Annotated in this window: 46 protein-coding genes and 2 pseudogenes (1 of these 48 only partly in view); 23 read left to right on the top strand and 25 right to left on the bottom strand. The window is 71.7% G+C overall.

The window, feature by feature from the left end; genetic code table 11:
- Positions 1-1239 carry the 3' end of an AAA family ATPase gene (locus tag ACFWPS_RS28615; protein ID WP_383709623.1) on the top strand. 1647 nt of this gene lie to the left of the window's left edge, so the window shows 1239 of its 2886 coding nt (coding positions 1648-2886); the start codon falls outside the window, past its left edge; it ends in the stop codon at positions 1237-1239.
- Between the two features lie 16 nt (positions 1240-1255).
- Here ACFWPS_RS28615 and ACFWPS_RS28610 read toward each other — a convergent pair whose 3' ends face one another.
- The 5 genes from ACFWPS_RS28610 to ACFWPS_RS28590 all read right to left on the bottom strand — a co-directional run bounded on the left by ACFWPS_RS28610 (position 1256) and on the right by ACFWPS_RS28590 (position 10555).
- Positions 1256-2392, bottom strand: a complete 1137-nt coding sequence (locus tag ACFWPS_RS28610) for an SGNH/GDSL hydrolase family protein (RefSeq protein WP_383709708.1) — start codon at positions 2390-2392, stop codon at positions 1256-1258.
- 164 nt (positions 2393-2556) lie between these two features.
- The gene (locus ACFWPS_RS28605) at positions 2557-4902 is read right to left on the bottom strand and encodes a glycoside hydrolase N-terminal domain-containing protein (RefSeq protein WP_383709621.1); all 2346 of its coding nucleotides are present in this window, start codon (positions 4900-4902) and stop codon (positions 2557-2559) included.
- Positions 4903-5017: 115 nt separating this feature from the next.
- The gene (locus tag ACFWPS_RS28600) at positions 5018-6838 is read right to left on the bottom strand and encodes an alpha-galactosidase D (RefSeq protein ID WP_383709618.1); all 1821 of its coding nucleotides are present in this window, start codon (positions 6836-6838) and stop codon (positions 5018-5020) included.
- Positions 6839-7043: 205 nt separating this feature from the next.
- A complete protein-coding gene (locus tag ACFWPS_RS28595; protein ID WP_383709615.1) occupies positions 7044-8249 on the bottom strand; it encodes an ROK family protein in 1206 nt (401 codons plus the stop codon).
- A 119-nt stretch (positions 8250-8368) separates the two neighbouring features.
- Positions 8369-10555, bottom strand: a complete 2187-nt coding sequence (locus tag ACFWPS_RS28590) for an alpha-galactosidase (protein WP_383709612.1) — start codon at positions 10553-10555, stop codon at positions 8369-8371.
- A 326-nt stretch (positions 10556-10881) separates the two neighbouring features.
- Here ACFWPS_RS28590 and ACFWPS_RS28585 point away from each other — a divergent pair, with 326 nt between their 5' ends.
- Positions 10882-12036, top strand: a complete 1155-nt coding sequence (locus ACFWPS_RS28585; RefSeq protein ID WP_383709609.1) for an ROK family protein — start codon at positions 10882-10884, stop codon at positions 12034-12036.
- A 61-nt stretch (positions 12037-12097) separates the two neighbouring features.
- On the opposite strand, the gene ACFWPS_RS28580 is transcribed toward ACFWPS_RS28585, so the two are convergent.
- Positions 12098-13879, bottom strand: a complete 1782-nt coding sequence (locus ACFWPS_RS28580; RefSeq protein ID WP_383709607.1) for a M4 family metallopeptidase — start codon at positions 13877-13879, stop codon at positions 12098-12100.
- A gap of 308 nt (positions 13880-14187) precedes the next feature.
- On the opposite strand from ACFWPS_RS28580, the gene ACFWPS_RS28575 reads away from it, so the two are divergent.
- The 8 genes and pseudogenes from ACFWPS_RS28575 to ACFWPS_RS28540 all read left to right on the top strand — a co-directional run.
- Complete coding sequence (locus ACFWPS_RS28575; RefSeq protein WP_383709604.1) at positions 14188-15414, top strand: serine hydrolase domain-containing protein; 1227 nt, start codon at positions 14188-14190, stop codon at positions 15412-15414.
- A gap of 102 nt (positions 15415-15516) precedes the next feature.
- Entirely contained in the window at positions 15517-16860 is a 1344-nt protein-coding gene (locus ACFWPS_RS28570; protein ID WP_383709602.1) for a CAP domain-containing protein, read from the top strand.
- A 56-nt stretch (positions 16861-16916) separates the two neighbouring features.
- Entirely contained in the window at positions 16917-17594 is a 678-nt protein-coding gene (locus ACFWPS_RS28565; RefSeq protein ID WP_383709599.1) for an AIM24 family protein, read from the top strand.
- A 134-nt stretch (positions 17595-17728) separates the two neighbouring features.
- The gene (locus ACFWPS_RS28560) at positions 17729-18688 is read left to right on the top strand and encodes a threonine/serine dehydratase (protein WP_383709705.1); all 960 of its coding nucleotides are present in this window, start codon (positions 17729-17731) and stop codon (positions 18686-18688) included.
- 200 nt (positions 18689-18888) lie between these two features.
- Positions 18889-20517, top strand: coding sequence for a serine/threonine protein kinase (locus tag ACFWPS_RS28555; protein WP_383709597.1), 1629 nt, complete (start codon positions 18889-18891; stop codon positions 20515-20517).
- A 123-nt stretch (positions 20518-20640) separates the two neighbouring features.
- Positions 20641-21678, top strand: a complete 1038-nt coding sequence (locus ACFWPS_RS28550; protein WP_383709595.1) for a hypothetical protein — start codon at positions 20641-20643, stop codon at positions 21676-21678.
- A 102-nt stretch (positions 21679-21780) separates the two neighbouring features.
- Positions 21781-22206 (top strand): SsgA family sporulation/cell division regulator, encoded by a 426-nt coding sequence (locus ACFWPS_RS28545; protein WP_383709592.1) that lies wholly within the window; start codon positions 21781-21783, stop codon positions 22204-22206.
- A 68-nt stretch (positions 22207-22274) separates the two neighbouring features.
- Positions 22275-22925: pseudogene (locus ACFWPS_RS28540) on the top strand (DUF2238 domain-containing protein); the annotation flags it as partial.
- A gap of 24 nt (positions 22926-22949) precedes the next feature.
- Here ACFWPS_RS28540 and ACFWPS_RS28535 read toward each other — a convergent pair.
- On the bottom strand, positions 22950-23435 hold the full coding sequence (locus ACFWPS_RS28535; RefSeq protein ID WP_383709591.1) for a DUF6328 family protein: 486 nt from the start codon (positions 23433-23435) through the stop codon (positions 22950-22952).
- An 82-nt stretch (positions 23436-23517) separates the two neighbouring features.
- The gene (locus tag ACFWPS_RS28530) at positions 23518-24501 is read right to left on the bottom strand and encodes an aldo/keto reductase (protein ID WP_383709588.1); all 984 of its coding nucleotides are present in this window, start codon (positions 24499-24501) and stop codon (positions 23518-23520) included.
- Positions 24502-24640: 139 nt separating this feature from the next.
- Between ACFWPS_RS28530 and ACFWPS_RS28525 the strand changes: the two genes are divergently transcribed.
- Positions 24641-26347, top strand: a complete 1707-nt coding sequence (locus tag ACFWPS_RS28525; protein WP_383709586.1) for a cholesterol oxidase substrate-binding domain-containing protein — start codon at positions 24641-24643, stop codon at positions 26345-26347.
- Positions 26348-26425: 78 nt separating this feature from the next.
- On the opposite strand, the gene ACFWPS_RS28520 is transcribed toward ACFWPS_RS28525, so the two are convergent.
- Entirely contained in the window at positions 26426-27322 is an 897-nt protein-coding gene (locus ACFWPS_RS28520; RefSeq protein ID WP_383709584.1) for an SDR family oxidoreductase, read from the bottom strand.
- A 145-nt stretch (positions 27323-27467) separates the two neighbouring features.
- Between ACFWPS_RS28520 and ACFWPS_RS28515 the strand changes: the two genes are divergently transcribed.
- Positions 27468-28370 carry a LysR family transcriptional regulator gene (locus tag ACFWPS_RS28515; protein ID WP_383709581.1) on the top strand — a complete coding sequence of 301 codons (903 nt, stop codon included), beginning with the start codon at positions 27468-27470 and terminating at the stop codon, positions 28368-28370.
- Positions 28371-28579: 209 nt separating this feature from the next.
- Here the strand turns inward: ACFWPS_RS28515 and ACFWPS_RS28510 are convergent, their stop codons facing one another.
- The 7 genes from ACFWPS_RS28510 to ACFWPS_RS28480 all read right to left on the bottom strand — a co-directional run bounded on the left by ACFWPS_RS28510 (position 28580) and on the right by ACFWPS_RS28480 (position 37490).
- Positions 28580-28765 carry a hypothetical protein gene (locus ACFWPS_RS28510; protein WP_383709578.1) on the bottom strand — a complete coding sequence of 62 codons (186 nt, stop codon included), beginning with the start codon at positions 28763-28765 and terminating at the stop codon, positions 28580-28582.
- A complete protein-coding gene (locus ACFWPS_RS28505; protein ID WP_383709575.1) occupies positions 28752-29405 on the bottom strand; it encodes a DUF6338 family protein in 654 nt (217 codons plus the stop codon). The genes ACFWPS_RS28510 and ACFWPS_RS28505 overlap by 14 nt, the downstream gene beginning before the upstream one ends.
- Positions 29402-30457 carry a hypothetical protein gene (locus ACFWPS_RS28500; RefSeq protein ID WP_383709573.1) on the bottom strand — a complete coding sequence of 352 codons (1056 nt, stop codon included), beginning with the start codon at positions 30455-30457 and terminating at the stop codon, positions 29402-29404. Before ACFWPS_RS28500 ends, ACFWPS_RS28505 begins: the two co-directional genes overlap by 4 nt.
- A complete protein-coding gene (locus ACFWPS_RS28495; RefSeq protein ID WP_383709570.1) occupies positions 30454-33861 on the bottom strand; it encodes a CHAT domain-containing protein in 3408 nt (1135 codons plus the stop codon). Before ACFWPS_RS28495 ends, ACFWPS_RS28500 begins: the two co-directional genes overlap by 4 nt.
- A gap of 212 nt (positions 33862-34073) precedes the next feature.
- Entirely contained in the window at positions 34074-34709 is a 636-nt protein-coding gene (locus ACFWPS_RS28490) for a TetR family transcriptional regulator (protein WP_383709567.1), read from the bottom strand.
- Positions 34706-36199: an MFS transporter gene (locus tag ACFWPS_RS28485; protein ID WP_383709565.1), complete on the bottom strand. Its 1494-nt coding sequence runs from the start codon at positions 36197-36199 to the stop codon at positions 34706-34708. Before ACFWPS_RS28485 ends, ACFWPS_RS28490 begins: the two co-directional genes overlap by 4 nt.
- Before the next feature lie 97 nt (positions 36200-36296).
- On the bottom strand, positions 36297-37490 hold the full coding sequence (locus ACFWPS_RS28480; protein WP_383709563.1) for an FAD-dependent monooxygenase: 1194 nt from the start codon (positions 37488-37490) through the stop codon (positions 36297-36299).
- Between the two features lie 343 nt (positions 37491-37833).
- On the opposite strand from ACFWPS_RS28480, the gene ACFWPS_RS28475 reads away from it, so the two are divergent.
- Together ACFWPS_RS28475 and ACFWPS_RS28470 are read left to right on the top strand one after the other, a co-directional pair.
- The gene (locus ACFWPS_RS28475; protein ID WP_383709561.1) at positions 37834-38229 is read left to right on the top strand and encodes a tyrosinase cofactor; all 396 of its coding nucleotides are present in this window, start codon (positions 37834-37836) and stop codon (positions 38227-38229) included.
- A 35-nt stretch (positions 38230-38264) separates the two neighbouring features.
- The gene (locus tag ACFWPS_RS28470; RefSeq protein ID WP_383709559.1) at positions 38265-39095 is read left to right on the top strand and encodes a tyrosinase family protein; all 831 of its coding nucleotides are present in this window, start codon (positions 38265-38267) and stop codon (positions 39093-39095) included.
- 52 nt (positions 39096-39147) lie between these two features.
- Here ACFWPS_RS28470 and ACFWPS_RS28465 read toward each other — a convergent pair whose 3' ends face one another.
- Both ACFWPS_RS28465 and ACFWPS_RS28460 read right to left on the bottom strand, forming a co-directional pair.
- Complete coding sequence (locus ACFWPS_RS28465) at positions 39148-39849, bottom strand: ribonuclease H (protein WP_383709556.1); 702 nt, start codon at positions 39847-39849, stop codon at positions 39148-39150.
- Positions 39850-39896: 47 nt separating this feature from the next.
- Positions 39897-40691 (bottom strand): VOC family protein, encoded by a 795-nt coding sequence (locus tag ACFWPS_RS28460; RefSeq protein WP_383709553.1) that lies wholly within the window; start codon positions 40689-40691, stop codon positions 39897-39899.
- 149 nt (positions 40692-40840) lie between these two features.
- Here ACFWPS_RS28460 and ACFWPS_RS28455 point away from each other — a divergent pair, with 149 nt between their 5' ends.
- From ACFWPS_RS28455 to ACFWPS_RS28440, 4 genes are all read left to right on the top strand, one after another.
- Complete coding sequence (locus ACFWPS_RS28455) at positions 40841-41848, top strand: zinc-binding alcohol dehydrogenase family protein (protein WP_383709702.1); 1008 nt, start codon at positions 40841-40843, stop codon at positions 41846-41848.
- A gap of 229 nt (positions 41849-42077) precedes the next feature.
- Positions 42078-43520, top strand: coding sequence for a family 2B encapsulin nanocompartment shell protein (locus ACFWPS_RS28450; RefSeq protein WP_383709551.1), 1443 nt, complete (start codon positions 42078-42080; stop codon positions 43518-43520).
- A gap of 17 nt (positions 43521-43537) precedes the next feature.
- On the top strand, positions 43538-44590 hold the full coding sequence (locus tag ACFWPS_RS28445; protein WP_383709548.1) for a family 2 encapsulin nanocompartment cargo protein terpene cyclase: 1053 nt from the start codon (positions 43538-43540) through the stop codon (positions 44588-44590).
- A gap of 48 nt (positions 44591-44638) precedes the next feature.
- Positions 44639-45523, top strand: coding sequence for a geranyl diphosphate 2-C-methyltransferase (locus ACFWPS_RS28440; protein ID WP_217551998.1), 885 nt, complete (start codon positions 44639-44641; stop codon positions 45521-45523).
- Between the two features lie 60 nt (positions 45524-45583).
- On the opposite strand, the gene ACFWPS_RS28435 is transcribed toward ACFWPS_RS28440, so the two are convergent.
- Positions 45584-46066, bottom strand: a complete 483-nt coding sequence (locus tag ACFWPS_RS28435; RefSeq protein ID WP_383709546.1) for a VOC family protein — start codon at positions 46064-46066, stop codon at positions 45584-45586.
- Positions 46067-46160: 94 nt separating this feature from the next.
- Here ACFWPS_RS28435 and ACFWPS_RS28430 point away from each other — a divergent pair, with 94 nt between their 5' ends.
- Positions 46161-46982, top strand: a complete 822-nt coding sequence (locus ACFWPS_RS28430; RefSeq protein ID WP_383709700.1) for a class I SAM-dependent methyltransferase — start codon at positions 46161-46163, stop codon at positions 46980-46982.
- A 206-nt stretch (positions 46983-47188) separates the two neighbouring features.
- Positions 47189-48076 carry an RNA polymerase sigma factor SigF gene (locus ACFWPS_RS28425; protein WP_383709544.1) on the top strand — a complete coding sequence of 296 codons (888 nt, stop codon included), beginning with the start codon at positions 47189-47191 and terminating at the stop codon, positions 48074-48076.
- 82 nt (positions 48077-48158) lie between these two features.
- Here the strand turns inward: ACFWPS_RS28425 and ACFWPS_RS28420 are convergent, their stop codons facing one another.
- Both ACFWPS_RS28420 and ACFWPS_RS28415 read right to left on the bottom strand, forming a co-directional pair.
- Entirely contained in the window at positions 48159-48611 is a 453-nt protein-coding gene (locus ACFWPS_RS28420) for an ATP-binding protein (protein WP_383709541.1), read from the bottom strand.
- Between the two features lie 391 nt (positions 48612-49002).
- A pseudogene (locus ACFWPS_RS28415) lies at positions 49003-50268 on the bottom strand (DUF6777 domain-containing protein); the annotation flags it as partial.
- 155 nt (positions 50269-50423) lie between these two features.
- On the opposite strand from ACFWPS_RS28415, the gene ACFWPS_RS28410 reads away from it, so the two are divergent.
- Positions 50424-51713 carry a streptophobe family protein gene (locus tag ACFWPS_RS28410; protein WP_383709538.1) on the top strand — a complete coding sequence of 430 codons (1290 nt, stop codon included), beginning with the start codon at positions 50424-50426 and terminating at the stop codon, positions 51711-51713.
- 25 nt (positions 51714-51738) lie between these two features.
- On the opposite strand, the gene ACFWPS_RS28405 is transcribed toward ACFWPS_RS28410, so the two are convergent.
- The 4 genes from ACFWPS_RS28405 to ACFWPS_RS28390 all read right to left on the bottom strand — a co-directional run bounded on the left by ACFWPS_RS28405 (position 51739) and on the right by ACFWPS_RS28390 (position 56055).
- Positions 51739-52680, bottom strand: coding sequence for a serine/threonine-protein kinase (locus ACFWPS_RS28405; protein WP_383709536.1), 942 nt, complete (start codon positions 52678-52680; stop codon positions 51739-51741).
- Positions 52680-53228: a hypothetical protein gene (locus tag ACFWPS_RS28400; RefSeq protein WP_383709533.1), complete on the bottom strand. Its 549-nt coding sequence runs from the start codon at positions 53226-53228 to the stop codon at positions 52680-52682. Before ACFWPS_RS28400 ends, ACFWPS_RS28405 begins: the two co-directional genes overlap by 1 nt.
- 7 nt (positions 53229-53235) lie before the next feature.
- Positions 53236-55575: an FHA domain-containing protein gene (locus ACFWPS_RS28395; RefSeq protein WP_383709530.1), complete on the bottom strand. Its 2340-nt coding sequence runs from the start codon at positions 55573-55575 to the stop codon at positions 53236-53238.
- Between the two features lie 69 nt (positions 55576-55644).
- Positions 55645-56055 (bottom strand): hypothetical protein, encoded by a 411-nt coding sequence (locus tag ACFWPS_RS28390; protein WP_383709527.1) that lies wholly within the window; start codon positions 56053-56055, stop codon positions 55645-55647.
- Positions 56056-56365: 310 nt separating this feature from the next.
- Here ACFWPS_RS28390 and ACFWPS_RS28385 point away from each other — a divergent pair, with 310 nt between their 5' ends.
- Together ACFWPS_RS28385 and ACFWPS_RS28380 are read left to right on the top strand one after the other, a co-directional pair.
- Positions 56366-56749, top strand: a complete 384-nt coding sequence (locus tag ACFWPS_RS28385; RefSeq protein WP_383709524.1) for a nuclear transport factor 2 family protein — start codon at positions 56366-56368, stop codon at positions 56747-56749.
- A gap of 74 nt (positions 56750-56823) precedes the next feature.
- Positions 56824-57030, top strand: a 207-nt coding sequence (locus tag ACFWPS_RS28380) for a DUF1905 domain-containing protein (RefSeq protein ID WP_383709521.1), incomplete at its 3' end; no start/stop codon positions are given.

The following is a 57030-nucleotide window of genomic DNA, read 5'->3' as shown; positions in this document are numbered from 1 at the left end:
GCCGCCCGGGCCGACCTGCTGATCTCCCTGGCCCGGCTGGAGGGCGGCGGGCGCCGCACCCTGGAGGGGCGGGAGCGGCTGCGGGAGGCGCGGGAGCTGGCCCGGTCGGCCGGGGACACGCCGGTGGAGATGCGGGCGCTGTTCAGCCTGGCCATCGGCTGCTTCGAGTCGGGCGAGCTGCGGGAGTGCCTGCCGTGGATCACCGAAGGGCTCGACCGGGCCCGGCGTTCGGGGCTGCTGTCCTCGCCGTACGCGCTGGAGATGCGGTATCTGCGGCTGCTGGTGCTCTTCACGCTGGGGCAGTGGGACGAGTGCGTGCGGGTGGCCCGCGCGGATCCGGCGCCGGGTTTCGCCGAGGGGCCCGTTCTGTACATCGCGCTGGCCCGGGGCGAACCGGATGTCGTGGAGCGCGCGAGGGCGCTGCTCGGGGAGCCGTTCGACTGGATGGGCACGTTCGTCGGGGGAATCGTGCTGACCGACGCGGCCGCGCTGCGCGGTGATCCGCAGGAGGCCGTGGCACGGGCGCGGGACGCGATCGCGGTGCTCTCCGACGAGTTGGGGCGGGCGCCGCACGTGACGGTCCGGCTCGCCACGCTCGCGCTGGCGGCGGTCGCGGACCGGGCGGCGGCCGAACGGCGCGGCGGCGGGAGCACGGACCGCTGGAGCGGTGTCGCCGGTGAACTGGTGGAACTGGCACGGGCGACGGCCGCGGGGCAGGGGCCGGAGGGGCAGGCCTGGCTGGCGCGTGCCGAGGCCGAGTGGACCCGGACCGTGTCCGGGCCGGACATCGCGGCCTGGGAGAAGGCGGCGGCCGCCTTCGCCGACGGCGACGTGTACGAGGCGGCCCGGGTGCGGCTGCGGTACGCCGAGGCCCTGGCGGCCGACGGCCGGCGTGCGGAGGCCGGGGAGCAGGCGCGGGCGGTCCGGGAGACGGCGGCGGCCCTGGGGGCAGCGCCGTTGCTGGAGCGTGCGGAGACGCTGCTGCGCCGGTCGGCGTCGGCGGCGTCGGCGGAGAACCCGGTCTCGCCGCTGACCGCACGCGAGCAGGACGTGCTGCGGCTGCTGGCGCTGGGCCGCAGCAACCGGCAGATCGGCGAGGAACTGTTCATCACCGGCAAGACGGCGAGCGTCCATGTCTCCAACATCCTCGCCAAGCTGGGTGCGGCGAGCCGTACGGAGGCGGTGGCGATCGCCTACCGGGAACGTCTGATCACCCCCGAGCCGACGGCGCAGGGGTGATCAGACGGGGGGTGGTTCAGTGGTCGCAGTCGAGGCTCGCCAGGTCGACGGAGTCGGCCATGGCCTGCATTCCCTTGTCGTTGGGGTGGATGTGGTCGCCGCCGTCCAGGAACGGCAGCATCCGTGCCTGGTCGTAGGGGCTGCGCAGGATCCGGTCGAAGTCGGCGATCCCGTCGAACGCCCCGCTGGTGCGGATGTACTGGTTGACCTGCTGGCGTACGGCCTCGCCCGCCGGGTCCCACTCCGACCAGCCCTCGAACGGCCCGACGGTCGAGGCGACCACGCACTTCCCGGCCGCGTGCGCCCGCCGGACGACCTCCTGGTAGCCGGCGATCAGGTCGGCCGCGGTGACCCCGGTGTGGGCCTTGATGTCGTTGACCCCCTCGAAGAGGAAGACGGTACGGACGCCCGGCTGGCTGAGGACGTCGCGGTCCAGCCGGTTGAGGGCGGCCTGACCGGCGCCGTCCGCGAGGACCTTGTTGCCGGAGATCCCCTCGTCGGCCACGCCCTTGACCGCGGTGTCCGCCTTCTGGAGACGGCGGGCGAGGTAGTCGGGCCAGCGGCGGTTCTGGTCGCTGGTGGACGCCCAGCCGTCGGTGATGGAGTCGCCGAGCGCCACCACCGCCCCGGTGTCCGGGTTCTTCGGCCGTACGGAGACCGAGTCCAGGTACCACCAGGAGCCGGTGGTCTCGGTCCAGTTGGCGGCGCTCTCCTCGGCGGTGTGGTCGCCCTGGGTGGCGTAGGAGGTCTGCATGGCCATCCAGTGGCCGGTGGCGGGGCCGGCCGCGTCCGGGCTGTGCAGGCTGACGACCAGGTTGCTGCCGGCGGGCAGGCTGCCGGGCAGCGGGTCGCTCCACGCGGTGGCGCCGGCCGGCACGGTGACCGTGCGGGCGCCGTCGAAGGTCAGCCGCTTGTTGCTGCCCGGTTCGAGGGCGGCGCCCTGGCTCTGCAGACCGGCGTAGACGCTGTCCAGGGTCAGGGGCCGGTCGCCGAACGCGTTGGACAGGCGCACCCGCAGACCACTGCCGGCGGCGCTGGTGTGCACGACCAGCCGGTAGCCGCGGTCGGCGGTGCCCTGTCCCATCTGGTCGGCGCTGGCCCCCCAGGTGACCACGTCGTGCCGGGCCGAGGCGCCGGCCTGGGACGACGGCAGGGAGGACGGCTGGGAGGACGGCTGGGAGGACGGCTGGGAGGACGGCTGGGAGGACGTTTGGGAGGACGGCTCCCACACGGGTGCCGCCTGGGCGGGCCCGGTCTGGCAGGCGACCGTGGCCAGTAAGACGGCGGCGAGGCCGAGGAGCCGCGCGAACCGGCCGGTCACCGCGCGAGGTCCTTCAGCGTGACGGACGCGCCGGGCTTCAGCGTGACCGTCCGGGTCCTGCCGCCGTAGACGACCGTGGTGGTACGTCCGCCGACGCTGCGGATCCGGGCCTCGGTGGGCTTGCCGTCGCGCCAGCTCAGGTCGACGACGAAGCCGCCGCGTGCGCCCGCCCCGGTGACCTTGCCGGAGGCTGCCCAGGCGTCGGGGAGGGCCGGCAGGAGCTCCAGGTGGCCCGGGCGGGAGTACAGCAGCATCTCCAGGATCGCGGTCGGGGTGCCGAAGTTGGCCTCGATCTGGAAGATGCCCCGGCCTTCCTCGACCTGGTAGATGTCGAAGAGGTTGGGTGAGGTGCCGTTGCTCCCGTTGTCCGAGGGGCGGAGGTTGCGGACGACGAGCTGGTAGGCCTTGTCGGCGTCCTTCAGCCTGGACCAGCACAGCGAGCGCCAGGCGTTGGCCCAGCCGAAGCTGTCCATGCCGCGGGCGGTGAGCAGGGCGGTGGCGCCCTTGACGATGTCGGCGGGGGTGGAGCCGTCGGGGCGGATCCGGTCGCCGGGGAAGAGGTTGATCAGCGGCGAGAGGTGGCGGTGGGTGGTCTCGCCGAGGTTGTCCGGGGACATCCACTCCTCCAGCCAGCCGGTCTTGGGGCTCACCACCGGCAGGTAGAGGCGGTCCCGGAGCTTGCCGATGGTGCCCGCGTATCCAGCATCCCTCTTCAGCTCGGCGGCCGCAGTCCGGAAGTTCCCGAACAGCATCCACACCTGTTCCTGGGCGTAGGTGATGCCCTTGGCGTCCAGCGGTCCCTGCTCCGGCGACCAGTCGCTGTCCGCGATCAGCACCTCCCTGCCGTCGTCCAGGGTGGTGGTCAGCAGCCGCGCCTCCCAGAACTCACAGGCACCCTTGAGGAGGGGGTAGATCTTCTCCAGGTGGGCCCGGGACTGGGTGAACTCGTAGTGCTCCCAGAGGCTCTGGCACAGCCAGGCGTTGCCCGCCGGGTGCCACCACCAGCCGCCCCCGCCGAAGGGGTTGGTGGAGATGGCGACGGTCCAGCCGGCGACCTTGCCGTTGGAATTGCGGTAGCGGTTGCGGGAGTCCTGGAAGAGCCGCTGGGTGAGGTCCGTCCAGGAGGGGAGCTGGTCGACGCAGTAGTCGGTGTAGGCGTCGAAGCACTGGGACAGGCCCAGCCGGTCGGACATCCAGTAGTTCATCTGGATGTTGATGTCGGTGTGGTAGTCGCCCATCCAGTCCGGGTCGTTGCCGTCCAGCCAGATGCCCTGGAGGCCCATCGGCAGGCTGTCGCGCGATCCGGCGATCATCAGATAGCGGCCGAACTGGGCGTAGGCGGCCTCGAGTTCCGGGTCGGGGTCGCCGGTGTCGGCGCGGGCCTGGATGCGCGCCCAGGTGTCCAGCTCGCGCTGGTCGGCGGTCGAGGTGCCGAGGGAGAGGTCGAACTGCCCGAACAGCGCCCGGTGGTCGGCGGCGTGGGTGCGCAGCAGCGAGTCGGCCGAGTGCCGGGCGGCCGCCTTGACCTTGGTGCCGGCCAGCGCCACCGGGTTCACGGAGGGGTCGCGGTAGTCGGCGGCGGCGTCCGGCGCGTAGTCGGTGCCGCCGCTGAGGACGACGGTCAGCTCGCGGCAGTCGGTGAAGGTGATGTGCGAGCCGCTCACCCGTACGCTGCCGCCGCTGCCGTACGCCTTGACGGCGGCCCCGTACTTCAGGCCGTTGGCGAAGGACCCGGCGAACGACTCGGCGGTGCCGCCGGTCTCCCCGTGGGTGCCTTCGAAGGTGATGGTGCCGGTGTAGCGGCCGCCGCCGTCCTGGCCGAAGTGCAGCACGATCACGTCGTCGGGACGGCTGGCGAAGATCTGCCGCCGGTACGTCACCCCGGAGCGGACGTAGGACGCCGTCACCACGCCGTTGTCGAGGTCGAGGGTGCGGCGGTAGTCGGAGACGGCGCCCAGGTCGTGGTCGGGTATCTCGACGACGAGCCGGGCGAGGAGGGTGAGGGAGCCGAAGTCGGCACGGCCGTAGGGGAACTGGCCGTCGGAGTCGAGGGTGTCGTTCAGCCCGCCGGTCCACAACGTGGCGTCGGTGACGAGGAGGAGCTCACGGCCGGAGTCGTTGCTCGCGAGTGCGCCGAGTCGCCCGTTGCCGACGGGAAGACCCTGCGTGATCATCGACCCGTCGTCGGCCGGCGCCTGCCACCACAGCTGGTGACGAGGAGAGGTGAGCGGCTCCGAGGACCGCACCGGGGCGGCGGAGGCGGTGAAGGAGGGGAGCCCGGCGAGGGCTCCGGTGGCCGCGGCGAGAGCGAGGAAGCTTCGTCTGCTGGGGTGATTCTGCATGACGCTGTCCTTTGAAAGTCTGGGGCGATACAACGCGCCCCTTCAGGGGCGCGGGGAACTGCGCGACCAGCCCCCACCGGCCGGCAGTTCCCGAACGACGCACTTGCCGAAGCGACTACCGAGGTGACTTGGGAACGTCGATCCGGTCGACGTCCGGCGCGTACCCCGACCCGCTGTCGATGCTGACGGTGTTCGCACCGGCCTTCAGCGTGACCGGCACACTCACCGTCGCCACGGTCCCCCAGTCCCCGGTGGACGGGAACTTGTGGCCGGTCCCGCCCCCGGAGTCGGCCGCGATCGTGGCCGACCGGGAGTCACCGCTGATGTAGGCCACCTTCACCAGATACGTACCGGCCTTGTCGACCACCACGTTGTTGAAGGTCAGCTTGCCGCCCTGGTACAGGTTTCCGACCTTCTTCTGCCCGGAGCACGCGTCGCACCCGGCGACGGAGGCGTTCCCGCTCAGCGTGTTGCCGCTCGCCTCGGCCTCGTACCCGGTGGAGGCCAGCGCGCTGCCCTTCGGCGTCACGGTGAACAGCCGCGAGCCGTGCGCCGGCAGCGCCTCGGTGATCTTGTTCTGGAAGCTGCCCAGGTTCTCCTTGTTCCAGACGTCCCGGACCGACGCCTTGCCGGTGAAGCCGAGGGCGGTCCAGTCGGCGGTGACGGCCGAGGGCGAGTCCGCGAGGTTGAACAGGGCGACCGTGTACGTCCCGTCGGCGTTCTTCGCGGCCCAGACCTGCTGCGGGTCGGACGGGGTGATCGGCCGGGCGGGCGGGTTGTCGCTCTGGTCGATCGCGATGACGTCACGGTTGGTCAGCAGGGAGACGCCGTAGTCGTCGAGCCTGGTCATGTCGTCGCCGGTGAACAGGGGCGACTTGGCGACGGCCCAGAGCGTGGCGTAGCTCTGCCGCTCGGCCTTGGTCAGGCCGTCCATCGCGCCGTTGCCGACGTCGAGGGAGTCGAGGTCGTTCCAGCCGCCGGGGCCCGCCTTGCCGGTCCAGGCCGGGGTGTCGTCCCAGCGGTCGTTGACGGAGTTCTCCCAGCTCACGAGGGTGTTGCAGTAGCACTCGACGTCGGTGTCGATGCGCCAGCCGTTGGTGTACTTCTGCCAGTCGGCGGCGTGCCCGAAGTCCAGGGACCAGGAGGCCTCCAGGTGGATCGGGCGGCCGGTGGCGGTGATCGCCTTGTTCCAGGCGGCCACGTCGGCGACGTTGTTGTACTGGTCGCCGCTCTTGCCGGAGCCGGGGCCGACGCCGTCGAGCTTCAGGAAGTCGTAGCCCCAGCCGGCGATCATCTGGGCCTGGGAGTCTATGTACTTCTGCGCGCACGGCTTGTCGAAGTCGATCTTGTACGCGCTGTCCCAGCCGTTGGTGGTGCGCAGGTCGTCGTAGACGATGTCGGCGGTGGTGCAGCCGTCGGCGTTCCAGATCGGCGTCTTGCCGTCGCCGTACGCGCCCTTCTCCAGACCGGCCGGGAGATAGATGCCGGCCTTGAGACCCTTGGCGTGGATACGGTCGGCGACGGCCTTCATGCCGCTGGGGAAGCGGGCCGGGTCGGCCTTCTGACGGCCGTACTGGTCGTAACCGGTCTTCCAGTTCCAGTCCATCCACCAGCCGGCGTCGATGTTGATGTAGTCGTAGCCGTACTGCTTCAGCTTGCTCGCCATGGCGTCGGTCTGCTTGAGGACGTTCGCCTCGGTCAGGTAGCTGTAGTCGCCCTTGTCGTTCAGGCCCGGGTACTTGGACGACTGCATGCTCCAACTCGACCAGCCCATGTACGGCTTGGCGGCGACCTGTGCGGGCGTCTGCGCAGGTGTCTGGGCGGGCGTCTGGGCCTGTGCGGCGGGCACGGCGGCCGCGAAGGCCGCGGTGAGTGCCAGCACGAGGACGGTTCTCAGCCCGCGTGCGGGCAGGACGGAATACGAAGGTGACCGCATGGGCCCTACCTCCTGGGTTCGGGGGTTGTGGGCGGCTCAGCCCTGAAGGGGTGTCTGCTGGATCAGCTCGACGAGGCGGGGTCTGGCACGCACATCTACGGTGTTGTCGTCGGTCGCCGGCGCTCCGCGCCGACTCCCTTCTCCGCCGTGCAGCTGCACGTACCGGACCCCTCTCGGGTCGGCTGCACGGCGGCCGTTCCTCACGTCAACCCGATCCGGGCGACACCCCCTTTCCCTGCTGGGGAGTTGACGTGATGAAAGACTGGATCGCGGCGGCCGCGGCCCCGCGGGCCCACTCCTCGAACGGGAGCGGGCGGGTCTGTACGTCGCACCGCGCGGCGGAGCCGAAGGCGGCCGCGGCGAACGAGTCACGGATCTGCTCGGCGAGGAGGTCGTGGGCGGCGAGGCCCTCGCCGGAGATGATCACGCGTTCGGGGCCGAACAGGTTCGCCACGGTCGCGATGCCCCGGCCGATGGCCGCACCGGCACGGGCGTACACCTCCCGCGCTCCGGCCACGCCCGCGTGGGCGAGGGCCGCCGCCTCGACCGCGTCGGCCACCTCCCGTCCCGTCACCTCCCGGACGCGGGCGACGATCGCGGCACCCCCCGCGATCGCCTCCACACAGCCGTGGTTGCCGCAGTGGCACAGCGGCCCGGCCGGGTCGATGGCGACGTGCCCGATCTCGCCGGCCACTCCGTGCGCACCGGCGACCACCTGGCCGTGGACCACCAGTCCGCAGCCGATGCCCGCTCCGACGGTGACCACGGCGAAGTCGGAGAGCCCGACACCGGCGCCGAACCACTGCTCGGCGACGGTCAGGGCCCGTACGTCGTTGTCGACGACGACCGGCAACCCCGCGGTCATGGCGGCCAGTTCGGCGAGAGGGATGTCCCGCCAGTCCAGGAACGGCGAGTAGCGTACGACGCCTTCGGCGCGGTCCACATCACCGGAGACGGCGATCCCCAGACCGAGGACGGGGGCGCCGAACTCCTCGGCCTCGAACCGCAGTTCGTGGGTCAGCTCGGCGATCGAGGCGAGGACGGCCCGGGGGGTGCGGTCGGTGACCGGCAGCCGACGGGCCAGCCGGATCCGGCAGCACAGGTCGGTGAGGACGGCGATCACCTCGTCGCCGGTCACCTTGACACCGATGAACAGGGCGCGCCCGCCGTCGACCCGTACCAGGTTCGCGGGCCGTCCGAGCGCGGGCCGGGCCTCGCCGTCCGCATCCTCGGCCAGGTAGCCGGCCGCGAGCAGCGGCCGGACCGCCTTGGTCACGGCGGCCGGCGACAGTCCGGCCCGCCGGGCCGCCTCCAGCCGGGTGAGGGGCCCGTGGGACAGCACTGTGGTGAAGATCTGCGAGGCTGCCGGCGTGTGGGCCGGAAACGTTTCGCCACGGATGGTCGAGCGCATGGCCGGGAACCTATGACCCTTATTTTCCGCTGTCAATAAAAGAAACAGGAATCGCTGAAGATTTGCTGTGAGGCGGCCGTGACTTCGGATGACGGGTGAGGTCACGGCCTTGCCCGCGTTCAGGCGGGAGTGACCCTCGTGAGTTCGAGCAGCAAGGCCTGCTCGGGATTGAGATTGGGCAAGGGCAGGCCGGCGACGGTGAGGACGGAGCCGGGCAGGGTCAGCCGGTCGTCGAGGGCCGCGGCCAGCCAGGCGGGCCCCGCCACCTGGTGGAAGGACGGCAGGCCCAGCTCGGTGCGCACCCGTACCCGGTAGTCCGCCCCGGGTGCCAGGCCGGGCAGCCGCACGCGTCCGTACTGGCCCTCCGGGGAGGTGGCGAGCCGCGCCCAGCAGTAGAGCGCCGCCGAGCCGTCGTACGCCACGACTCCGTGCAGCAGCGTCGACTCGTCGGCGAGGTCGGCCCGGACCGTACGGCCGCCATGCAGCAGGGGGCGCAGCTCTCGGTGGAGTGCGGTCCATGCGGTGATGCGGGCCAGTTCCTCCGGTGAGCAGCGGGTGAGGTCCTGTTCGATGCCGGCATGCCCGAACAGCGCCGTGGTCAGCCGCAGCGCGTCGGAAGTCACCCGGTCGGTGGTGTGGCTGGTGCGCGGGCCCACATGGGTGCCGACCAGTTCGGGGGGCAGAAGCTGTGCGGTCCAACGCTGGATGGCCTGGCGTTCCACCGGGTCGTTGCAGTCCGAGGCCCAGACCCGGTCGGTGCGTTCCAGGATGCCGAGGTCCACCCGTCCGCCGCCGGCGGCGCAGCTCTCGATCTCCAGGGCAGGGTGGAGCTCCCTGAGGGCGTCGAGAAGCCGGTAGAGGGCCACCACCTGGGCGTGTGCCACGGGCCGGTCGGTGGTGCCGTGCACGGCCTCGTGGAGTTCCCGGTTGTGGTCCCACTTGAGATAGGCGATGCCGTACTTGTCCACCAGGGCGTCCAGCGAGTCCAGCAGGTACTGCCAGGCACCGGGATTGGACAGGTCCAGTATGTGCTGATTGCGCGCGGACGGGCCGACCCCCCGGGCCGGGCCGAGCACCCAGTCGGGGTGCTCGCGGGCCAGGTCGGAGTCGAGGTTGACCATCTCCGGTTCGACCCACAGCCCGAACTCCATGCCGAGCGACCGCACATGGTCCACCAGCGGGGTCAGCCCCTCGGGCCACACCACGGGATCGACGGTCCAGTCGCCCAGCCCGGCGTCGTCCGAACGACGGCCCCGGAACCAGCCGTCGTCCAGCACGAACCGCTCGACGCCGACCTCGGCGGCCTTCCCGGCAAGTCGCAGCAGCCGGTCCAGGTCGTGGTCGTAGTACACCGCCTCCCAGCTGTTGAGGATCACCGGACGGGGGCCGCGCGGGTGGGCGTGGCGAGCCCGGAGCAGGGTGTGGAAACGGTCGGCGAGACCGTCCAGACCCTGGTCGGACCAGGCGAAGTGACAGACCGGGGTGGTGTACGAATCGCCGGGCACGAGCCGGATCTCCCCGGCCCGCAGGAGCTCGCCGCCACCGAGCACCCCGGCATGGGTGCCCGCGCCCTCCGGCAGCTGCTCGGCCAGATACCGCTGGTCGCCGCTCCAGGCGACGTGCACGGCCCAGACCTCCCCGGCGCGGAAGCCGAAGCCGGGCACGCCGACCGCCATGACGTACGGCGAGTCCAGGCCTGGCTTGCCGCGCCGCACCTCGCGGACCTGGGAGCCGAAACCGAGCGGTCGTCGCTGAGGGGAGCGCTCCCGGTTCCACTTGCCGGTGAAGTCGAGGACCTCCGCGGCCCGCCGGGGCAGCGGCAGCAGGGTTGTGACCTGCGCCAGGTCGTACGGCGCCGGGTCGGCGTCCGGGCGGCGGGTGAGCGTGGCCCGCACCCCCAGCACCCCGGAGGGTTCCAGTCGGTAGGAGACGGTGACGTCGAGTCCGGCTCCGGGGTCGGCGAGGTGCAGTACGAGCTCACCGCCCGCCGCCCGCGGACGGTGGGAGCTGCCGGTCAGGGTCAGTCTGGGCGCGGTGAAGGCCCCGCCCAGATGGCCTTCCTGGGCGGGGGTGCCGGACCAGCCGTCGGCCTCGGTGGGCCAGACGGTGAACCGGCGCGGGATGTCGATGGAGTTGTTGAGCACGGCCGGTTCGCCGGTCAGGGCGAGCGCCGCCAGGGCGTCCTGCGGCAGGTCGCCCAGGTCGGGTCCCCAGTGCAGGACTCTGGGCACCGGTTCGGTGAGCTCCACGACGAGAGCGGTGCCCGCCGCGCGCAGGATGTGGATCCGCGCCATGGTGTCCGACATGCAGGGTCCTTTCGGGTCGCCCGGTCCCGCCGGACGGCCCGGTTCAGGCGGACCCGTCCGGCGGGCCGACAGGGGGCGGGGAGGGGCAGGGCCGATTCCGGCACGCGCCGCGGCCGGACGAGGCAGGGGCCTCCCCCTGGAGTGCGGCGAATCTAGACTTACTTTCCTTCCAACGTCAACATAGTCCTCCGCCCGGGAAACTTCACACTTAATCGAGCATGACTGGACACATGCGGCAAGAATTGCCGAATGATCGAACGTTTCAAGCCAACAAAATGAACGCGCCCCCCTTGCATTACTTTCCAATGGAAATGTAACGTCGTTCCATGAGCCTCGCCGACCAGCCACCCGCGGCCGCACTCGTCTTCCAGACCCTGCTCCAGCACGGGCCGCTGAGCCGCGCCGAGCTCGGCCGGCGGACCGGGCTGACCGCGGGGGCCGTCACCAAGGCGGCCGCCTCCCTGATGGCCGACGACTGGATCGCCGAGGGAGGCCGGCCCACCGGGGAACGGACGAACGGCCGTCCGGCGACCCTGGTCACGGTACGGGCCGACCGCGCGCTGTTCGCCGGTGTGAAGGTCACTGCGGAGGAACTCATCGGCGTACTCGCCGACGTGACCGCCAGGCCCTTGGCCACGCATCGGGTCAGGCTCGACTCGCGGGACGTGGGCACCGTGGTACTGGCCGTCGCCCGGCTCGTGGACCGGCTGCGGGCGGCGGCGAATCTGGCGAAGGCCGACGCCCTGCACGGCATCGGAGTCACGATCTCGGGCGACGTGGACAGCCGGCTGGGCACGGTCCAGTACTCACCCTTCCTCGACTGGCGCCGGGTGCCGCTCGCCCAGTTGGTCGAGACGGCCACCGGCGTCCCCACGGTCATCGAGAACGACGTGCGGGCCCTGACCGTGGCCGAGCAGTGGTTCGGCGCGGGTGTCGGCCTGTCGAGCTTCGCCCTGGTCACCGTCGGCGCCGGCATCGGCGCCGGACTCTCCATCGGCGGCCGGGTGGTCGCCGGCGCCCACGGCGTGGCGGGCGAGATCGGGCACCTGCCGGTCAGCGGCGTCGAACGCGTCTGCACCTGTGGCAACACCGGCTGCGTCGAGGCGGTCGCCTCCACCCACGCCATCGCCGAGCAGGCACGGCAGGCCGCCGGTGACCCGTACCTGACCATGGACGAGGCGGTCGAGCTCGCCCACGCCGGAGACCCCGCGGTCCGGGCCGTGTTCGCCCGCGCCGGACACGCCGTGGGCCTGGCACTGGCCTGTGTCGCCAACCTCGTCGGACCGGAACGGATCATCATCTCCGGTGAGGGCGTGGCGTCCTACGACCTGTTCGCCGACCACATCCGACAGGCCTTCGTGGACCACGCGTTCGGCGCCGCGGTGGACTGCGATCTGGTGGTCCGCCCGCTGCCGTTCGAGGAGTGGGCGCGCGGCGGGGCGGCCGTCGCAGCGCAGCGAGTGTTCGCTCCCGCGAAGTAGATCGGGTCCGGGTGCCCAGCCCCCCGGCAGGGCACCCGGACCGTACGGCTCTCGCCCCGTCTCAGCGGCGGGCGGCCGGCGTGTCGGCCTCGGTGACGTCCACCGCGGCCCAGGCCTGGTCGACCGTGCGGTACTCGACGCCGGTCGCGCCGTAGAGGTCCGCGGCCGCCTTCAGCGTCGCGATCCGCGCGTCGTGGAAGTCGGTCGAGGAGACCATGTACCGGGTCAGGGCACGGTAGAAGATCGCCGTGGCCTTGGCGCGGCCGATGCCGGTGACCGTGGACCCGTCGTAGGTCGGCGAGTCGTAGGTGGTGGCGCCGATCGTCTTGCGACCGCTGCCCTCGGCGAGCAGGTAGAAGGCGTGCGAGGAGACGCCGGAGCCGGCGTGCACCTCGGCGTTCGCCACCTCGGGCGACCAGTAGTCGACCGTGCCTTCGAGGCGGTCGAGCGAGGGGTGGTCGAGGCGGCGCAGGAACTTCTGGCGCAGGCCCAGCTTCTCGCCCAGCAGGTAGTTCGGCGGGTTCTTCTGGTTGTTGGCGAAGAACTCCACACCGGAGCCGAAGATGTCGGCCAGCGACTCGTTCAGCGCGCCCGGTTCACCGAACTGGTTGCCGTCGTTGTCGACGTACGTCGGTTCGAGCTTGGCGGTGGCGTCCACCACGCCGTGGGTCAGCTCGTGGCCGGTGACGTCGAGGACGACCAGCGGCTTCTTGATCTCGCGGCCGTCCCCGTCGCCGTACAGCATGCAGCCGCAGGACGAGTCCCAGAAGGCGTTGCCGACCTTGTTGCCCCAGTGGACCATGGCGCGGGCGGGCTTGGAGTTGTTCGCGATGCCCTTGCGGCCGAAGGTCTTCTTGTAGAAGTCCAGGGTCTCGGTGATGCCGTACTGGGCGTCGGCGGCCGCGCTGCCCCGGTTGGTGGTGGTGCCGTTGCCCCAGCTGTCGGTGGTGCTGGTGAACTTGGTGCCCTGGCCGAAGCTCTCGGTCTCCCTGCCCTTGGCGTCCCGGGTCTCGGTGCCGTAGCGGGTGGGGTCCTTGAGCAGGAAGCTCTTGCGGGCGGTCTGCGTGGTGGTGAGCGGCACCTTGCCCACGAAGAGGGACCTGCCGGAGCCGTGGGCGGTCGACGGGTAGTGGGCGGCGGCCGAGACGGACGCACCGGCGAGGGCCTGGGGCTGGATGCCCGTGCCGACGGCCGGGTCGAGGGTCTCGCCGCGGCTGCGGAGGGTCTTCAGCAGCTTGGGCGAGAGGAACTCGTCGCTGTCCGGCGTGTTGCTGCGTACCCGGCCGGTGAGGGCGTCGACGACGACCGTGCTGGAGCCGTCAGAGCCGTCGACGGTCACCTGGTAGGCGAGGGCGGCGGCACCGTCCCGGGCGTCCACCACGAGCTGGGCGGTGCCGGCGTCGCCGCCGGCGGCCGCGGCGGCCTTCTCCTCGGCCTGCCGGGCGGTCAGCTTCGCCTCGGTGGCGGCGGGCCTGACGGTGTGGTCGGCCGCGCGGGTGACGCCGGTGTAGGCCAACCGGTGGGAAAGGTGGACGACGAGGTCGCCGCCGAGTACCGGCATCCCCTGGTGGGTGCGGACGAAGCGGACGTGGCGTGGCCCCTCGGGGTCGATCATCACGTCCTGCGGCTGGAGTTCGTCGCCCGCGCCGACACCGGTCGCCGAGGCGTGGGCGAAGGCGGCGGCCCGGGCAGCCGCCACCACCTGCGCGGCCGTCGTGGCGGAGGCCGCGGCCGACTGTCGTTCCCCCGTTGCGGGACCGGCGAAGGCCGTACCGGCCAGGCCCGTGGCGGCCGTCGTCACGGCGACGGCGACGGCCACGCTGCGTATGTGCGCACTACGCACTGATCAGGGTTCCTTCGTTCGAAGACGGCCGGGGTCACCAACCGCCTTGCGGCAGAGCGCCGTTGGGCGCCAAGGGGGCTGGTCGGGCCCCGGGCCGCAACCCTTCCGGACTAATCATGTCCATGTAAAGCGGAATTCGTCGCTTTTCTTACTTTTCGTGGCAATATTTGGCGAATCCCCACCGCACGGTGATCAGGGAGTGACCAACTGTGCGTCGACTGTGGAGATGTGACGGGATGCGAGAAGGTTCCCCAACCCGTATGTGACTCATCTCGCATCGAAGACGGCACAGAGAGGAGCAGGTCCGAATGGTCTCGGCAATGGTGTGCAGAAGCGCGGTGCTCGGGGCGGTGACGCTGTCGCTGCTCGTCGTCCCGGCCCAGGCGGCGCCCATGAGGTCGGCCCCGGGGCCGCAGGCGACCGCTGCCCTGCCGGCGCCCGACACCGCGGGGCTGGCCGCGGCGCTGCGCTCGGTGGTGGCGAAGGGCGCGCCCGGCGCGATGGCCCGCATCGACGACGGCACGCAGGTCTACCGGTCCGCGCAGGGCATCGCCGACCGCACGAGCCGGCGCGCCCTCACCACCACCGACCGGTTCCGGGTGGGAAGCGTCACCAAGACGTTCTCGGCGGTGGTCCTGCTGCAGCTGGTGGACGAGCACAAGCTGGTGCTGGACGCGCCGGTCAACCGCTACCTGCCGGGACTGCTTCCGGACGACCGCATCACCGTGCGGCAGGTGCTGAGCCACCGCAGCGGTCTGTACGACTACACCAACGACATGTTCGCCAGCAGCGTGTCCGGCTTCGAGGCCGTCCGCGACAAGGTGTTCACCTACCGCCAGCTGGTGGACCTGTCCCTGAAGAAGCCGCGCACCAACGCGCCGGGCGCCGCCTACTCGTACTCCAACACCAACTTCGTCGTCGCCGGCCTGCTCATCGAGAAGCTCACCGGGCACAGCGTGGGCACGGAGTACGAGAACCGCATCTTCAAGCCGCTGCAGCTGACCGACACCTTCTACGTGCACCCCGACACGAAGATCCCGGGACAGCACGCCAACGGCTACCTCACCGCCGACCGGGCGGGCGACCAGCCCGTCGACGCCACGGACCAGACGGTCTCCTGGGCGCAGAGCGCGGGCGCCATCATCTCCAGCGCCCGCGACCTCGACACGTTCTACTCGGCGCTGGTACGCGGCAAGCTGACGTCGGCCGCCCGCCTCGCGGAGATGGAGCGCTTCACCCGCGTCAACTCCACCACCTCCTACGGGCTGGGGCTGCGCCGCCGCGACCTGTCCTGCGGGGTCTCGGTGTACGGCCACACGGGCGCCGTCCAGGGCTACTACACGTACGCCTTCACCAGCAAGGACGGCAGGCGCAGCCTCACCGCGCTCGCCAACGCCTCCAACAGCTCCGACGTGCTCAACGCGCTGGCGGCCACACTGGAACCGACGTTCTGCGGCAAGCAGAAGGCCGTGCGGACCACCCCCGCGCCGATCGAGCGGGAGGACATCGCACCCGCCGCGCCGCGGGAGCAGTAGCACCGCGGCCCCCGGGGGAACCTCGCGCCCGGGCCGGACGTTCAACCGGCGACTCCCCCACCGGGCGCGACGTTCGGCCCCTGACCTCGTAGAGGCGGCGCGATGAGCGAGCTGGTCCCCGGGGGCAATCTGCCCCTTCCGGGCGGCGCGCTGACGCTGCGGGTACCCGGTCCCTTCGACGTGTCGGCACTGATCACCGACGAGAGCGGCAAGGTCGGCGGCGACACCGACTTCGTGTTCTACAACCAGCCGGACGCACCCGGCGTCCGGCTGCGCGGTGACACGCTGACCGTCGAGCCGGCCCTGCTGCGGGCGGGCGCCCAGCGCGTCACCCTCACGGTCACCGCCGCCGAGTCCGGCACCCCGCTGGGCCGGCTGCCCGCCGCCACCCTGCACGTGACCGACCGCCTCGGCCGTACGGTGGCCCGCTTCGCACCGCCGCGCCCGCAGACGGAGACCCTGCTGCTGCTCTCCGAGATATACCGCCGGGGCACCGGCTGGAAGCTGCGCGCGATCGGCCAGGGGTACGCGGACGGACTGGCGGGGCTCGCCCGGGACTTCGGGGTCGACGTGGTCGAGGACCGGCCGCCGGCCGACGGTTTCCGCGCCACGATCCCGACCCAGCGCACGGCGGCCTCGCCGGCCCGCCCCTCGACGGCCTCGCTCCCCGATCCGGACGGTCTGCTGGGCCTGGTCAACTCAGCCCGCGCCCGGGCCGGCCGCCCGCCGGTGGCCCCGGACGCCCGGCTCACCTCGGCCGCCCTCGCCCACGCCGGCGCGATGGCCGAGGCCGGCCGGCTGGCCACCGAGAGCCGCGACGGCGTCTCCGTCCACCAGCGGATCAGCGACAGTGGATTCGCCTATGTCACGGTCGGCGAGCACCTCGTCTCCGGGCCCCGCACCCCGGCCGAGTTCGTGGACTACTGCCTGCGCACCGAGGACGCCCGGCGCACCCTGCTCGACCCGGCGTTCACCCATGCCGGCCTGGCCCACGCACGCGGCCCCGGGGGCGGGGACACCTACTGGACCGCCCTGTGGGCCAGACCCCTCACCCAGGCCGAACTGACCCGCACCCGCGGCGAGGTCGTCGACCTCACCAACAGGGAGCGCACCCGGGCCGGGTTGCGGCAGCTCGCGGTGGACCCGCAGCTGGCCGCGGCCGCACAGGCGTACAGCACGGACATGGCGACCCGCGACTTCTACTCGCACACCTCCCCCGAGGGCACCCAGCCGTGGGACCGGGCCGCCGCCGCGGGCTCACGGCGGCGCACCATCGGCGAGAACATCGCCTGCGGCCAGCGTTCCGCGGCCGAGGTGGTGGACGGCTGGATGAACAGCCCCGGCCACCGGGCGAACATCCTCAAACCGGACTTCACCCACATAGGCATCGGCTTTGCCGGCGGCGGCCGGGCCGGCACCTACTGGACCCAGCTGTTCGGTGCCTGAACCGGTACCGTCCGTGATCTTGGCGGAACGGGTCCGTCCGGGACACCATGCCCGACATGAAGGGTGATCTCTTTTCAAGTCAGCACATGGTGGCGCCGGCGATCGAGCCGGGCCTGACGGTCGAGAACGCGAAGTGCCTCAGGTACGCGGTCAACGGCGAGATGTACGCCCGCCAGGGCGCGATGATCGCGCACCGCGGCGGTCTGAAGTTCGAGCGCAAGGGCCAGGGCGTGGGCGGCATGCTCAAGCGCGCGGTCACCGGCGAGGGGCTGCCTCTGATGTCCGTGCAGGGCCAGGGCGAGGCCTGGTTCGCGCACGAGGCGCAGAACTGCTTCATCGTCGAGATAGAGCCGGGCGACCAGTTCACGGTGAACGGCCGCAACGTCCTGTGTTTCGACGCCACCCTGGCGTACGAGATCAGGACCGTGAAGGGGTCGGGCATCGCCGGCGGCGGTCTGTTCAACAGCGTGTTCACCGGACACGGCAGGCTCGGCCTGGTCTGCGACGGCAACCCGCTGGTGATCCCGGTCTCGCCGCAGGCCCCGGTGTACGTCGACACGGACGCGGTGGTGGGCTGGACCGCGCACCTGCAGACCTCGCTGCACCGCTCGCAGTCCATCGGGTCCATGCTGCGCGGCGGTTCGGGCGAGGCGGTCCAGCTGATGCTCCAGGGCGAGGGGTACGTCGTGGTCCGGCCGAGCGAGGCGACCCCGCAGAAGGCACAGCAGCACTGACACCCGGCAGCCCTGGTCCACGTGGCCCCGCCGCCCCGGCGGGGGCGGGTTGACCAGGGCGGTCCGGACGGGTGAGGGTGCGAACGGCGCGGACCGTCGCCCCCGCGCCGGAAGGGTGAACCGCCTTGAACGGCATCATCGGCATCTCGGACATCGAAGCCGCGGCCCGGATCATCGCCGGACACGTCGTACACACCCCCACCGTGCCCAGCCCCGGCCTGTCGGAGCTGCTCGGCACCCCGGTCACCGCCAAGCTCGAACTCCTCCAGCGCACCGGCTCCTTCAAGGCGCGCGGGGCCACGGCGAAGCTGCTGTCGCTGAGCGAGGCCGAGCGGGCGGCCGGCGTGGTGGCGGTCAGCGGCGGCAATCACGGCATCGCCCTCGCCGTGATGGCCGCGGCCCTCGACGTGAAGGCGACGGTGGTGATGCCCCGTACCGCGCCCGCCCGGTCGATCCGGCTGGTCGAGGCGGCCGGGGCGTCGGTGCGGCTCACCGACGGCATGGACACCGCGTTCGAGCTGGTGCCTCGGCTGCGGGACGAGGGACTCACGCTGGTCCACCCCTTCGACGACCCGGTGGTGATCGCCGGACAGGGCACGGTGGGCCTGGAACTCGCCGAGGACGCGGACGACCTCACCGACGTGCTCGTCAGCATCGGCGGCGGTGGCCTGATCGCCGGGGTCGCGGCCGCTCTGCGCGCCCGCCGCCCCGGGGTACGGGTGTGGGGCGTGGAGACGGCGGGCGCGCAGGCCATGTCCGAGGCGCTCGCGGCAGGCGGTCCGCTGCCGGTCGCGGTGTCGTCGATCGTGACGACGCTCAGCGCGCCGTCCGTGTCCCGGCTGACGTACGACCATGCGGCGGCGCTGGTGGAGGAGGTGCTGGTGGTGCCGGACCGGGAGGCCGTGCGGGGCAGCCTGGAGTTCGCCGAGCACGCCAAGGTGTGGACCGAGCCGGCCGCCGGCTGCCTGCTGCCCGCGGCCCGGCAGGTGCGGGAGCGGGTCGGCGACGGGGCGCGGATCGGCCTCGTGGTCTGCGGGGGCAATGTGACACACCAGGAGATCTCGGAGTGGACCGCGCGCTTCGGCCTGGACTGACCAGCGGATCGCAGCCGGGCTTTTACCGTCGGTTACCCGCAGGTCGAAGCCCGGTCATTCACTGTTTTCCCCAAGTTCCCGGCCGGTGCCGCCACTTGAATAAAAGGCAAGAATGGTCCCCGAGTTGCAGATTCTTTGAACAAACCCGGGCTCGCCCCGCGTACTTCTGGTTAATGACGAGGCAGGGGTTTCAGCGAGGGATGACGATGGTCAAGGCGCATGTCTCCGCACAAGAGTTGGTCGCCGGAAGGTACCGGCTCCTCGAAGTCGCCGACCGCGAGCCGAACCGCATCAGCTGGTACGCGGAGGACGTGCAGGCCGAGCGACCGCGCCTGGTGACCCAGATCGCGTTTCCCGAGCCGCCCACCGACGACACCGTGCGCCGGACCACCGCCCAGATTCTGCGCTCCTCCGAGGTGATGAGCGCGCTGCGGCCCGGCCGGGTCGCCATGGTGATCGACGCCTTCGAGGAGGCGGGTGCGCTGTGGACGGTCACGGAGCTGGTCGACGGCACGCCGCTGAGCGAGCTGCTCGCCCAGCACCCCACGTTCAACTACGTGCGGGCCGCCCGCATCGGCCTCGAGGTGCTCGACGTGCTGGAGGCCGCGCATGCCGACGGCTACACGCACGGCGAGCTCAGCCCCGGCCAGATCTTCGTCCGTGACCGGGGCCCGGTCGTCGTCACCGGGTTCGGCCTGGCCGGCGCGACGCTGGCGCCCCGGGTCACCGCACCGTCGTACGCCTCGCCGGAGCAGGCCCGGGACGAGCGCATCGGGCCCGCCGCGGACATGTGGGCACTCGGCGCGATCCTCTACACGATGGTCGAGGGGCGGCCGCCGTTCCGGGACCGGGGCAAGGCCGACGCCACCCTGAAGGGCGTGGACCGGCTGCCGTTGCGCACCCCGCTGCGGGCCGGCCCGCTGACCCAGGTGGTGCAGGGGCTGCTGCGGAAGAACTCCCGGGAGCGGCTGAGCCGCCCGGTGGTACGTCAGGCACTGACACGTGTCCTGGACGAGGACCCCGACGCGGTCGAACAGCCCGCCCCCGTCTCCAGACTGCGCGGTGCCTATGTGGCCGCCCGGGCCTCCGGGTGGAGCCGGACCACCATGATCGGCGGGACCGCGCTGGCCGTGGTGACCGTGTCGGTCGCGGTGCTGGCCGCGACCCAGGGCCTGCCGGGCTCCGCCTCGGCGGGCTCGGCCCCGAGCGCCTCCGCCACGGCCGGCGACCCGGCCAACCGCACGGACGGCAACGCCCCCAGCCCCTCACCGTCCCGGCCGTCGTCCGCCTCCCCCACCCCGTCGCCCTCCGCGTCGGCGTCCGCGTCCCCTTCGGCGACGGCCACGGCCACGGCCGGTGCCCTGCCGGCCGGCTTCCACCGCTACACCGCCCCGGAGGGGTTCTCGGTGGCGCTCCCGAAGGGCTGGAAGCGCCTCGACACCGCCCGGGACGACGTCGCCTACCGCGTCACCTTCGGCCCGGGCGGCGACGACCTGCGCACCCTGGCCGTCACCTACAGCACCCAGGCCGGCCCGGACCCGGTCGCGATCTGGCGGGACGACGTGGAGCCGGGTCTGGAGAAGCTGGACGGCTACCGGCGGATCGGCGAGATCAAGGCGACCACATACCAGGGGCACAAGGCGGCCGACATGGAATGGCTCTCCGGTACCGGCGCCGACCAGGTGCACACCTTCGGCCGCGGCTTCCTGCTCGGCGGCGGCCGCAGCTTCTCACTGCGCATCACGACACCCGCCGCCGCCTGGGACGCCGCCGCCGACAAACTCGCCATGAAAACATTCCTGGAGACGTTCCGCGGCTCGACAAGCTGATGCTCCGGGTGCTGTACGACGCGCTCGGCCGGTCTTCGACGGTGTGGCAAACCCTGGCCAATGGGTCGATATAGGCTGCCGGTCGGTACGTATGCAGTTCGGCAGCCCTCAGGAGTGTCCTCCGTGACCCTAGCGATCGACCCGTCCGAGACGTCCAGCGCGTCCCCGGCTCCCCTCTCCGACCTGGTGGCGCGGGACGCGCGCGAGTTCGGCGCCTATGTGCGGACCGGAGGCTGGACGTTCGGGCTGATGGTGGCCCGCAGCGTGCGGCCGGGAGGGCAGGGCGCGGAGGAGACTCCGAAGGTCTCGGCGAAGGAGTTCGCCGAGCTGGCCGGCTGCTCCGCGGAGCGCGTCATGCGCTACTACAAGGCCTGGGACAAGGCCGCCGACGACGGTCTGGTCCCGTACTTCGAGGCCCTCGCCCCGGGCCAGGAGGTGGAACTCCCGGACTCCGACGTCTGGTTGGACTACTACGTCTCCCGCAACAGCGCCACCTCGGAGCGCGGCACCGCCATCGCGGAGGCCGCCGAGGCCGAGGGCATCCGGCCCACCAAGGCCCTCGAAGTCGCCGAGAACCCCACCGCGCTGCGCGCCGCGATCCTCGCCGACCCGTCCACCGCCCGCGCCGCCCGCTCGGCCCTCCTCGACCGCATCAAGGAGGACCCGGACCTGCAGACCGTGCTGGCCCGTGACGTGGTCCGCACCGCCGACCTGAAGAAGGCCGTCGCCACCGAGAGCCGCTCGGCCGACCGCATCGGCTACGTCCGGCAGATCGCCGAGTCCGGCCAGATCAGGACCCCGGCCGGGCAGACCGTCGACGCGCCGTCCGACCTGCGCCACGAGGCCGAGCGCCATCTGTCGCTCCTCGACGAACTCGACGAGGACGAGGACACCGGCGAGTGGGCGAGCGAGGCCTACGACACCATGAAGAACCTGGTCGTGGAGGCGGTGGAGGCCGACCCCGAACTGCGGGTCCAGGAGAAGCGCACCAAGTTCTACAACAGCCTGCAGAAGGCGACCAAGGCGTTCGAGGAGCTGACCTTCGACGACGCCCAGGACTTCTACGAGGACGACATGGTCCAGCGCCTGGAGGACCTCCAGCAGGCCATCGGCTCCTGCCTGGCCGCACTGCGCGGCACGAAGGGCACGGAGGACGCGTAGCGCACGTAGGACCCGTAGGGCAATTCCGCTCAGGATTGAGCGTTTTCCCCGCGAGAGGGGTACTAGAGGGCACCAAGCCGATCGTTCTCGGAGGCCACTCGCGTGAACCCCATCGTGCACAGGACCCTGGTCGTACAGCTCCGGGCGGACGGGGCGGACCGCTGTCCCGTCCTCGCTCATCTGTCGTACGACGCCGGCGACCCGTTCGCCGTGACCGCGGTGTTCACCCTGGACGGCCGGGAGCTCGCCCGGTGGCGGCTGGACCGCGAGATGCTGAACGACGGTCTCAGAGAGCCGGTGGGCGTCGGGGACGTACGGCTGCGTCCCGTACGGCAGGGGCGCTGGAGGGAAGTGCGCATGGACTTCCTCGGCGACCCCCTGCCCGGCGGCAGCCGCCACCACGCGGTGGTGTTCGCGTGGGCGCCCGCGCTCGCCTCCTTCCTGAGCGACACCTACCTGGCCGTGCCGCCCGGCCGGGAACAGATCCCCGTGGACGACGTACTCGCGGAGATCCTCGCCACCGGCTGAGTAGCCGTACTCATGTAGGCGCCCGGACGCCGCGGCCACGATGGGGCTCCCACGACAAGGAGTCCGCCATGACCGCAGTACAGCCCGCCCCGCGCCCCCTTCCGCACCGAGTGCCCCGCCGGGTTCCGCCGGCCCTGCTCGCCGGGGTGGTGGTGGCCGGCATGGCCCTCTCGGCGTGGGGCGCGCAGGACCGTACGACCTGGTTCCTGGAGACGGTGTGGGTGCTGGTCGGACTGCCGCTGGTGGTGCTGACCTGGCGGCGCTTCCCGCTGACGGGCCTGCTGGCCACACTCCTCGCGGCGCACGCGCTGGTGCTCGCCGTCGGCGGCCACTACACCTATGCCGAGGTGCCGGTGGGCGACTGGGTGCGCGACACCTTCCACCTGTCCCGCAATCCGTACGACCGCTTCGGCCACCTCATGCAGGGCTTCGTGCCGGCGGTCCTGGTCCGGGAACTGCTCGTCCGCACCTCCCCGCTGCGCGGCAGCCGCTGGCTGGCCCCGCTGACGGTGTGCGCCTGCCTCGCGTTCAGCGCCTTCTTCGAACTGCTGGAGTGGCTGGCGGCCGAGATCGGCGGCCACGGCGCGGACGCCTTCCTGGCCACCCAGGGCGACGTGTGGGACACCCAGTGGGACATGTTCTGCGCGCTGATCGGGGCGACGGTGTCCGTGCTGGTGCTGAGCAGGGTGCACGACCGTCAGCTGCGGGCGCTGGAGGCGGCTCAGCGGGTCGTGTGACGCGGCTCAGCGGGTGGAGTGGCGGCGCCGGGCCCACAGCGGCAGGCCGTACCAGCACACCAGGTACCAGACGAGGACGGCCGTCACCGCCCAGGTCACAGCGGTGCCGCCGGTGGCCACCCGGAGGATCAGCACCAGCGACGCCGTCATGGTGGCCAGCAGCAGGAACAGGCCGACCGAGGTCAGCCGGGACGCCAGCCGGACCGCCTGCGGCTTCACCCTGCGGCCGGAGACCAGCCGGTGCAGGGAGACCGGTCCGATGAGGGCGCCCGTGGCGGACGCGCCCAGGACGACGGTGACGATGTAGATCGTCTTGTCCACGTCGGCCAGCTCGGCGTACTTCTGCTGGAAGACCACGGTGAGCAGGAAGCCGAACAGGATCTGCACACCGGTCTGGGCGACGCGTACTTCCTGGATGAGATCGCTCCACATCCGGTCGGCGCGCTCCTCCTCCGTCTCGTCGCGCCCGGTCCGCCGCTCCTGGTCGGTCATGGACTACGGGTAACCGGCGGGCCGGTCCCTCAAACGGTGCGGGCCGGGAGCGGCACGGCTGCGCTCCCGGCCCGCACCGCTGCTACCAGCGGCTTTCCACCTGGTCCTTGATCCGGTGGTCGTACAGCTCGCGGATCGCCGTGACCGTCTCCTCCGGCAGTTCAGGGAGCTTCGCGGCGGCCGCGTTGGTGCGGGCCTGCTCCGGGTTGCGGGCGCCCGGGATCACCGAGGTCACACCGGGCTGGTCGATGATCCAGCGCAGGGCGAGCTGGGCCGGGGTGTACCCCTCGGGGGCGAGGGCGGCGAACTCGGCGGCGGCCTCGACGCCCTTCGCGTAGTCGACACCGGAGAAGGTCTCGCCCTGGTCGAAGGCCTCGCCGTGCCGGTTGTAGGTGCGGTGGTCGTCGGCCGCGAAGACCGTGTCCTTGGTGTACTTCCCGGACAGCAGCCCGGAGGCGAGCGGCACACGCGCGATGATGCCGACGCCGGCCTCCCGGGCGGCCGGGAGCACCTCGTGCAGCGGCTTCATGCGGAACGGGTTGAGGATGATCTGCACGCTGGCCACGCCCGGGCGGGCGATCGCGGTGAGCGCCTCCGCGCAGGTCTCGACGCTGACGCCGTAGGCCGCGATGCGCTCCTCCTCGACCAGGGTGTCGAGGGCGTCGTACACCGCGTCGGAGGAGTAGACCGGGGTGGGCGGGCAGTGCAGCTGCACCAGGTCCAGGCGGTCCACGCCGAGGTTGCGGCGCGACCGGTCGTTCCACGCGCGGAAGTTGTCCAGGACGTAGTTCTCCGGGATCTGGTCGACCCGGCGGCCCATCTTCGTGGCCACCAGCACCTGCAGGTCCGGCCTGCCGCGCAGGAAGGCGGCGATGGTCTGCTCGCTGCGGCCGTCGCCGTACACGTCGGCGGTGTCGAAGAAGGTCACCCCCGACTCCGCCGCCGTCTCCAGAACGGCGAGCGCCTCCTTGTCGTCCACCTCGCCCCAGTCGGCGCCGAGCTGCCATGTGCCGAGGCCGACGACCGATGCCCGCTGCCCCGACCTGCCGATTACGCGTTCGTCCATGCCGCCAGTCTGTCATCCGCCGCCGACAACGGTGTCAGGGGCCGGTTCGGCCCCGCCCACCTGTGAATCCTTCACTCACACGGGTGATTTTGGTGGACGGAAATCGGAGGTGTGTCAACCAGCCGCCTAGCGTGTCGACATGGTTGATCATTCACCGGACAACTCCCTTTCCACGCAAGGCTGGAGCCGTCGGGACTTCCTGCGGTCCGCCGCCGCGCTGGCCGCCGTTCCGGTACTGCTGGCCGCCGATCCGGCCGTGGCCGCCGCCGAACTGCCCGGTTTCCCGGCGGAAATCACGCTGTACCGGTCCGCCTACCGCAACTGGGCCGGCGAGATCACCGCGGACGGTCTGTGGGCGTGTGCCCCGGCCGACGCCGGTCAGGTGCTCGCGGCCGTCGACTGGGCCTGGCGCAACGGTTGGCGGGTACGCGCGCGTGGCTCCTCGCACGGCTGGTCGCCCTTGACGATCACCGAGGGCACGGGGGCCGACGACGAAGTCCTGCTCGTCGACACCGCGAGCCATCTCACCGGGCTCTCCCTGGACTCCGCCACGGAGGTGCGAGCCGGGACCGGGGTCACCCTGGAGGCGCTGCTCACCTTCCTGGAAGGCCACGGCCTCGGGCTGACCGCCGCGCCCGCACCGGGCGATCTGACGCTGGGCGGCGCGCTGGCGATCGACGCGCACGGCACCGCCGTACCGGCCGACGGCGAGGAACCGCTGCCCGGCCACACCTACGGCTCGCTGAGCAACCTGGTGCTGTCGCTGACGGCGGTGGTGTGGGACGAGAGCGCCGGAGCGTATGTCCTGCGGACGTTCCGGCGTGACGAGGCGGACTGTGCGGCGCTGCTGACGCATCTGGGCCGTGCGCTGGTCACCGAGGTCGTGCTGCGGGTCGGGGCGAACAGCAGCCTGCGGTGTGTCAGCCGGACCGACATCCCGGCCGGCGAACTGTTCGCCGCGCCCGGAACCGGTGGCCGGACCCTGGACGGCTTCCTGCGGCGCTCCGGGCGGGTCGAGGCGATCTGGTTCGCCTTCACCGAGTACCCGTGGCTGAAGGAGTGGAGCGTCGCCCCGGCCAGGCCGCTCACCTCACGGCACGTCACCTCGCCGTACAACTACCCCTTCTCCGACAACGTGCCGACCGTGGTCGCCGACCTGGTGGGACGGATGGTGTCCGACGCGGCCTGGTACCTGGCACCGGTGCTGGGCAACGCGCAACTGGATGTGGCGGCGCTCGGGTTGGTGGCGACGCTGTCCTCGGACATCTGGGGGGCGTCGAAGAACACGCTGCTCTACATCAAGCCGACCACGCTGCGGATCAACGCGAACGGGTACGCGGTGCTGACCCGGCGGGCCGACGTGCAGCGGGTGGTGCACGAGTTCACCTCTTTCTACCGGGAACGGCTCACCGCGTACGCCGCGTCGGGGCGGTTCCCGGTCAACGGGTCGGTGGAGATCCGGGTGACGGGGCTGGACGAGCCGTCCGATGTGGCGGTGGACGGCGCCCGGGTGCCGTTGCTGTCCGCGGTGCGGCCTCGGGACGGGGCGGACACCGCGGTGTGGCTGGATGTGCTGACGCTGCCGGGGACGCCTTATGCCGAGGTGTTCTTGCGGGAGTTGGAGCAGTTCCTGTTCGAGAGGTTCGAGGGGACCCGGGTCGAGTGGTCCAAGGGGTGGGGTTATACGGAATCCGGCGTGTGGAGTGATGACGTGGTTCTCGGTACGAGCATTCCTGGGTCGTTCGGGGGTGCGGTGTGGGATGCGGCCGTCGAGACCCTTGATCGGCTTGATCCGCACCGGGTCTTCAGTAACGGGTTCTTGGATGGGGTGCTTGTGCGCCGTTGACGGCTGCGGGTTCGGTGGGGGCTGAGCGCGCAGTTCGTTCCTCCCCCAGCCTTCGGCTGGGGGTACCCCCAGCGCCCCTTACGGGGCGCTGAAGTAGTGGCCCTCTTCCAAGTCCGCGATCAGGCCCGGCTGTTCCGGCTCCCAGCCCAGGAGGTTTCGGGTCCGTCCGCTCGACGTCGCGTTGTCGATCGACGCCGGCATGGCCAGCCAGCCGAAGTGGGCCTGTGCCTCTTCCGCCGGGATGCTCTTCAGGGGGACGTCGAGGCCGGCGCCGATGGCCGCCGCGATGTCCTTGAAGGGGACGCCCTCGTCGGCCGCTCCGTGCAGGCCGGTGCCCGCCGGGGCCGACTCCAGGGCCAGGCGGAACAGGCGGGCGGCGTCCAGGCGGTGGACGGCCGGCCAGCGGTTGGCGCCGTCGCCGACGTACGCGGCGACGCCCTTCTGCCGGGCGACGTCGATCAGCCGGGGCACGAAGCCCTGGTCGCCGCGGCCGTGCACCGTGGGGGCCAGGCGGACCACCGCGCTGCGTACCCCGGCCTCGGCTAGGGCGAGTGCCGCAAGGTCGGAGTCGCCGCGGTAGGTGCCCGGTACCGGGGTGTCCTCCTCCGTCGCCACACCGTCGACCGTGGCGAGCATCATGGTTCCCGAGGTGACCACGAAGGGCCGGTCCGAGCCCTCCAGGGCGGCCCCGATCGCCTCGATCACGCGCAGGTCGCTCTGCGCTGCGAGGGTGAGGTTCGGGAAGTCGTCGTGGTTGAAGGCCAGATGGATCACGCCGTCGGTCCCGGCCGCCGCTCGGGCCAGGTCCTCGGGGTCGTCGAGGCTGCCGCGGTGGACCTCGGCGCCCGCCGCCCGCAGGGTCTCGGCCGACCTGTCCGAGCGGGCGAGGGCGAGGACCCGGTGGCCGGCGCCGAGAAGTTCGGGGACTACGGCGGAACCGATGAAGCCGCTGCCGCCGGTGACGAATACCCGCATGGTGGTGCTCCTTCGAGGGAGAGGGTCGTGCTTCCGGGTGGTGCTTCCATCGTTCGGCCGACGGGCGGCGGGCGTCCAAAGCCTCTTTCGCAATGCGCAATACGTTTCGGGCATCGGTGCAGGTCGTCGGCCTTATGCTGGAGGCATGGCTGATCCGGCTTCCGCCCCTGACCTCGATCTGCGGCTCGTCCGGTACTTCACCGTCGTCGCCGAGCAGCGGCACTTCGGGCGGGCCGCCGGCGCCCTGCACATCACCCAGCCCGCGCTGAGCCGGCAGATCCAGCGGCTTGAGCAGGTGCTGGGTGCGCGGCTCTTCGACCGCACCCCGCAGGGGGCCAGGCTCACCGGGGCCGGCGAGGTGTTCCTGGCGCGGGCCGGAGCGCTGTTGCGGGCCGCGGGCGAGGCGGCAGCTGTCACCCGGGCCGCCGCCGAGCCCAGCCGGATCACCGTCGGGTACATCAACGGGATCTTCGTCACCCCGGCCGTGCGCGAGCTGCGCCGCCGCTTCCCGGACGCCGACGTACGGACCCAGCACCTCGACTGGGGCGAGCCGCGCGAGGCCCTGCTGACGGGGCGCGTGGACGCGGTCGTGACCCGGCTGCCGCTGCGCACCGACGGGTTGCGGGTGACGGTCCTCTACGACGAGCCCCGCGTCCTGGTGGTCCCCCTGGACCACCGGCTGGCCGGGAAGGAGTCGGTCACCCTCGACGACATCGCCGACCAGCCGCTGCCCCGGGGGAAGGATCCGCTCTGGAACGCGTTCTGGCGCGTCGATCCCCGCCCGGACGGCAGCCCCGCGCCCGACGGTCCGCTGATCGGCGCGGTGGAGGACAAGTTCGAGCATGTCGCCGCCGGGCAGGCCGTGGCGATCGTGCCCCTGGTGCCGGGCGCGACCATCCGCCCCGACCTGACCACGGTCCCGCTGCACGGCGTCGAGCCGAGCCACGTGGTGCTGGCGACCCGTGCCGGGGACAGCCACCGGCTGCTGACCGCCTTCCGCAGGTCGGCCGAGGCGCTGCTGACGGGACCAGAGCCGGGCCAGGACTAGGTTCTGTCCGGCGCATCACCCACGGAGCCAGAGTCTGATGGCTGCTGTGGTGACGGCGCCGGGGAAGACATAGGCACGTTTGTCGTAGCGAGTGGCGGGGATGGTGTGCTTGATTTGGCGTCCGCGCAGGTAGGACCGGAACGGCGCGGTTGCCGTGCGCCTGATAGGCACTCCGGCGGACGCCGCCCGGAACCGCGCACGCGGTCACATCACTGCGGCGACGTGTCGCCGTCCCGTTCCACGGTGGTGGAGACACCGGCCGGTCCCTCCGGAGGCAGGACCTGGTCCTCGGACACGTCCTCCTTCTTGGGATGTTGGATGCCCCTCGGCGGGCCCGCCCAGCTCGCGAAGTCGTCGTCGAGTTCCTCGTAGTCGGCGGCGTCAGACTGCGTCATCGGCGTCTCCCCGGGTGTCGCGGCGCGGTTCGTGGAATTCCAGGAGGTCGAAGTCGGCGGCCCGGACGTACAACCCGGCCGTGCCGCTCATCCGCGGTCCGAAGGTGCCGTCCGGCTCCATCCGGTACTGGGACTCCAGGTAGAGGTCACCGGGCTGCGGATAGGTGGAGACACACGAGCGCGTTCCGTACCAGCCGCCGGCCCAGCCGCCGTTCTTCAGCCGGACCCGGACGAAACACGCCCCACGGTCCTGGAAGAGGGCGTCCCACGCGGTAGGGGTCCCCTCGTGCACGGCGGCGCGCCGACGCCGGATCCAGTACGCCTCCGCCCACGCCACCAGCGTCGGCACGACGACGACGAGAAGCAGCAGCCACAGCCCGGCCTCCCGCGGCTGCTCGGCGACACCGGTCAGAGGCCGCTTCCCTATGCCCCGCAGCAGCCGTATCAGGTGGGGACCAACGGTGATCAGATATGCGGCGTCGATCAGGACTCCGACCGCGAGGGCGCGCAGAATGCGGTTGTTCACCTCCTGCTCGGCCTCGCGGATCCCGAGGAGCCGCTCCCTCGCGAAGAGGTAGGAGGTGCCGGGCAGAACCAGCAGCACCAGGATCGCGAGCTGCTGGACGGTACTTGGCGTCATGGTCCGCTCCCCCGCCCGCGCGCGCTGACGGCCGCGTTCCGGGCCAGTGTGCTCAGTGCGCCGAGGTCCAGATGATAGGCGCGGGTCTTCACCCACTCGGCCAGGGACGGCTTGATCAGCTCCACTTCCTGCCCGGCCCGCTTCATCAGCTCCGTCGTCGCCGGCTCGTCGTCCTCGTGGAAGGCGAGCTGGGCGCCTACGAGCAGCAGGAATGCCGCCAGCAGGCGTTCCCGTGGCCGGGCGCGCCGCTCCAGCAGGGCCAGGGCACGGGAGAAGCACGTCCTCGTGCGCGGCACGATGCCCCGCAACGCGCTCTCCACACCGTCGTCGACCAGAGCGCGTACCTCGCGCAGGACGCCGGGGCCGAGCGGCGGCGCATCCGCCGGGTCGCCGATGCACCGGTCCGCCTCCAGCAGGATCCGGGTCGTCTCCCGCCGCATCGACCGGGCGCCCCCGAGCGACTCGGTCAGCACCAGGACCCGGTCCAGGACGGCGATCGCGTCCGCCACCTGTCCACGGTCGAGGAGCGCCTCCCCGAGCAACCGGGAGGCCCGCGCGGCTTCCGGCTGCCGGTCCGCCGCCTCGAAGACGACACGGCACTCCTGGAGGAAGGCGAACTCGGCCTCCCCGGTCGGCCGCCCGGCCTCCAGCGCCAGCAAGGCGTTCGCACCGGCCTTGAACAGCGTCTCCTCGTCTCCGCCACGGCGTGCGTGCGTCCAGCTCTCGACATACGCGGCGAGGCCCTTTTCGAGGTCGCCTGCCTGGCTGTGGGCGACCCCGAGGTTGAGCAGGACGTGGCCGAGCAGCGCCGGGTCGTCCGCCGCCCGGCCCCTGGCGATCCGCTGTGCCCGCAGCCCTGCGGCGAAGGCCTCGTCGTAGCGTTCCTCCACGGCGTAAGCCAGGCAGAGCGAGCCCAGTATGGAGGCGACGTCCCCGTCTGAGAGCGTGCGCCGGACGGCCGGGGTGTCGACGAGCGCGAAGCGTGCGACCCGTTCGTAGGCCGGCATGTGCAGGAAGTCGGCCGCGGTCGTGTCCGGCGCCTCGGTCATCATGCCCCCACCATGCTGAAGGGTGCCCACAGGAAGGGGTGCCGGAAAGGACGCGCCGGCACCCGGCGGGACATCAGCCGCCGGCGGATCTCGGCGGGGAGCCAGTCCAGGCCCAGCAGTTCGGGCACGGTGGCCGAGCGCAGCCACAACTGGGCCCACCGCAGCGCTTGTGCGGGCGATTCGGCAACGCCGGGCGGTGTGCCGTACGGGGGCGGCTCGACGCCGTGGCCGAGCAGCCGCCGGTAGAACGCGATCATCAACAGCACGGCCGCGGTGTCGTTCGTCCTCCAGCGCGTGCAGACGACGCCCGCTCCGCCGGCCAGCAGGATGCCGGTCGGCAGCCCGATCGCCTCGTCCGGCAGGCGGGGGTCGACGAGCCCGGTGTCACAGGCCGACAGGGTCACCAGCCGGGCCCGCTCCAGCGGCCGGGGACGTGCGTTCAGCAGGTCGGCCAGGGTGACGCGCTCGCCGCCGAGGTCGAGCCTGGAGGCGAGCGGATCGGTCGGGTCGTAGGCGCCGTGGCATGCCAGGTGGACGTGACTGCCGCCGGTCAGCGCGTCGACCAGGTCCCCCTTTGTGCACCCGTCCTGCGCCCCGGGCGGATCGCCGGTGATGTCCCGGCTCTCCCCCACCGCGGCGAACAGCCGCCGCAGCGTCTCCACCTCCTGCGCGGCGAGCAGTCCTCCGTCCCGGCCCGGGGTGGACGCCGCCACGAGAAGGGGTTCCGACAGCGGTGCCGCGGCCCGGTGCCTGGCCGCGAGGAGCAGTCGCACCGACGGTGCGTACGCGACCGCACAGGTCGCAAGCAGCGGCTCGCCCGTCGAAGGAAGGTGTGCTGCGTGCAGGGGCAGATGGGCGGTAGGGCCGCAGGCGATCACGACCACGCCGGTCGCCGTGCCGAGCGCCTCGGCGACCGGTCCGATCAGCTCCTCCCCGAGCCGCGGGAGCAGCTCCCGCAGCTCCCCTCCCTTCTCGGCCACGGTTGCGGCGAAGGCGACGGCCAGCGCACGGGCGTCCGCGGCGGTCAGCGTGGACTCCACGGCTTCGACGGGGGGCTCGGGATCGCTCTCGTGCCGGACGATCAGGGACAGGCTCCCGTTCTTCGTCGCGGCGATGTAGCAGAGCGGCTCTCCCGGTCGTGCGGCCCCCAGGATGTCGGCCCGCGTCGTCTCCCGCAGGAAGGACTCCATACCCGGTAGCGCCCTGACCCGAGCCAGGGCGGCGGCCAGTGCCGCCCTGGCTTCGTCGAGAGCTCCGCCCAGCTCGTACTCGGCCGCATCCAACTCCCGCCCGCCGTCCCGCGGGGCTCCCTGGCGGCTCAGCTCACGGTTACGGGCCTCCAGGGTCTGTACGGTCTCGGCGGCTCGCAGGTAGGCGGTGTGGGTCTCCGGGTCCGTCTGCGCCAGCCGGTGAAGCTGGTCGTGATCCGGTGACAGGGCCAGATTGAAGTCGCGTGTTCTGCCGCGCTCCAGGCAGAGCAGCGCCTCTTCCAACCCGCCCGCGCGAGCGAGTGCGTAGGCGGCTCGCTGATGCAGATCCCCGGCCGAGTTCAGCCGCAGCTTCCGCGAGGAACTCACCAGGCAGGCGCGGAACAGCTGTTCGTCCGCCGCTACGGCCTGCTGGTACGCGTCGGCCGCCGCGGACCATTCGGTCCGTTCCGCGAGGGCGTCACCGAGCTGTTCTGACGCGGTTCGCAGCAGGTCGCTGCGACCGTGGGCACGGTCTGTCGCCTCCCGCAGAACGGACAGCTCCCGCTCACGAAGTTCGTCCTCCCGCGAGGGGTCCAGCTTGCGACAGACCCGGCACGCCTCTGCCAAGGAGATGAGCTGGAAGGCGAGTTCGAACCCGGTCGGAAGACCCTCGTAGGCGGCGACGGCGTCTTCGATGTGCCCCAGCCCCCGCCGTGCCCTGGCGGCAGGATTTTCCGCCTCGTCTCTCTCGGCCTGCCCAAGCAGGGCCCAGCCGAGCTTGGACATGCTGCGTGCCCACAGGTGGGGAGCGGTGTCCCTGTGGCGGTGCACGAGGGCTGCCTCGTGGCACCGGATCTCCTCGTCGTACTCGCCGAGTTCGCCTGCGACGACGGCCAGCTTGTCGTAGGTGCTCGAGGCCTCGCCGCGGTCGCCGACCCGCTCGTAGACGGCAAGCGCCCGCAGCAGGTGCTCGCGTGCGCGAAGGCTGTTCTCCCGGCGGTCCCCGCGCATTCTCTTGGAGAGTGAGACCGCCAGTCGGACCTGCGTGTTGGCCCACTGTTCGGGGTCGGTCTCTTCCGATTCGACGGCGTCCAGCTGCTCGTACAGCCGCACCACGTGCTCCCTGTTGACGGCCGGGTCGCCTTGTTGCCGTACGTTGTACGCGCCGGCGAGGAAACTCTGGGCGTCGCACCAGAGCTCCTTGTCCCGGGCGGGGTCGAGCCGGGCGACGACCGGTTCCAGCAGGCCGATGGCCTCTTCGATCTGGCCGGGTGCGGACTGGGTGCCCTGCTCGATCAGCACCTTCGCCAGCTCGCTGCGGACACGCGCCCACGTCCCCGTACTGCGCTCCGGCTCTGTCTTTTCCAGCGCCGCCCGCAGATGCCGGATGGCCAGCTCCTGGTTGGCATGGATGTCGCCCGTGTAGCGCTGGCCATAGGCGCGTGCCAGCTCGTACCGCGCTATGGCCCAGCCCTGCGGGTCCTCCTCCCTCGATATGCCGCGCGCTCTGCGCAGCAGCAGGCCGATGGCCCGTTCCAGGCCGATGACGTCCTGCCCGCGGTTCACACTGCTCAGCATCATGCCCAGCGTCATCTCCAGGTCGCCCCGCAACTCGGGCTGGTCACGGTCGCCCAACAGCTCCAGCGCCCGCTCCGCCAGACGCGCCAGCTCCTCCGCGAGCGGCCTGTCGCTCAGGGACCGGCCGAGCCCGGCACGCCCGGACGCCACCAATTCGGCGCCGATCCGCAGCACTTCAGGTGGTGGTGCCGAGCGCCGGGGCTTGACCCTGCACATGCGCGGCCCTCCGCCCGCCGAGGCGCCGCGTGCGGTCGGCGCCAGCACTCCCCGTGCCGCGTCGAACGGCACGGACAGGACGCCGGAGTTCTCCGCCTCCTCGGCACTCACCGGCCCCAGCCTGTCGAGCAGCGCCTCCACGCAGAGCTTCTTGTTGGCCTCGTCCTGCTCGGGCGGGCTGTGAGGTGGATAGAAGTAGACCAACTGCCCGGTCGCCTCGCCGCGGTACACCAACAGCGGGAAGATCCGGGCCTTCCTCGCGCCACAGGACGGACAAGTCACCGACGGCACCTTGCCCTTGATCACTCCCTGGACCAAGTCCGGCCGCGCCAGGGCGTCGACGACCATGTACGTGTCGTCCTGGACGTCTTCGCCGCACCTGCGGCACTGCCAATCGTGCCTGATCCGAATCGAGTAGTTCACCGGCCCCCCAACCGACGTCAGACGCTCCGAGTGAGAACCCCCTCCCCGTGCGCACCGGCGGTCCTCGGGGTGCAGTCACCGAACCACAGACGCACCGTCACCCACTGCCCCACTGTAGGGACACACAGTGACAACCGCCGTGTGAACCCGTGATTCCGCCATCGGGCGCCTCGCGCGGGCTCTCGACTACGCGGCCACCAACACCGGAACACTCATGATCCGCCGGACCGGCCTGAGGGCCAGGGCTCGGGCGTCAACTGGGCCTGGACGGCGGGGCCGTACCGGTCGGCGATGTCACCGATGTCGGCGGCCGCGGAGTCGCGCAGCCGTGGGCCGCGGGCGATGCCGTACATCACGCCCAGGCCGATGAGCTGGGCGACGGCGAGTTCGGCGCGCAGGTCCGGGTCGGGTCCGGTGAGCCGGGCGGCGAGGGCGTCGACCACGTGGGCGCGGAAGTTGGCGCGCAGCACGTCTCCGTGGTCGCCCTGCAGGGGCGCGAAGACGATCCGCACCAGCGGGTCGGCGCCGCGGTCGCGCTGGCTCTCCAGGACGTGCCGGACCATGTGCCGGCCGAGGTCGTCCAGGGGTGCGTCGAGGAGGGCGGCCGCGTCGGTGTCGAAGGACATGACGCGGGCGAACAGGCTGTCCTTGTTGCCGAAGTACTTGAGGATCAACGGGGCGCTGACCCCGGCACGTTCGGCGACGTCCTTGAGGGTGATGTCGGCGTGCGCGTGCCGGGCGAGGAGGTGGCGGGCGGCCCTGAGGATGGCCGCCTTGGTGGCCTCGGCGTCCCGTCGGACGGGCGCGGGCGCGGAGGGGGTGCCGGGTCGGGTACTCACGGCACTCATGCTCCCTCCAGCGCGTCGTCCCTCGCACTCTCGGCACGGCCCCGGGCGCGGGCAGGGCCGGCGGGAGCCTTGTCGCCGGGTATGGAGAGGGCCGCCGCGGCGGCCGCGAGGGCGATGGCCCCGGCCATCGCGAAGGCCAGCAGGTAGCCGTGCAGCGTGGCGACGGGAACGCCGCCGACGAGGCTGGTGTGGTGGGTGAGGACGGCGGCCACGGCGGCGCTGGAGGTGGCCTGGCCGATGGTGCGCATGAGGACGTTGACGCCGTTGGCGGAGGCGGTCTGGTTCGCCGGGACGGCCCGCAGGATCAGCGTGGGCAGCGCGGAGTAGGCGAGCGTGGTGCCGGTGGCGACGACGGTGGCGCCCAGGATGATCATCCAGAGGTCGCGGCTGTCGGCGATGCGGACCACGTATCCGCAGGCGATGACGGCGGCGCCGAGGGCCAGGGTGATGCGCGGGCCGCGGGAGGCGGAGATCCGGGCGGAGAGCGGGGAGAACAGCAGCATGGTCACGCCGCCGGGGAGCAGGCACAGGCCGGTGGCCACGATCGACAGGCCGAGGCCGTATCCGGTGGCCTTCGGCGCCTGCACCAGCTGGGCGGTGACCAGGGAGTTGGCGTAGAAGGCGAACCCGGTCAGCAGGGCGGCGACATGCGAGAGGCCGACCCGTGGCCGGGTGACGAGGTGCAGGTCGACCAGGGGTTCGTCGGTCCGCAGCTGCTGCCACCACCACAGGGCCAGCACCAGGACGGCGGCGCCGAACAGTGCGAGGACGCGCGGGCTGCCCCAGCCCCACTGGCCGCCCTGGGAGACGCCGAGCAGCAGAGAGGTCAGCGCGACGGCCAGCCCGAGGGTGCCGAGGACGTCGAACCGGCCGGGCTGGCGCACCGGTGACTCCCGGACCGCCCACCAGACGGCCGCGACGCCCAGCGCCCCGAGGAAGCCGGTCAGCCAGAACATGGTGTGCCAGTCGTAGTACTGCACCACCAGCGCGGCCAGCGGAAGGCCGAGGGCGGCTCCGATGCCGACGGTGGAGCTCATCAGCGCCACCGCCGACCCCCGGCGCTCGGGCGGCAGTTCGTCGCGCAGGATGCTGATCGACAGCGGTACGACGGAGGCGGCGGCGCCCTGGAAGGCGCGGGCGACGATGAGCACGGTGATGTCCGACGACAGGGCGCACATCACGGAGCCCACCGTCATCAACGCGAGGGCCCCGGTGAGCACCCGGCGCTTGCCGTACATGTCGCCGGCCCGGCCGAGCACCGGCGTGAGGACTGCCCCGGCGAGCAGGGTCGCGGTGACCATCCAGGAGACGGCGCCGGCCGAGGAGTGGGTGAGCCGGGGCAGGTCCGGCAGGAGCGGGACGACCACCGTCTGCATGACGGCCATCAGGATCCCGCCGAAGGCCAGCACCGGGATGGTCAGCCGCTCCCGCAGCCGGGGTGGTGCGGCGGGCGGCCCCTGATGGCCGGCTGTCGGGGCGGGCTGGTCCATCGGCACTCCTGCGGGCGACGCGGAAAAAGAGGTGAATACGAATTCACCCTATCGGGTGAATGGCCTTTCACCCAACCATTCCGCGGTCGTCAGGCGCTTACGACCGGACGTGCAGGGCACGCGCCGCCCTCGGCCCGAGCCACCGCTTGAACCGGCGCAGCACCTCCAGCCGCCCGGCCGCCTTGTCGAGGCCGTAGTAGAGCTGCGGCGGGACGTACGGCAGCAGGGGCGAGTGCCGCTGGCCGAGCAGGGCGAACATGCGGTGCGCGGGCAGGCCGATGTAGCGGGGCAGGTTCTCGTACCACTGGGCGCTGAGGCGGGCCGCGCTCTGCGCGGAGACGAGTTCGGCCTTGCGCCGCCCTTCGTAGGCCGCGAGGGCCTGCGGCAGCGCGGGGTGTTCGCGCAGTGCGTCGGCGAGGCACATCGCGTCCTCCAGGGCGAGGGTGGTGCCGGCACCGATGGAGTAGTGGGTGGTGTGCGCGGCGTCGCCGAGCAGGACGAGGTTGCCGTGGTGCCAGGTGCGGTTGGTGAGGGTGCGGAAGGCCGGCCAGGCCGCCGCCGAGGAACCGCCGATGAGCGGGCGGCCGTCGAGGATGCCGGCGAACAGCTTCTCCAGCATCGCCAGTTGGCCGGCCTCGTCCATCGTGTCGAGGCCGAGGCCGGTGAGGGTGTCCGGGGCGCACTCGATGACGCAGGTGCTGTGCTCGGCGTCGTACGGGTAGCCGTAGCACCAGACCCAGCCGTGCTCGGTCTCGGCGAAGGCGAAGGTGAAGGAGTCGAAGACCTGGGTGGTGCCGAGCCACACGTAGTGGTTGCGGCCCTCGGTGACGTCCGCGCCGAAGTGGTCGGCATGGTGGGCGCGCAGGGTGCTGTGGATGCCGTCGGCGGCGACGACCAGGTCGGCCTCGGGGAGGTTCCCGGGGGTGATCTCGTCCTCGAACTCCAGCCGGACGCCGAGGGCGCGGGCGCGTTCGGCGAGGATCTCCAGGAGGCGGTGGCGGCCGATGCCGTGGCCCGCGTCGCCGGGCTGCCGGGTCACCTGGTCGCGGACGTGGGCGACACCCTGGGTCCAGCGCACCGAGCTCTCCTCGACGGCCTGCGCCGACTCGGGGTCGTACGCGTGGAGCCGGTCGAGCAGGGCGCGCCAGTAGGTGACGCCCCAGCCGTAGGTGGAGCCCTCGGGGTTGCGTTCGTGGACGGTGATGTCGTGGGACGGGTTCTGCCGCTTGAGCAGGATCGCGAGATACAGGCCGGCGGGCCCGCCTCCGACGCAGACGACCTTCACGTACACACCCCTGGGATTCACCGAACGTGGTCAATTGGAACCGGAGGGTAGCAGCGCGAAGACACCCGGCCGGGTTTTCGAATCGCGCCACTTTTGCGCGGTGAGCCACGCCACCCGGACGGCGGACGGCCGCGAAAGATCACCGCAAAGCCGCCCGCCCGAGCAAGGAATTCCCCGTTCCGGGTCCGGCGGAGCCATCGCCACGACAAGATCATCTTCGTTCAATCTTGTATGACATGTAGTCAATTGTCCTGATCGTGGCCAACCCGATCCGGGCGATTTCTCCCGCTCCGGAACCGGCGGATAGGCATACAGGGTCATCACCCGCACCCGTCACAGGAGCATCCGCATGCCCGAACTCACCCGTCGTCGCGCACTCACCGCGGCGGCCGCCCTCGCCGCCGCGGCCGGTGTCCAGACCCTCGTCGCACCCGGCGCCTCGGCCACCGGCCACACGCACGGGGGATCACTCGAACCCTTCGACGAGGTCTACCGGGGCCGCCGGATACAGGGCCGGCCGTCCGGCATGGACGGAACGGAGGGCATGGGCGGTCACCACCACGGACACGGCACCGGATACGCGGTGTTCGTGGACGGGGTCGAACTGCACGTGATGCGGAACGCCGACGGCAGCTGGATCAGCGTGGTCAGCCACTACGACCCGGTCGCCACCCCGCGCGCCGCCGCCCGCGCCGCGGTCGACGAGCTGCAGGGCGCCGCACTGCTGCCGTTCCCCGCCAACTGACCGCCCTGCCAGACCGCACCAGGAGCACCCCGCACATGACCGTACGCAAGAACCAGGCCAGTCTGACCGCCGACGAGAAGCGGCGGTTCGTCGCCGCCGTCATCGAGCTGAAGCGCAGCGGGCGTTACGACGACTTCGTGCGCACGCACAACGCCTTCATCATGTCCGACACCGACGACTCGGAGCGCACCGGCCACCGTTCGCCGTCGTTCCTGCCCTGGCACCGCAGGTTCCTGCTCGACTTCGAGCAGGCCCTCCAGTCGGTGGACTCCTCCGTCGCGCTTCCCTACTGGGACTGGAGCGCCGACCGGACCGTCCGTGCCGCGCTGTGGGCGCCGGACTTCCTCGGCGGTACCGGGCGCAGTTCGGACGGGCGGGTGACGGACGGGCCGTTCGCCGCGGCCGGCGGGAACTGGCCGGTCAACGTCCGTGTGGACGGCCGTACTTATCTGCGCAGGTCGCTCGGGACGAGCGTACGCGAGCTGCCGACCGGGGCCGAGGTCGACTCGGTGCTGTCCATGGCGACGTACGACATGGCGCCCTGGAACAGCGCCTCGGACGGCTTCCGGAACCATCTGGAGGGCTGGCGCGGGGTCAACCTGCACAACAGGGTCCACGTCTGGGTGGGCGGGCAGATGGCCACCGGGGTCTCCCCCAACGACCCGGTGTTCTGGCTGCACCACGCCTTCATCGACAAGCTCTGGGCCCGCTGGCAGCGCCGGCACCCGGAGGCGGCCTATGTGCCGGGCGGTGGCACGCCGGACGTGGTGGACCTGGACGAGACGATGAAGCCGTGGCACAACGTGCGGCCGGCGGACCTGCTCGACCACACGAGGTTCTACACGTTCGACACCCTGGAGGCCTGATCAGGACGCTGCATCAGGCGTCTGCGCCACGCCGCCGCGCCAGGCCGCCGCGTCAGGCCTCTGCCGTGCGGCACTCCGGGTGGCCCCAGCCCTGCGCGTTCTTGGCGATGGACTCACCGGCCGCGTAGGAGCGGCCGCACAGGCAGCGGCCGGGGAACTTCGCCTTGAGGGTGCGGGACGAGGAGCCGCCCGCCGCGCTCTTGCGGGGCGCCGCCTTGCGGCGCGGAGCCGCGGCGGAGGCGGCGGTCGCCTGGGACGGCGGCGGTTCCGGGGAGCCCAGGGCGCTGCCCGCGGCCTCCTGGACCACGGCCGCCTGGCTGGCCGCGCGGTCGGCGAAGTCGTTCAGCGGGTCGCCGTCGACCTGGTGAGCGGGGACGTACCGGAAGTCGACCGTGCGGCCGTCGAGGAGTTCGTCGATGCGGACGACCAGATCCTGGTTGGCGACCGGCTTGCCCCCGGAGGTCTTCCAGCCGTTGCGTTTCCAGCCGGGCAGCCAGGTGGTGACGGCCTTCATCGCGTACTGCGAGTCCATCCGCACCTCGAGCGGCACGTCCGGCGCGACGGCCGTCAGCAGCCGCTCCAGGGCGGTCAGTTCGGCCACGTTGTTGGTGGCCTTACCGAGCGGCCCGGCCTCCCAGCGGGCCGGAGTCGCCGCGTCGTCGGACACCACCCAGGCCCAGCCGGCCGGTCCCGGGTTTCCCTTAGAAGCCCCGTCGCACGCGGCCACCACTCGTTCACGCATGGCCCCGATCATGCCACGGCCGGGCGGGGTGCCCGGCCGTGGCCCGGGATCCTCCCTGGTCAGAGCTCCGTACTCGGCGGCATCTCGCCTTCGGTGGTCGTGACGTCGATCACCGAGAAGTTTGCGCCCTGCGGGTCGCTGAGCGCCGCGAACCGGCCGAAGGGGCTGGTCATCGGCCCGAAGCGGAGCACCGCGCCGAGCTTCGTCGCCTTGGCGGCGGCCTCGTCGCAGTCGGCGACGGTGAAGTACACGTTCACGTACGAGGGCACCTCGGGCGGGAAGTCGTCGGTCATCCGCATCCGGCCGAGGACGGGCTGCTCACGGAGGTTGAACGTGCGGAAGTCGACGTTGCTGTCCTCGATCTGCCGGACCGTGTACGGGAAGACGGCCGCGAAGAAGGGGTCGGCCTTCTCGGGTTCGCGGGTGAAGACCTCCGCCCAGCAGTAGGCGCCGGGCACGGCCGTGGCCTCGAAGCCCTCGTGGACACCGCCCTGCCAGATGCCGAACACCGCGCCGCTGGGCTCACGGGCCAGGCACATCGTGCCGAAGTCGCCGACCTGCATCGGCTCCATCAGCACCTCGCCGCCGTTCTCCCGGATCCTCGCGGCGGCCGCCGCCGCGTCCGGCGAGGCCAAGTAGAGGCACCACTGCGACTGCCCCTCCTGACCGGGCATGGGCGGTACGACGGCGGCGACGGCCTTGCCGTTCGCGTAGGCCTGGGTGTAGTTGCCGTACTCCGAGGACGACTCGCCGAAGGTCCAGCCGAGGACCTCGCCGTAGAAGCTCTTGGCCCCCTCCAGGTCACTGAACATCGCGTCGGCCCAACAGGGGGTTCCTTCAGGTTGTACCGCCATCGCCGCGGCCCTTCCGATCGAGCGGGTTCTCCCGGTTCCTCACGCTAGTCACCGGGAGGTCCGCCCGCGCGCCGAACGCCGGACTCCGGCGGACACTGAGGAAGGGAGTCGGCGGCCTTCGGCGGACGGGGCGCGGTATGGCGGACGTGATGAGGGCGTGGTCGGTGGAGCGGCCCGGGCCGGTCGAGGCGGATCCGCTGCGGCTGGTCGAACGGCCGGTGCCGGTGCCCGGGGCGGACGAGTTGCTGGTGCGGGTGCGGGCGTGCGGGGTGTGCCGTACCGATCTGCATGTCACCGAGGGGGATCTGCCGGTGCACCGGTCCGGGGTGACTCCGGGGCACGAGGTGGTCGGCACGGTCGCGGGGACCGGCGCCGAGGTGGCGGACTTCGCAGCCGGCGACCGGGTCGGGGTGGCCTGGCTGCGGCGCACGGACGGGGAGTGCGCCTACTGCCGGCGGGGCGCCGAGAACCTGTGCCCGCACTCGGAGTACACCGGCTGGGACGCCGACGGCGGTTACGCGGAGTACACGACCGTGCCGGCCGCCTTCGCCTACCGGCTGCCCGGCGCCCTCGACGACGCCGCGCTCGCCCCGCTGCTGTGCGCCGGGATCATCGGCTACCGCGCGCTGTGCCGGGCCTCGCTCCCACCGGGCGGACGGCTCGGTCTGTACGGCTTCGGGGGCAGCGCCCACCTGTGTGCGCAGGTGGCGCTCGCCGAGGGCGCGCGGGTGCATGTACTCACGCGGGGTGCCGAGGCACGGCGGCTGGCCGCGGAGCTGGGCGCGGCCTCGGCGCGGGATGCCTACGAGGCGCCGCCCGAGCCGCTGGACAGCGCGATCCTGTTCGCGCCGGCCGGCGACCTGGTGCCGGTCGCGCTGCGTGCCCTGGACCGGGGCGGGGTGCTGGCGGTCGCGGGCATCCACCTCAGCGACGTACCGCCGTTGAACTACGAGCGCGAGCTGTTCTATGAGCGGGAGCTGCGCAGCGTCACCTCCAACACCCGTGCCGACGGGCGGGAGTTCCTCGCCCTCGCCGAGCGGCACGGCGTGCACGCGACCACCCACACCTATCCGCTGTCGGAGGCCCCGCGGGCGCTGCGGGACCTCAAGGCCGGGCGCTTCGACGGGGCCGCGGTGCTGGTGAACGACCTTTCCTGAGCCCAACCCCCGACACGGCCCGGGCACGAGAGCGGGCGACCGGCGCACACTCGAGAAACACCACCCTTTCCACCCCGAACACCAGGTTTGCGCAACTAAGGCATGCAACCGCCCCTTTCGCGCCGTACCCGTAGATCACTACGGCTGTTTGGCTTGTCGGTGCGCACCACCACCTCGCACACCACCGACCTTTCGGGTCACCGTTGTTCACCGCTCTGCTGGAGGGAATGTGTCCACACCGGACAGCGTCATCGGTTCCGCCGTCGACGAGCCCGAGCCGGATCCGACCGCCGACGGGCAGCTCACCAGCCTGAGCACCCGGGCGGCACGCCAGCTCGCCACGACCACCAAGTCCGAACCGCAGATGCAGGCCATCACCTCCCGGTGGCTGCTGAAGACACTGCCGTGGGTGGACGTCAAGGGCGGCACCTACCGGGTCAACCGGCGCCTCCAGCTGCGTACCGGGCGGGGCCGGGTGAGCTTCGAGCACAACGGCGGGGACGACATCCGGGTCATCGCGCAGACCCTCACCGAACTGCCGATCCTGCGCGGCTACGACGACCTGGACGCGCTGACCGAGATCGCCGGCCGGTTCCAGCCCCGCGAGGTGCGCGCCGGGCAGGTGCTGTTCGAGGCGGGGCAGCCGGTCACCGAGACCTACCTGGTGGTGCACGGCCGGTTCATCCGGTACGCGGCCGGCAAGTACGGCGAGGAGGAGGTCGTCGGGGTCGTCACCGACGGCGACCAGATGGGCGACGAGGCGGTCGGCCAGACCGATCCGCTGTGGCTCACCTCGGTCCGGGCGGAGACGGCGGGCGTGGTGATGGCGCTGCCCTGGACGGTCGCCGAGGAGATCATGGACCGGATTCCGTCGCTCGGTGCCCATCTGCAGGCCTATGTCGACCGGCAGCGGCTGCCGATGAACCGCAAGGGCGAGGCCGAGGTGCCGGTGCAGGCCGGCCACACCGGCGAGCCGACCCTGCAGGGCGGCTTCGTGGACTACGAACTCGCGCCGCGCGAGTACGAGTTGTCGCTCACCCAGACCGTGCTGCGGGTGCACTCCCGGGTCGCCGACCTCTACAACCACCCGATGGACCAGACCCAGCAGCAGCTGCGCCTCACGGTCGAGGAGATCCGCGAGCGCCAGGAGTGGGAGCTGGTCAACAACCGGGAGTTCGGGCTCCTGCACAACATCGACTACGGGCAGCGGATCAGCTCCTTCACCGGTCCGCCGACCCCGGACGACATGGACGAACTGATCTCCATGCGCCGCAAGACCAAGGTGATCCTGGCCCACCCCAAGGCGATCGCGGCCTTCTTCCGGCAGTGCAACCGGCGCGGCCTCGTGCCCCCGTCCACCAACGTCGACGGGCACGAGATCCCGGCCTGGCGCGGGGTCCCGATCTACCCCTGCAGCAAGATCCCGATCAGCGACGACCACACCAGCAGCATCATCGCGCTGCGCACCGGCGAGGCCGACCAGGGGGTCATCGGCCTCTACCAGACCGGTATCCCCGAGGAGTTCCAGCCCGGCCTGAACGTCCGCTTCATGGGCGTCAACGAGCAGGCCGTCATCAACTACCTGGTCACCGCCTACTACTCGCTCGCCGTCCTGGTCCCCGACGCGGCCGGGATCCTGGAGAACGTCCAGCTCGGCCGCACCGCCGACTGACGGCCTGGAGCACATCCATGAGCACAACCACCACCTCCTACGCCCTGCCGGGACCGCCGAACATCGCGGAGCGGCTGCGCCCGGCCAAACGCACCGGGGCGGTCCCCGGACTGCACTACCGGCCGGCCGTGCCCGCCGACCCGGAGAAGGCAGCGGAGCTCGACCGCCGCCTCGAGGCCTGGGCCCGCGACCTTGACCTGTTCCCCGCGGCCTGGAAGGGGGACTTCTCCGACTTCCAGTTCGGCCGGGCCGTCGTCCTCCAGCATCCGGGCGGACTCGACCTGGACCGGCTCACCGCCGCCGGCAAGCTGCTGCTCGCCGAGAACATCGTGGACTCCTGCTACTGCGAGGAGGACGAGGGGCGGGGCGGATCCCGGCGGGGTCTCGGCGGCCCGCTGATCATCGCCCAGTCGGCGCTCGACCCCTTCCACGGCATCCCGGAGCTCGAGGAGGAGTGGCGCGAGGGGATCCGGGCGGACGGCCCGTTGCGCTCGTACCACCACGCCCTCGCGGACTACGCGGGTTTCGCCACGCCCAGCCAGACGGCCCGGTTCGTGCACGACATGGCCCGGCTGCACATGGGCTATCTCGGCGAGGCCGCGTGGATGGAGACCGGGTACGTGCCGCGGGTCTGGGAGTACCTGGTGATGCGGCAGTTCAACAACTTCCGGCCCTGTCTGTCGCTCGTCGACGCGGTGGACGGCTACGAACTGCCCGAGCAGATCTACTCCCGCCCGGAGATCCAGCGCCTCACGGCCCTCGCCTGCAACGCCACCACGATCATGAACGACCTGTACTCCTTCACCAAGGAGCTGGCGAGCGACCCGGACCACCTGAACCTGCCGCAGGTGGTGGCCGCCAACGACCGGCGCGGGCTGAAGGCGGCCTATCTGAAGTCCGTCGGCATCCACAACCGGATCATGGAGGCCTTCGAGGAGGAGTCGGCCGCGCTGGCCGCCACCTCGCCGCTGGTCGCGCGCTACGCCGAGGGGCTGGCCGCCTGGGTCGCCGGCAACCACGAGTGGCACGCCACCAACACCAACCGCTACCACCTGCCCGACTACTGGTAGCCACGAGCCAATCCGAAACACCGTCAGAGACACTTCGAGGAGCAACTGTTGACGACCGCCCCTGTCGCTCGGAAGACCACCACGTCAGCCCCGGTGCCGACCCAGTCCAGGTACCAGAACAGCGTCGCGGAGTACTGGAACGCCGAGGAGAACCCGGTCAACCTCGAACTCGGAAAGATCGACGACCTCTACCACCACCACTACGGCATCGGTGAGGCCGACTGGTCGGTGCTCGACGAGCCCGACCCGGCGCTGCGCAAGGAGCGCGTCACCGGTGAGCTGCACCGCCTGGAACACGCTCAGGCCGAGCTGCTCGCCTCCCATCTCGGCGCCCTCACACCGGCCGACCGGGTCTTCGACGCGGGCTGCGGCCGCGGCGGCGGCAGCATCGTGGCGAACCTGCGCTACGGCTGCCACTCGGACGGGGTGACCATCTCCGCCAAGCAGGCCGACTTCGCCAACGAGATGGCCCGCAAGCGGGAGGTCGGCGACAAGGTCCGCTACCACCACCGGAACATGCTGGACACCGGCTTCGAGACGGGCGCGTACGCGGCCTCGTGGAACAACGAGTCCACGATGTACGTCGAGCTGGAGCTGCTGTTCGCCGAGCACGCCCGGCTGCTGCGCCGCGGCGGACGCTATGTGACGATCACCGGCTGCTACAACAACGCCTACGGACAGGCGTCCCGCGAGGTGTCCCTGATCAACGCGCACTACATCTGCGACATCCACCCGAGGTCGGAGTACTTCCGGGCGATGGCCGCCAACCGGCTGGTGCCGGTCCACGTGGAGGATCTCACCGCGGCGACGATCCCGTACTGGGAACTGCGCAAGCAGGCCGACCATCTGGTGACGGGGATCGAGGACGCGTTCCTCACCGCGTACAAGAACGGCAGCTTCCAGTACCTGCTGATCGTGGCCGACCGGGTCTGATCCGGCGGCGGGTCCACGAGGGGGCGGTGTCCGCGGACACCGCCCCCGTCCCCGTACGGCTCACTCCCCCGTGTACGCCTTGCGCAGCGCGGCGATGTCGAGCTTGCCCATGCCGTACATGGCCCGGGTGGTGCGCGCGGCCTTCTCCGGGTCGGCGTCGCCGATCATCTCGATCAGCCCGTCCGGGATCACCTGCCAGGACACGCCGTACCTGTCCTTGAGCCAGCCGCACGGGCCAGGTGCGCCGCCGTTCTCGGTGAGCTTGGCCCAGTAGTGGTCGACCTCCTCCTGCCCGGCGCAGTAGATCTGGAACGAGATCGCCTCGGTGAACTTGAACTGCGGGCCGCCGTTGATGGCGACGAACTTCTGCCCGTTGGCCGTGAAGTCGACGGCCAGCACGGACCCCGCCTCCCCCGGCCCGGCCTCGTTGTACCGGCCGACCTTCCCGATGCTGGAGTTCTTGAAGATCGACACGTAGTAGTGGGCGGCCTCCTCGGCCTGCCCGTCGAACCAGAGACACGTGGTGAATCCGTCGGTGGTCATGAGCACCTCCTGGGAGCGGGGAACGCGGTCATGTGTACCGACCCCCGCCTGCCAGGAAACTAATCGCTGGCCCCGCGAAACGGGCAGCGGCATTCTGCCCTGCGTGGACGCACTGGAATTCAGGGTGAAAGAACCGAAGTTGCGGGACATCTTCGACCAGGACGCCGAGCTGTACGAACGGGCCCGGCCCCGCTACCCGGCCTCGCTCGTCGAGGAGCTGGTCCGGGTCGCGGGGGCCGGGCCGGGTGTCCGGGTACTGGAGATCGCCGCGGGCACCGGCAAGCTCACCGTCGATCTGGCCCGCTCCGGCTGCTCGATCACCGCCGTGGAGATCGGCCCGAACATGGCCGCCGTGGCCCGTCGGCAACTGGCGGCGTTCCCCGGGGTGGACGTGGTGGTCGCGGCCTTCGAACAGTGGGAGCTGCCGCCGGAGCCGTTCGACGCGGTGGTCTGCGCGACCGCCTTCCACTGGCTCGACCCGGCGGTCCGGATGCCGAAGGCGGCCCGGGCGCTGCGCCCCGGCGGGCTGCTCGGCGTCATCGGCACCCACCATGTGGCGGGCGGCACCGAGGACTTCTTCGCCGAGGTCCAGGAGTGCTACGAGCGCTGGGATCCGGCCACCCCGCCCGGTCTGCGCCAGACCCGCGAGTCCGACCTCGCGACCGACACGACCGAGTTCACCGGCTCCCCGTACTTCACCGGCGTCTCCGTGCACGGCCACGCCCAGGAGATCACGTACACCACCGACCAGTACATCGACGTGCTGCTCACCTACTCGAACCACCGAGCGCTCCCGGAGACCGCCCGGAACGGGCTGCTCGCGAGCATCCGCGAACTGATCGGCTCCCGGTACGACGGTGTCGTCACCAAGCGGTACTGGCACGAGCTGATCACGGCGGTGCGCGTCGGAGCGTAGGCCCCTCGTCCACGGATCGTCACCAACTGTTTTCGGCCACGCCCGGGGACAGGGCGCATGCGTCGCGTCACCCCGGGTACCCGAGCGTCGAGGCACGCATGAGACGTCCGGCTCCGGGTACCCGGGCCAGGGCGACACCTGGACAGGGCCGGACCGACACCGGCCGAAGAGGCAGCCGCCGAAACATGAGTGACCTGGGAGAGGTAATGAATACCGCCGGGATCCGGTCGGAAGCAGTGAACACCGCTCACCCCGTCGAAGCGTGGACGCCGGAGGGGGCACTGCCAGGAATCGAGGACCCGAGGACCGTCGCCCCGCGCGACGCACGCCAGCTGTCGCGTCAGTTCTTCCAGCGGCTCGGTGAGCTGGAGGAGGGCACGCCCGAGTACCAGTACGCCCGCAACACGCTCATCGAGATGAACATGTCGCTGGTGCGGTTCGCGGCCGGACGGTTCCGCAACCGCGGCGACGACATGGAGGACATCGTCCAGACCGGGATGATCGGCCTGATCAAGGCCATCGACCGGTTCGAGCTGTCGCGCGAGGTCGAGTTCACCTCCTTCGCGCTGCCGTACATCGTGGGCGAGATCAAGCGGTTCTTCCGTGACACCACCTGGGCGGTGCACGTACCGCGCCGGCTCCAGGAGCTGCGCGTGGAGCTGGCCAAGGCACGCGAGGAGCTCTCCAGCCGCCTGGACCGGGAACCGACCGTCGCCGAGCTCGCCACGCTCATGAACCTGTCCGAGGACGAGGTGGTCGAGGGCCAGCTGGCCTCCAACGGCTACAACTCCTCCTCCCTGGACGCCGCGCTGACCGGGGACGGCCCGGAGGACGGCGAGGCGGTGCTGGCCGACTTCATCGGCGTCGAGGAGGTCGGGCTGCGGCTCGTCGAGGACTTCCAGTCGCTGGCCCCGCTGATGGCCGAGCTGAGCGAACGGGACCGGGAGATCATCCATCTGCGGTTCGTGGCGGAGGCCACCCAGGCGGAGATCGGCGAGCGGCTCGGCTGCTCCCAGATGCACGTCTCCCGCCTGATCAAGCGGATCATCGCGCGGCTGCGCCAGGGGATGCTGGGCGAGCTCGGCTGCGCCTGACGGCGGGATCCCGGGCGCTGTCCCGCACCGGCATGCGGGGCGGCGCCCGCGGCGACTCACCCGGGGCCCGGCATCCCGTGAATCACCCGGGGAAGCGCACCAGAGCGCGCACCCGCTTGCCGACCGGTACCCGTTCGGCGCTCACCTCCGCGGCCAGGGCGTGCACGATCTCCAGCCCGTGCCGGCCGACCCGCTCCGGGTCCTTGGGGAAGCGCCGGGGCAGCGCGACGCTGCTGTCGTACACGGAGACCAGTACCGCGCTGTCCGTGCCCTCCAGTTCGAGGATGTACGGGCCGTTGCTGTGCCGGTCCGCGTTGGTGACCAGCTCGCTCACCACGAGGAGCAGCTCGCCGTCGGCCCGGGGGTCGATCGCGGCACACCACTCGGTCCTGAGCTGCTCCAGGAAGCGGGCCGCGAAGTCCCGCGCCTCGGCGATGCAGCCGGGCTCGCCGGTGTAGTGCGCCGCTCGTCTCAGCGGCTCCACGGGTACGTCGAAGCCAGTCGGTATCACTGCCCCGCCCAGGTGTTCGATCATGCGTTCTCTCCAGGAGGCCGGCCCGGCCGGTCGCTGTTGCATCCATGCTCGTACCCCGAGTGCCGTCCGACAGTCCCTGCGCGTGTTCGCCGAACGCGCACAAATCAGGTCGCGCTGGTCACAGCGCCGGCGAGGCAGGGCCCTCGGGTTCCGGGGGCGCGGAGGTCTCGACCGACCGGGTACCCGGCCCCGGGGCCGCCGAACTGGGCGGTGCCTGCTGGGCCGAGGAGGCCGGGGCGGCGGAGGACACCGCGGACTCGGGGCCGGGCGACGCCGGGGACGCCGGGGACGCCGGGGACGCCGGGGACGCCGGGGACGCCGGGGACGCCGGGGACGCCGGTGGCGCCGAGGACGGCTGCTCGGAGGCCGGCCCCTGCGACTTCGGAGGCTGCGACGCCGGCGATTCGTTCTTCGGGGACTCCGTACGGGGGGACTCGCTCTCGGTCTTCGGGGACTCGCTCCGGGGCGACTCGGGCTTCGGGGACTCGGACTTCGGGGACTCCGAGGACGGCGGCTTCGAAGACGGCGGCTCGGACGAGGGCGGCTTCGAAGACGGCGACTGCGAGGACGGGGAGTTCGATGACGGCGAGTTCGACGGCGGGGACTTGGAGCCGTTCCCCGGGCCGGGCGGCGTCGACGGGCCGGACGAGACCGGCGGGCACGGTGTGGTGCCGGGTGACCCCGGCTTCCCGGACGCGGGCGGGCAGCCGTGCTGGGCCGGCGGGTTCATGGGGTTCGGATTGACCGGGGGTCTGGCCGGGCGGTCGTCGTGTCCGGTGTGGTCGCCCCGGTGGCGGCCGAACCAGTCGTCGCGCTCGTGGTCGAAGACGACGAAGACCTTGACGATCTGCGCGGCCGGCGCGACGACGACCACGTTCGAGGGCCGGTAGGCGGCCCAGGCGGTTCCGGTGGTCTTCGGGGTGGTCTGCTGCGCGACCGGCGGGGCCAGCGGGTTGCCGCAGGCGCACCGCACCCGGGGCACGCCGTGCCCGTCGACCAGGACGGCGGTTCCCGCCTGGAGGACTGACTGGTAGGCGGTCGTCTTGCCGTCGCGGTAACCGTGGTTGGTGACCCGGGTGTCCGCGCGCAGCTGCACCGGGGTGAGGGAGCGCAGATAGGCGGGGACGCCGGACGGCTGGACGCCGACCTGCGAGGCGAACGCCCTGTTGCGGGAGGGCGAGGCCTGGAAGTACCTGACCTGTTGCTCGACGTCGCAGCTGGCGCTGTTCTTCGTGCCGCTGTAGAGGCCGGGCGCTCCGCCGTCGACACCGCGCACCTCGTTCGCCGGCCCCGCGGACGCGGCCGACGCGGTAGGGGCCGCGGACACCGCCGCGGCGGTGGTCTTCTTGGCGGTGGACTCGGTGAACGGGTCCTGGCCGGAGCTGTTGGCGGCCTGGAGGAAGACCTCGCCGCGTTTCCCGGAGCTACCGCCCGAACGGGTGAGAACCAGGGCCAGGGCCGCGGCCACCACCACGGCGGTGGTGAGCGTCGCGACCCGGGGCACCGACCTCCACCACGGCTGGTGCGGCTCCCCGCCCTCACTGCCACCGCCTCCGGGCGGCTGCGAGGGGGGTCCTGGGGGCGGCCCGGAGGGCCCGGACAGAGGGCCGGAGGGAGGTCCTGTGGGACGGCCGGACGACGGCGGTTCAACGCTCACGCGCTCATCTCCCCGGTGCGATAAACGGCATTCGTAAAAAATGCCTCATTTAGGGCACATCGAGCCCAATGTGCGCCGGTCCGGTGACGTCCGCAAGCCGACGCGGACGGACCACCCGGCGGGCGGGGCCGCCGGGCCCTGCCTAGCGTGACAACGTGCGCCCCGAAATCGCCTCCGAGCGGCCGGTGGCCACGCCGGCCGGCCGGCCCCCGGCCCGGCACGGCTGGCTGCAGGCCCTGGCCGTGCTGCTGGCCGCCTTGGCCGCCATGCTCGTGGTGGCCGCGGTGGGGCTGTGGGCGGCGGGCGCGGCGGACCTGCCGAAGGGCGCGTTCCCGCCGGTGGTCCTGGCGACCGTGGTGACGGCGGTCGGCGGCACCGTCGAGCTGTCGGGGGACGCGGGCGAACTGGCCCGGACGAACGCCGGACTGACGGTCGTACCGCTGTCGGTGACGCTGGTCGGGGCGCTGGTCGCGGCCGGGGGCTTCCTGCGGCCGCTGCGCCACCGGGCGGTGGCCGGGGCCGGGGAACTGGCAGGGTGGGCGGCCCGGATCGCCGTGCTGTGGCTGCTCGCGCTGATCGGCCTCGCGTTCGGCGCCCGGCACACCTTCGCGGTGGACGTGGGCAGCGGTGTGCTCAGTGATCTCACCGACGCACTCGCCGCGGCACCGAAGGCGGGCTTCACGACGGACGTGCCGCTGACGGCCGTGTTCGGGCTGCTGTGGCTGGCGGGGGTCCTGCTGCTGGCGCTGCTGGTGTCGCGCGGGGCGCCGCTGCCGGGGCGCCTGCTGCGCTTCCAGGCCTCGGTGCGCCCGGCGGCGTACGCGATGGTCGTGCTCGTACTGGCGTACGTCGTGCTGGCCCTGGTGATCGCCCTGGTCACGATGGTCACCCGCGGGCATGCCAGGGAGACCCTCGCGGTGATCCTGCTCGGGCTGCCCAACCTGGCCTGGCTGGCCCTCACGCTCGGGCTCGGCGCCACCTGGAAGGGCAGGGTCGACGGCCCGTTCGGGCTGCCGGTGCCCAAGGTGCTCACCGAGGTGCTGCACACGCCGGACGTCTCGACGCTGAACCTGCGCACCGTCACCGCCCACGACGGCCGCTGGTGGTGGCTGGCCTGGGTGGCGGCGGTGCTGCTGCTGGCGGCCGCGTTCCTGATGGCGGCCCGCTCCCCGGCCCGGATCCGCGCCTGGCAGCACGCCCTGCATCTGGCGGTCGCCCTCGCGCTGACGATGCCGGCCCTGTGCCTGACCGGCCGGATCTCCGCCCACTACGGCCTCTCCCTGCTCGGTATCGGCGACCTGGGCGGGAATCTGTCGGGCGAGTTGCTCCTTGAGCCCGTGCTGTGGTCGGCGGTGGGCCTTGGCGCGCTGTGGGGCCTGGTCGCCGGGTTCCTGGGCGCGCTACTGGCCCGCCCGGTGCACCGGCGGGGCGAGGTGGCGTCCTGAGGGCCGCCGGAGGGCTCGGCCGGCCCTAACGGCCGCGGGAGAACGGGCCGGACCGGAAAACCGGCCCCGCCCAGGGCGGCGGCCGGGTCACGGGCCGCTCGTTCCCGGGCGTGGCCGTGCGCAGGGCGGTGACGAAGGCGAGACAGGTGGGGTAGCGGTCGTCGGGGGTCTTGGCGAGGGCCTTCGCAAAGACCTTGTCGACGGCCCGGTCGAGGTCGGGACGGGAGGCGGTGACGGCGGGCGGCTCGTCGTTCCGGTGGGCCCACAGCACGGCCGTGTCGTCCTCGCGGACGAACGGCGGACGGCCCGTCAGGGTCTCGTGGACGACGCAGGCGAGGCCGTACTCGTCGCAGCGGCCGTCGACCAGCCGGCCGGCGATCTGCTCCGGGGCCAGGTAGTCGAGGGTGCCGACGAACTGGCCGACGGAGGTGAAGCCGGTCAGGGACAGGGACTTCTTGGTGAGTCCGAAGTCGGTGAGGTAGACGTGCTCGGGGTGGTCGCCGTCGGTGCCCCGTGCGACCAGGATGTTTCCGGGTTTGACGTCCCGGTGGACAAGGCCGTGGTCGTGGGCGGCGTCCAGCGCGGACGCCACCTGGGCGGCGATCCGCACCGCCACCGGGAAGGCCAACGGGCCGTCGCGGTCCAGGAGGTGGCGCAGGTCGAGGCCGTCGACGTAGCGCATGGCGATATAGAGGACTCCGCCGGTCTCGCCGGCCTCGAAGACCGGCACGATGTGCGGGTGGTCGATCGCGGCGGCCGCCCGGGACTCATGGGTGAAGCGCCGCCGGAAGATGTCGTCGCGGGCGAGTTCGGGGGCCAGCAGCTTCAGTGCGACCGTGCGGTCCAGGCGCAGGTCGTGGGCGCGGTAGACGACGGCCATGCCGCCGCGGCCGAGCCGGCTCTCGATCAGGTAGCCGGCGACCTCCTTCCCGACCGGTTCGGAGAGCAGGCCGGCACCGCCGGACATCAGCGGTCACCGTGGGGGGTGACCACCCGGGTCGGATCATGACCGGGGCCGTCGCCGCCCGGCTCCGCGCGGTCGGTGACGTACGTGGACAGCCGCCGCCCGTCGCCGTACAGCCAGCGTCCCTCGGCCGGGTCGTACAGCCACATCGACTCCCCGTCGACGACCACGCCGATGCGCAGTCCGTGGGTGCGGCCGCGGAAGGACTCGCCGTCGAGGCCGCCGACGGCCAGTTCCTCGACGGCGGCCCGGTAGCCGGTGAGTGCCTCGGCGGCGCGGGCCAGCAGCCGGCGCGGGTCGGTGGCCTCGGTGAGCGGGTCGCCGGCGACGGGCGGGTCCTGGGGCACGGCGACGAGGTAGCGGCCGTCGACCCAGGCGGACCAGCCGTTGGCGCAGCTGATGTGCGCCCAGTCGCCGCGCCGTTCCACGAGCTGGACCGGGAGCAGCGCGTCGAGCGGCACGGTGGGCCGGCCCGGGTCGGGGGCCTCCCAGGCGGGCATGCCGTCGCCGGGGACGACGTGGGTGGGCCGGAATCCTGGCGTCGTCGTCATCGGTCGCCTACTTCCGCATCACGGACGGTTCGTGCCGGCGCAACAGCCGGGACAGCACACAGCCGAAGGCCACCGACAACACCACCAGCATGAGCATGTTCCGCAGCCAGACGCCCGCCGAGTGCCGGAAGAAGGGGTCGGCGGTGAGGGTGCCGGGCACGATCCGGTGCAGTTCGACGGTGCCGGCCATGGCGCCGAGCGCCCATCGCGACGGCACCAGCCAGGCGACCTGTTCGAGGCCGGGTACGCCGTTCAGCTTCAGCAGCGTCCCGCAGAAGACCACCTGGACGACGGTGAGCAGCACAAGGAGCGGCATCGTGACTTCTTCCTTGCGGACCAGCGCGGAGATCAGCAGGCCGAGCATCATGGCGGTGAAGGAGAGCACGGCCACGGCGACGGTGATCTCCAGCAGGGGCGGCATCAGCACTCCGTCACCGCCGGGCGCGTTGAGGTCGACGCCGGCCAGGCCCACCTGGGTGAGCACGATCGCCTGGAGCACTGTGATCGCGCCGAGGACGACGACCTTCGACATCACGTACGCCGATCTGGGCAGGCCGACGGCTCTCTCTCGCTGGTAGATGACCCGTTCCTTGACCAGCTCGCGCACGGCGTTGGCCGCACCGGTCAGCACCCCGCCCACGCACAGGGTGAGCAGCGCGTTGGTCGCGGTGTCGAAGGTGAGCTTGTTGCCGGCGACGGCCCGGGCCATGGCGCCCATCACGAACGGCAGCCCGATCATGATGGCCAGGAAGGTCCGGTCGGCGGCGAGCGCGGCCGTGTAGCGGCGCACCAGCGTCGAGAACTGGGCGCCCCAGCTGCGCGGCCGCGGCGGCGGGGCGGCGGCCACCGGCCCGGAGCGCGGCACCACCGGCTGCGCGCTGGAGTTCACGATGTACTTCCGGTGGAACGACGAGGCGCGGTACTCCCCCGACCAGTCCCGGCCGGTGTCCCGCTCGAACGCCTCGAAGGCCTCGGGCCACTCGTCGAACCCGAAGAAGCCGAGGGCGTCGCCGGGCGGCCCGAAGTAGGCGGTCCGGCCGCCCGGCGCGAGGACCAGGAGGCGGTCGCACGCATCGAGGCTGAGCACGCTGTGGGTGACGACGATGACGGTACGGCCGTCGTCGGCGAGGCCGCGCAGCATGTTCATCACCGAGCGGTCCATCCCGGGGTCGAGTCCGGAGGTCGGCTCGTCCAGGAAGAGCAGGGACGGCTTGGTCAGCAGCTCAAGGGCCACGCTGACCCGCTTGCGCTGCCCGCCGGAGAGGCTGTGCACGGGCTGCTCGGCCCGCTGTTCGAGGCCCAGTTCCCGGATGACCTCGTCGACCCGCTGTCGGCGCTCGGCCTTCGCGGTGTCCTCCGGGAAGCGCAGTTCGGCGGCGTAGGTGAGGGCGCTGCGCACGGTCAGCTGGACGTGCAGGATGTCGTCCTGCGGGACCAGTCCGATGCGCTGGCGCAGTTCGGCGTAGTCGCGGTAGAGGTCGCGGCCGTCGTAGAGGACGGTGCCGTGCTCGGCGGGGCGCTGGCCGGTGAGGGCGTTGAGCAGCGTGGACTTGCCGGCGCCGCTCGGTCCGACCACGGCGAGCAGGGACTTCTCGCCCACCGGGAAGGAGACGTGGTCCAGCAGGATCTTCCGGCCGTGGTCCACGGCGACGGTGAGCTCCTGGACGTCGAGGGAGACCTCGCCGGTGTCGACGTACTCCTGCAGCTGGCCGTCGACCAGGCAGAACGCCGAATGGCCGATGCCGACGACGTCGCGGGGGCCGAGCGGGGCGCGGGTGACGGCGCGGCCGTTGAGGTAGGTGCCGTTGTGGCTGTCGAGGTCGACGATCTCGTGGCTGCCGTCGGGGTGGACGCGCAGTTCGGCGTGGTGGCGGGAGACGATCAGGTCGTCGACGACGACGTCGTTGTCGGTGGCGCGCCCGATGCGGACGGTGCGGGCCTGCAGCCGCCGTACCGAGGAGGGCTGCCGGAAGGTGCCGGTCCGGGCCGGCATGGAGACGACGGAAGGACGGTCCACGGCGGGCGCCGGGCGGCCGCTCAGGACGGCGGACGGGCCGTCGGCGGGGCTGCCGAAGCGGATCACCGTGCCGGGTCCGACCTCCCACTCCCGGATGCGGCGGCCGTCGGCGTAGGTGCCGTTGGTGCTCTGCTCGTCCTCCAGCGTCCAGTGGCCGTCGTCGGGCCGCAGCACCGCGTGGTGCCACGAGACCCGGGCATCGTCGATGACGATGTCGCTCAACGGGTCACGCCCGACGTGGTAGTCACGGCCCGGACTCATCACCGTGGATCCCGTGTCGGTCTCCAGGACGAGTTCGGGCGCCGTCGAGGCGACCGGCCGCTCCGCCATGGCCAGAATTCTACCGATCTGACCACTTGTGCGCCTGGCCATGGCCGCCCGGGCGGCGGCTGTCACGTGTCAGGCGACGGGGACGACGAGGGCCGGGACGGTGCGCTGCATCCGGAGGGCGTCGATGGACTCGGCGAGCAGCTCGTACTCCGTGGTGTCGTCCTGGAGCGCGATCCGCACCAGCCGCCCGCCGGCCAGCTCGTCGGCGACGAGTTCCTGCCGGACCACGTCGGCACACCAGGCGCGCAGCAGTCCGGGCACGTCGGAGACCGTGTCGGCGACCGGGACCAGCGCCCCCCGCGGGAACCTGGGATTCTCGGGTAAGGGATCCAGCCGCTCCGCGATCCAGGACGCCCGGTCCCGTAACCACCACAGCGCCAGTGCCAGGGTCGGCGCACGGTAGGTGCCCAGCGGAACGCCGATGCGTTGCCCGCCGCACATGCCGTATGCCGTGACATGGCACAGGAATTCGTCGTGCACGATCACTCCCCCGTAGCTCGCCGGGGTGCCGTCGCGGCCGGGTTTCCGTGCGGCTCCTGTGCGGTGAAGTGCTCCTGGCATTCGAGTATGTTCACTTTCGAAACACTGTCACCACACCTTTCCGGCCAGTCTCTTGGCATATTCCCCTTGCGAATTGGCCGAAATGCGCGAGCTGTACCAGCAGGTCTTCATTACCCGAGGGGTAATCGACCCGTCACGCGGACCGGGGCATGGTGGTGCCAACGGATCGCCGTAAGCCGCGATCCACCCCCTGACCAGCAGTGACGACCTCGATGGAGGCTGATTCACCATGTCCGTGAACACCGACCGTTACCAGACCGCAGCCGCCCGCTATTTCGAGGCCTGGAACGCCACCGACCCGGGGACACTGGGCAAGGCGGTCGCCGAGGCCTGGGCTCCGGAGGGCCGCTACACCGACCCGCTCGCGGATGTCGCCGGACACGCGCAGATCACGGCCGTGATCGCGGCGGCGCACGAGCAGTTCCCGGGTTTCGTGTTCCGTCCGCTCGGGGCCGTCGACGGCCACCACGACACCGCGCGCTTCGGCTGGGAGCTGGTGAACGAAGCGGACGATTCGGCTCCGGTGGCTGGTTTTGACGTGGTCACGCTCAGTCAGGACGGCCGGATCCTCCGGGTACTGGGCTTCCTGGACCGGATTCCGGCCGGGGCGTGAGCCGGCGTCCGCGATGAGTTCCCGCGCTCGCGGTGGTCTCCCGAACGAGAGACCACCGCGAGCGGAGGACCGTCATGAGTACGACCGCACATCTGGACGTGGAATTCACCGCCCTGCTGCGCCGCAGCCCCGCCCGGGGCGGCTGGACCTACGTGGTCTGGCCCGAGTCCGCCGTGTTCTTCGGCACCCGGGGGCTCGTCAGGATCCGCGGCACGGTCGACGGGCACCCCTTCCGGAGTTCCTTCATGGCCCTGGGCGACGGCACGCACAAGCTTCCCGTG

Source organism: Streptomyces sp. NPDC058457 (assembly GCF_042720695.1).
Lineage (GTDB): Bacteria > Actinomycetota > Actinomycetes > Streptomycetales > Streptomycetaceae > Streptomyces.
Note: the sequence above shows the minus strand (reverse complement) of the source record. Positions and strands in the feature narration are given on the sequence as shown.

What these genes read in the sequence shown, in the direction of transcription:
- ACFWPS_RS28500 (WP_383709573.1), bottom strand. Translation starts at nt 30,457, where the DNA reads ATGATGACCGAGGCGCCGGACACGACCGCGGCCGACTTCCTGCACATG.
- ACFWPS_RS28435 (WP_383709546.1), bottom strand. Translation starts at nt 46,066, where the DNA reads ATGACCACCGACGGATTCACCACGTGTCTCTGGTTCGACGGGCAGGCC.
- ACFWPS_RS28405 (WP_383709536.1), bottom strand. Translation starts at nt 52,680, where the DNA reads ATGTCCGGCGGTGCCGGCCTGCTCTCCGAACCGGTCGGGAAGGAGGTC.
- ACFWPS_RS28510 (WP_383709578.1), bottom strand. Translation starts at nt 28,765, where the DNA reads ATGACGCAGTCTGACGCCGCCGACTACGAGGAACTCGACGACGACTTC.
- ACFWPS_RS28530 (WP_383709588.1), bottom strand. Translation starts at nt 24,501, where the DNA reads ATGGACGAACGCGTAATCGGCAGGTCGGGGCAGCGGGCATCGGTCGTC.
- ACFWPS_RS28565 (WP_383709599.1), top strand. Translation starts at nt 16,917, where the DNA reads ATGAAGGGTGATCTCTTTTCAAGTCAGCACATGGTGGCGCCGGCGATC.
- ACFWPS_RS28470 (WP_383709559.1), top strand. Translation starts at nt 38,265, where the DNA reads ATGACCGTACGCAAGAACCAGGCCAGTCTGACCGCCGACGAGAAGCGG.
- ACFWPS_RS28445 (WP_383709548.1), top strand. Translation starts at nt 43,538, where the DNA reads ATGAGCACAACCACCACCTCCTACGCCCTGCCGGGACCGCCGAACATC.
- ACFWPS_RS28395 (WP_383709530.1), bottom strand. Translation starts at nt 55,575, where the DNA reads ATGGCGGAGCGGCCGGTCGCCTCGACGGCGCCCGAACTCGTCCTGGAG.
- ACFWPS_RS28570 (WP_383709602.1), top strand. Translation starts at nt 15,517, where the DNA reads ATGAGCGAGCTGGTCCCCGGGGGCAATCTGCCCCTTCCGGGCGGCGCG.
- ACFWPS_RS28420 (WP_383709541.1), bottom strand. Translation starts at nt 48,611, where the DNA reads ATGATCGAACACCTGGGCGGGGCAGTGATACCGACTGGCTTCGACGTA.
- ACFWPS_RS28600 (WP_383709618.1), bottom strand. Translation starts at nt 6,838, where the DNA reads ATGCGGTCACCTTCGTATTCCGTCCTGCCCGCACGCGGGCTGAGAACC.
- ACFWPS_RS28595 (WP_383709615.1), bottom strand. Translation starts at nt 8,249, where the DNA reads ATGCGCTCGACCATCCGTGGCGAAACGTTTCCGGCCCACACGCCGGCA.
- ACFWPS_RS28515 (WP_383709581.1), top strand. Translation starts at nt 27,468, where the DNA reads ATGGCTGATCCGGCTTCCGCCCCTGACCTCGATCTGCGGCTCGTCCGG.
- ACFWPS_RS28455 (WP_383709702.1), top strand. Translation starts at nt 40,841, where the DNA reads ATGAGGGCGTGGTCGGTGGAGCGGCCCGGGCCGGTCGAGGCGGATCCG.
- ACFWPS_RS28460 (WP_383709553.1), bottom strand. Translation starts at nt 40,691, where the DNA reads ATGGCGGTACAACCTGAAGGAACCCCCTGTTGGGCCGACGCGATGTTC.
- ACFWPS_RS28385 (WP_383709524.1), top strand. Translation starts at nt 56,366, where the DNA reads ATGTCCGTGAACACCGACCGTTACCAGACCGCAGCCGCCCGCTATTTC.
- ACFWPS_RS28535 (WP_383709591.1), bottom strand. Translation starts at nt 23,435, where the DNA reads ATGACCGACCAGGAGCGGCGGACCGGGCGCGACGAGACGGAGGAGGAG.
- ACFWPS_RS28475 (WP_383709561.1), top strand. Translation starts at nt 37,834, where the DNA reads ATGCCCGAACTCACCCGTCGTCGCGCACTCACCGCGGCGGCCGCCCTC.
- ACFWPS_RS28485 (WP_383709565.1), bottom strand. Translation starts at nt 36,199, where the DNA reads ATGGACCAGCCCGCCCCGACAGCCGGCCATCAGGGGCCGCCCGCCGCA.
- ACFWPS_RS28425 (WP_383709544.1), top strand. Translation starts at nt 47,189, where the DNA reads ATGAATACCGCCGGGATCCGGTCGGAAGCAGTGAACACCGCTCACCCC.
- ACFWPS_RS28605 (WP_383709621.1), bottom strand. Translation starts at nt 4,902, where the DNA reads ATGCAGAATCACCCCAGCAGACGAAGCTTCCTCGCTCTCGCCGCGGCC.
- ACFWPS_RS28590 (WP_383709612.1), bottom strand. Translation starts at nt 10,555, where the DNA reads ATGTCGGACACCATGGCGCGGATCCACATCCTGCGCGCGGCGGGCACC.
- ACFWPS_RS28505 (WP_383709575.1), bottom strand. Translation starts at nt 29,405, where the DNA reads ATGACGCCAAGTACCGTCCAGCAGCTCGCGATCCTGGTGCTGCTGGTT.
- ACFWPS_RS28465 (WP_383709556.1), bottom strand. Translation starts at nt 39,849, where the DNA reads ATGATCGGGGCCATGCGTGAACGAGTGGTGGCCGCGTGCGACGGGGCT.
- ACFWPS_RS28490 (WP_383709567.1), bottom strand. Translation starts at nt 34,709, where the DNA reads ATGAGTGCCGTGAGTACCCGACCCGGCACCCCCTCCGCGCCCGCGCCC.
- ACFWPS_RS28400 (WP_383709533.1), bottom strand. Translation starts at nt 53,228, where the DNA reads ATGACGACGACGCCAGGATTCCGGCCCACCCACGTCGTCCCCGGCGAC.
- ACFWPS_RS28520 (WP_383709584.1), bottom strand. Translation starts at nt 27,322, where the DNA reads ATGCGGGTATTCGTCACCGGCGGCAGCGGCTTCATCGGTTCCGCCGTA.
- ACFWPS_RS28525 (WP_383709586.1), top strand. Translation starts at nt 24,641, where the DNA reads ATGGTTGATCATTCACCGGACAACTCCCTTTCCACGCAAGGCTGGAGC.
- ACFWPS_RS28555 (WP_383709597.1), top strand. Translation starts at nt 18,889, where the DNA reads ATGACGATGGTCAAGGCGCATGTCTCCGCACAAGAGTTGGTCGCCGGA.
- ACFWPS_RS28585 (WP_383709609.1), top strand. Translation starts at nt 10,882, where the DNA reads ATGAGCCTCGCCGACCAGCCACCCGCGGCCGCACTCGTCTTCCAGACC.
- ACFWPS_RS28575 (WP_383709604.1), top strand. Translation starts at nt 14,188, where the DNA reads ATGGTCTCGGCAATGGTGTGCAGAAGCGCGGTGCTCGGGGCGGTGACG.